Consider the following 56,969-nt stretch of genomic DNA (forward strand, 5'->3'; position numbering starts at 1 on the left):
AAGCCTCGTGGTCTCAATGAAGAGGCTGCGAACGTCAGGCGGACCGGAAGGAGAGCCCCCGGAAACTGGATTCCCCCTGTCCTTCTGGGGCGGGTGTAGAGCATGTCCCGCCCGGCTTTGCCGGGCGAAAGGTACATGCTCCGCTTTGGAAACAAAGCCAGCTTGTCGCGATCCTGCGGATCGCGGCGGCTTTGTGTGGCACGCATGCCGGGATGAGAAACGTGATGTACCGGAACCGTGATGCTGAATGCCGGAACCGGAAGCCTATGTCGCGACGATCGTCCCGGGTCAGAGAATCCGCAGTCGGGGTCTGTAGGGAGGAAAGCTCCCGAGAGAACGCCAAACGGGGCGCTGGGAAGCGTCAATTATATTAACTCATTAGAGGCGGTTTCCAGTGCCCCGTCCGATTGAGTGCAGGTTTGAAAACCACGGCGGACACCGCGCGGGGACGTTTCCTGCTGTTTTCCGCTTCGGATCGCCGTCTTTACATCCCGCCCATCGGCACTAGGTGGCTGAATATGCGGTTTTGGTTCGCAATTGCCGCTGTACGTGGAATGAAGAAGTGGAACGGAGATGGTGAACGATATCGTGCAGGAAACCGGGACGCTGCGCGTGCTGCGGGCAGAGGTGCCGGTCAGCGCCACGCTGCATGTCTGGCTGAAGGCGGTGACACCGGATGCGCCGGGAACGATGGCGTTTATCCTCGGCGGCGACAAGATCGGCGAGGTTCAGGTCGGCAATGCCGAGGAATATGTGTTCCGCACGTTCATCGCCAATAGCGGCGGTGATCTTTCCTGCGTCTATGACACCGCGACCACCGCCGTTTCCGTCGCCTATTTCTTCAATGCCGCCGAGGTGGTGGAAAACGGCATCACCGTCATGCACACCAGCACCGCCAATGCGCCGGCGCCGGTCCCGCATGGCTATCACTTCCGTCCGCCGTTCGGCTGGATGAATGATCCGAATGGTTTTGGCCGTTTCGGCGGCCGTCCGCATCTGTTCTATCAGCATTATTCCCACGGCCTTCGCTGGAACACCATGCACTGGGGCCATGCGGTTTCGCAGGACTATATTCACTGGCATCACATGCCGATTTTCCTGTTTCCGTCCGAAGACCTCACAGCCCGGCCGGACCGGCGGGGCGGGGCCTTCTCCGGTTCGGCCATTCCCATCGAAAACGAGGGCGGTATCCGCGTCTTCTTCACCGAACAGGTCATCGACCGTATCCCCGAGGCGCAGGTCCAGCTGACCGCCACCTCGCACAACATCATCACCGCCAGCCAGGCCGAGGTCATTCTTCCAAGCCGCCCGACGGGTCTTGGCCTGACGCTCGATTTTCGCGATCCTTACGTGGTCAAGGGACCGGACGGGCTCTGGAAGATGGTGCTGGGCAGCCTGAGCCAGCAAGGCGGTGTTATTCTGCTCTACGAAACCGACGATCCGGTGGCGGCCGGCGACTGGCGCTTCGCCGGTACGCTGCTGCTTGAGGAGCGGTTTGGAACGGCTGTCATCGAATGTCCGTGCCTGCTGCCGCTGGACGGGCCGGCCGAGGCCCCTGAGACACGCTGGGGGCTGATCTACGGCCTGATGAACAGCACCCATGCCGATACCGGCCGCAAGAACCTGACGCTGATTGCGGTCGGACATTTTGACGGTGTCCGGTTTTTGACCGATTTCGAGCAGGAACTTGATTTCGGCACCGACAATTATGCCTTTCAGGCCTTTGTCGATGGCGATACGCCCGTTGGCATCGGCTGGCTCGCCAACTGGGCCGATGTCTCCCTCACCATCGATTTTCCAACGGCGATGACCCTGCCGAGGGAGTTGCTGCTTCAGGATGATGCAATCCTGACCCCGCCGGTTGCGGCAGCCGCCAGCCTGCGCCGTGGGGTCATCGACGAAACACGGCTTGCCGCCGGCGAAACGGTGGGATTGGCAACCGGTGCGGTCGAGATCGGGCTGGAACTGTCATCCCCCGGCGCGCCGTTCGTGCTGCATTTCGATCATCCGGATGTGGCTCTGGCCGTCCGGCTCGATGCGGAAGGATTGTCCATCCTCTATGAGCCGCCCGGTCTCGACGCGCGGCCCGGTGCCGAAACCACGCCGCGCTATATCGCGCGCGGCGCCCGTCCTTCCAGCCTGACGATTTTCCTCGATGCCGGTTCCATCGAGGTCTTTGCCGATCATGGCCGCTGGGCGGGGACCAAACGCATCGAAGGGTTCGAACCGGTCCGTTCCGTGCGTCTGGAGGCGATCGAGGGTTACGTAACGTCAGGACGCATCTTTACCCTCAAGCTGTAGATTTGGGCCGCCGAAAGCGGTTCATGTTCAGGGGAGAGGGCGCTCGGATTTGTCTAAAAACTTCTCTTTAACGTTTACCGGTTAGTAATCTCTCTGAAAGTGAGAGATTCGAGCGATGCGTATTGCGTTTATCGTCGCCCTACTGCTTCTGGCCGGCTGTGCGACCGCCCCGAGAGAAACACGAAATGCCTGCGCGATTTTCGAGCAGCGCGACGGCTGGTTCAACAACTGGCGCCGCGCCGCCGAGCATGCGGAACGGCAATACGGCGTTCCCGTGCCGATCCTGATGGCGACGATCTATACCGAATCCGGCTTCCGCCCGAATGCCCGGCCGCCGCGCACCAAGCTGTTCGGCTTCATCCCGTGGAAACGTCAGTCGACCGCCTATGGCTTCTCGCAGGCGTTGAACGGCACCTGGTCGCATTACAAGCAGGAAACCGGCCATCTGCTGGCGCGGCGCACCAAATTCTCCGACGCCATCCATTTCGTCGCCTGGTACCACAATCGAAACAGCAAGAAGAACGGCATCGCCCGCAACGACGCCTACAATCTCTACCTGGCCTACTATCTGGGGGATGCCGGATACCGGAGAGGCGCCTGGCGCGGCAATGCCCAATTGCAGCGCGCCGCCCAGCGCTCGGCCAACATTGCCAGTGCCTATGCCAAGCAGTTGCGTTCCTGCAACTGACGCCGGTCACTCAGTTTGAAAACGCCGGATCCCAATAGGGCGGGCTGCCGAACGCGGTTCGCAGATGATCGGCCAGCGCCCGCAGCTTGACCGAGGGATGCCTGCCGTCCGGATGGGCGATGTGGATATATTCGAGTTCGGGCTGGACGCCGATATCGATCGTTTCGAGCGTGCCTGCCGCGACTGCCTCGCCAACGATGAACATCGGAAGCAGCGCTATTCCCAGTCCGGCGATCGCTGCATCCCGGATCATGTCGCCATTGTTGAGGCCGAACCCCATCTGTCCACGAATGATGACGGTGCCGCCGGGGCTCGGGAAGCGCCAATCGGCCACGCCCCGATTGGTGTAGAAGATGCCGCGATGCTCTTCCAGTTCCTCGATCGATGCCGGCTTGCCGTTTTCCCTCAGATAGGTGGGCGAGGCGACGAGGACACGCCGGCTCGGCGCCAGCCGCCAGGCCATCAACCGTGAATCGGCGATTGGTCCGTTGCGCACCACGGCATCGTAACCATCTGCCGCCGCATCGACACGCTTGTCGTCGAGATCGAGCGTCAGCTGCAGGTTGGGGTGCTCCGCCAGAAACGGATAGAGCGCAGGCCCCAGATGCATGCGCCCGAATGTGACAGGTGCCGAAACGCGCAAAGGGCCGGAGATCGTTCCACGCCGTTCGGCCATGTCCGCCGCCGCCTCCTCGATCTCCTGCACGATGCGATTGGCACGCTGGAGAAAGGCGTTGCCGTCCTCCGTCAGGGTCAGCTTGCGTGTCGTTCGGTGCAAGAGGCCGGCACCGAGGCTGCGCTCCAGCTCGGCAAGCCGTTCGCTGACCACCGACTTCGACAAACGAAGGCGTCGCGCCGCTGCGCTGATCGAGCCGCTTTCGGCGATCGCGACGAAACTTGTAATGCCGTCGAGCTTTATCATCGTTCGGCTTTTCCGGATGCGAGTTCCATGATTTGCAGACTAATCAGAACGATAAAAGAAAGCCATATTCTCCTCAAGCAAACGGCATGAAGAGACGGCCAATACGGCGCCTCGACCGCTCTGCCACAAGAGGAAACATCATGGAACGCCTGTCCAACAAAGTTGCCATCGTCACCGGTGCGAGCGCCGGCATCGGTCGGGCCACCGCAAAGCTGTTTGCGGCAGAAGGCGCAAAGCTCGTCGTTGGCGCCCGTCGCCAGGGCGAACTCGATGAACTCGTCGCCGAAATCAGGGCCGATGGCGGCGATGCCGCAGCACTTGCCGGTGACGTCCGCTCGGAAGACTATGCCAAGGCGCTTGTCGCGCTCGCCGCCCAAAAATACGGCCGCCTCGATATCGCCTTCAACAATGCCGGAACACTTGGTGAAGCCGGTCCTTCGACCGGTGTTTCGGAACAGGGCTGGAGCGATACGATCGCCATCAACCTCACTGGTTCGTTCCTTGGCGCCAAGCATCAGATTGCCGAAATGACGAAACATGGCGGCGGTTCGGTGATCTTCACGTCGACCTTCGTCGGCTATAGCTTCGCCTTTCCGGGCGTCGCTGCCTATGCCGCCTCGAAAGCCGGCCTGATCGGCCTGACGCAGGCACTTGCCGCCGAATTCGGTCCGCAGGGGGTACGTGTCAACGCGATCCTGCCCGGCGCCGTGGACACCGCGATGTATCGGGACATGAACAATACACCTGAATCGCAGTCCTTCGTCACCAACCTGCACGCCCTGAAGCGCGTTGCCACACCGGAAGAATTGGCCCGCTCGGTCCTGTACCTCGCCTCCGATGATTCCGCCTTCGTGACCGGGACGGCGTCGCTCGTCGATGGCGGCGCATCGATCACCCGCACCTGAGCCTAGGGTGAGAAAGCGCCAAGGTCGGCGGCGGTGGCCATGGGCCGTTTTTGATTGATATCTGCATGGTCCGGCGTTTCGATGTCGGGCCATGCGTTTGCGATCAACATAAAGGTGTTGAATCAACATTTCCTTGAATTTGACAGTCAAAACGGGCAAAGCACCTGCCAACGATCCGTTTCAGGGAAATTCATGAGCACTGCCTCCCGTACATCCCGTCTGCTCGACCATCTGGTTCTCCCGGTGATCGATCTGGCAACGGCCAGAGCGCGCTATGAGCAGCTCGGTTTCACCGTCGCTGCGGATGCGCTGCATCCCTTCGGAACCGAAAATGCCTGTGTCTTCTTTTCCGACAAGACCTATCTCGAGCCCTTGGGTATCGCCAAGCGCGAGGAATGCGAAGCTGCGGCACTTGCCGGCAATGTCTTTGTGGCCCGCGATCAGGCCTACCGGTTTCGCCGCGGGCAGGATGGTTTTTCGGCGATCGTTGTGAGCACGCAGGATGCCGCTGGCGACCACGCCCGCTTTCGCGAAAAAGGCATTTCGGCCGGCGAGATGCTGGAATTCTCAAGGCCGATGACATTGCCGGATGGTTCGCAGGCTGTCGGTAGTTTCCGGCTGTCCTTCGCCGCCGATCTTCGCTCGCCGGACTTCTTCTTTTTCAGCTGTCAGCGCGTCCAGCCGCTGCCGTCGGACCGCTCGGCTCTGGAAGCGCATGCCAACGGCGTCAGCGGACTGTCCGAGGTGGTGCTGTCCGAGCCCAATCCCACCGATTTCCAGTACATCCTCCAGGAAGCCGTCGATGAGCGCGAAGTGTCGGCGCATTCCTTCGGCATGGATATCGAGACGGACAACGGCGTCAAGATTTCCGTTCTCAACCCGGCGGGCATGTCCGGCTTCTTCGACAGGAAGACGCCGGGCCATTCGCGCGGCCTGCGCGGCCGCGCCGTCGTCTTCAAGGTTGCCAATCTTGAGGCGACCGAACATCTTTTCGCCGCCAACGCGGTGTCCTTCACCAGAAAAGACAATCGCCTGATCGTTCCGGAAGCGCCGGGGCAGGGTGTCATTTTCGCATTCGGAGAATAATCATGCAGACCAATGCACATGTTGTGGCCGGTAGCGGGGCAGCCCAGGTTGTCTTTTCCAACACACAGAAACTGTCGCTGATCGCCGGTCCCTGCCAGATGGAAAGCCGCGATCATGCCTTCATGATTGCCGGCACGATGTCCGAACTCTGCAAGTCGCTCGGTCTCGGCTATGTCTACAAGTCCTCCTTCGACAAGGCCAACCGCACGTCGATCTCCGGCAAGCGCGGCATCGGTCTTGAAAAGGCGATGGAAGTCTTTGCCGATCTCAAGAAGGAATACGGCTTCCCGGTCATCACCGACATCCACACGGAAGAGCAGTGCGGTCTCGTTGCGCCGACCGTCGACATCCTGCAGATCCCGGCTTTCCTCTGCCGCCAGACGGACCTGCTGATTGCCGCCGCAAAGACCGGCCGCGTCATCAACGTCAAGAAGGGCCAGTTCCTCGCTCCGTGGGACATGAAGAACGTTCTGGCCAAGTTCACTGAAAGCGGCAATCCGAACGTGCTTCTGTGCGAGCGCGGCGCTTCCTTCGGCTATAACACGCTCGTCTCCGACATGCGTTCGTTGCCGATCATGGCCGGTCTCGGCGCACCGGTGATCTTCGATGCGACCCATTCGGTGCAGCAGCCGGGCGGGCAGGGCGCTTCGACCGGCGGTCAGCGCGAATTCGTCGAGACGCTGGCGCGCGCAGCCGTGGCTGTCGGCGTTGCCGGCGTGTTCATCGAAACGCATGAGGACCCCGACAATTCGCCTTCCGATGGCCCGAACATGGTACACCTGAAGGACATGCCGCGTCTGCTGGAAACGCTGCTGGCCTTTGACGCTGTCGCCAAGCGCTGAATGCGGGCTTCTGTGAATTTTTCTTGAAGGTGCGGGCGCGGGCAGCAATTGCCCGGGCCCCGCCATTGTAATTTCCGGTCCATGAATTATGACAGGGCCATCCTCCACCACCATGTTTGAAGCAGGGAAGAGATCATGACTGCAATCATCGACATCATCGGCCGCGAAATTCTCGACAGCCGGGGCAACCCGACCGTCGAAGTCGACGTCCATCTCGAAGACGGCAGCTTTGGCCGCGCCGCCGTTCCCTCGGGCGCCTCCACCGGCGCGCACGAAGCCGTCGAATTGCGTGACGGCGGCACGCGCTATCTCGGCAAGGGCGTCGAAAAGGCCGTCGAAGCGGTCAACGGCGAAATCTTCGAAGCCGTCGGCGGTCTCGATGCCGAAAACCAGATCCTCATCGACAACACCATGATCGAGCTTGACGGCACGGCGAACAAGTCGCGTCTCGGCGCCAATGCCATTCTCGGTGTGTCGCTGGCCGTTGCCAAGGCTGCCGCCGAAGCTGCGAACCTGCCGCTCTACCGTTACGTCGGCGGCCCGAACGCCCGCCTGCTGCCGGTGCCGATGATGAACATCATCAATGGCGGTGCACATGCCGACAACCCGATCGATTTCCAGGAGTTCATGATCCTTCCGGTCGGCGCCGATACGCTGCGCGACGCCGTTCGCATGGGCGCGGAAGTCTTCCATGTGCTCAAGAAGGAACTGTCCGCCAAGGGTCACAACACCAATGTCGGCGACGAAGGCGGTTTTGCGCCGGGCCTGTCGAGCGCGTCCGAAGCCCTGGACTTCATCATGAAGTCGATCGAGAAGGCCGGCTACAAGCCGGGTGAGGACATGTTCCTCGGCCTCGATTGCGCCTCGACCGAATTCTTCAAGGACGGCAAGTACGTCATGGAAGGCGAGGGCCGCACGCTCGAGCCGGGCGCCATGGCCGAATACCTGGCCGAGCTTGCCGCCAAGTACCCGATCGCCTCGATCGAGGACGGCATGGCTGAAGACGACTGGGAAGGCTGGAAGACGCTGACGGATCTGGCCGGCAAGAAGGTTCAGCTGGTCGGCGACGATCTGTTCGTCACCAACTCCGCGCGCCTGCGCGACGGCATCAAGATGGGCGTCGCCAACTCGATCCTCGTCAAGGTCAACCAGATCGGCTCGCTGTCGGAAACGCTCGACGCCGTCGAGACCGCGCACAAGGCCGGCTACACCGCCGTCATGTCGCACCGCTCGGGCGAAACCGAGGATTCGACCATTGCCGATCTCGCCGTTGCCACCAATTGCGGACAGATCAAGACCGGCTCGCTGTCGCGCTCCGACCGGCTTGCCAAGTACAACCAGCTGATCCGCATCGAGGAACAGCTTGGGCCCCAGGCAAAATATGCCGGCCGCTCGATCTTGCGCGGCTGATACGGTCACGTAATGAGATGATGGAGCCCGCGTCTGGAAACGGACGCGGGTTTTTTGTGGCCACCGCTTATGGTCAACGGTCGGTTAATCAATGGCTGGTAGCCTGCTTTGGTATTGCGTATCAGGGCATGATCTATGTGGACCAAACACCATAAGAAACGGAAGCTCGGGCGGTTTGTCATGCCGCTCATCACCGTCGCTTTCCTCTCCTATTTCGGCTATCATTCCATCCATGGCGACTATGGGCTGAAGGCAACCGAGAAATTCGACCGCCAGCGTATCGAGCGTCAGGCGCGCTTGAGCGAACTGACGCAACAGCGCCAGATTCTGGAAAAGGAAGTCGCGCTGTTGAGCGACGGTTCGCTCGAACGTGACATGCTTGATGAAAAAGCCCGGTTCGGGCTGAACATGTCGCGCAACGACGAAATCGTTATCTTTCACTAAGTTGCCACATTAACCGGAAACAGGTTAATCAGAAATATATTATTCTTATCAATGGGTTGATGGGAATATAAGCCATGCAAATATGGCATTGCTGTGATGGCATTCTTTCCCTATGGTGCCGCAAAAGCCAACCATAGGGAGGATTGAATGGCACCGCGAAAATCCGCGTCCGTTTCCAGCCGCAAGACAGCGGCGAAGCCCGCCAAAAAGGAGTTCACTGGCTCCAATATCCCGGAGTTCGATCGCGATCAGGATATGAAGGCCTATCGTGAAATGCTTCTCATCCGCCGGTTTGAAGAAAAGGCCGGCCAGCTTTACGGCATGGGCTTCATCGGTGGCTTCTGTCATCTCTATATCGGCCAGGAAGCTGTCGTCGTCGGCATGCAGATGGCCCAGAAGGAAGGCGATCAGGTCATTACCGCCTATCGCGACCACGGCCACATGCTGGCAACCGGCATGGAAGCGCGCGGCGTCATGGCCGAGCTGACCGGCCGTCGCAACGGCTATTCCCACGGGAAGGGCGGTTCGATGCACATGTTCTCCAAGGAAAAGAATTTCTATGGCGGTCACGGCATCGTCGGTGCGCAGGTGTCGCTCGGCACCGGTCTCGCCTTTGCCAATGCCTATCGCGGCAACGACAGCGTTTCCGTCGCCTATTTCGGCGATGGCGCGGCGAACCAGGGGCAGGTCTACGAGAGCTTCAACATGGCCGCTCTCTGGAAGCTGCCGATCGTCTACATCATCGAGAACAACCATTATGCCATGGGCACGTCCACGGCCCGCGCCACGGCGCAGTCGAACTATTCGCTGCGCGGTTCGGGCTTTGGCATTCCCGGTATGCAGGTTGATGGCATGGACGTGCGCGCCGTCAAAGCGGCCGCCGACGAGGCGCTCGAGCATTGCCGTTCCGGCAAGGGCCCGATCATCCTCGAAATGCTGACCTATCGCTATCGCGGTCACTCGATGTCCGACCCGGCGAAATACCGCTCCAAGGACGAAGTGCAGAAGATGCGCTCCGAGCACGACCCGATCGAGCAGGTGAAAGTCCGCCTGATGGAGAAGGGCTGGGCGACCGAGGACGAACTCAAGGCCGTCGACAAGGATGTCCGCGATATCGTTGCAGACAGCGCCGATTTCGCCCAGTCCGATCCGGAGCCGGATGTATCCGAGCTCTACACCGACATTCTGCTTTAAGACCGGGGCGAGGAAAACATCATGCCTATCGAAATTCTGATGCCCGCTCTGTCTCCGACGATGGAAGAAGGCACGCTCAGCAAATGGCTGAAAAACGAGGGTGACAAGGTCACCTCCGGCGACGTGATCGCCGAAATCGAAACCGACAAGGCGACCATGGAAGTGGAAGCCGTGGATGAGGGCGTCATCGGCAAGATCCTGATCGCCGCCGGGACCGAAGGCGTCAAGGTCAACACCGCAATCGCGGTCCTGCTGCAGGACGGCGAGAGCGCCGGCGACGTGGCCGCTCCCAAGGCTGCTGCCCCTGCGGCGGAGCCCGCCAAGACGGAAGCACCGGCAAAGTCCGAAGCATCCGCGCCCGTCCCGGCCCAGCCGAAGACGGAAGTCGCCGCCGATCCGGACATTCCGGCCGGCACCGAAATGGTTTCCACCACCGTTCGCGAAGCGCTTCGCGATGCGATGGCCGAAGAAATGCGCCGCGATCCCGACGTCTTCGTCATGGGTGAAGAAGTCGCTGAATATCAGGGCGCCTACAAGATCACCCAAGGCCTGCTGCAGGAATTCGGCCCCCGCCGTGTCGTCGATACCCCGATCACCGAGCACGGCTTTGCCGGCGTCGGCGTCGGCGCTGCGATGGCCGGTCTGAAGCCGATCGTCGAGTTCATGACCTTCAACTTCGCCATGCAGGCGATCGACCAGATCATCAACTCGGCAGCCAAGACGCTCTACATGTCCGGCGGCCAGATGGGTGCGCCGATCGTGTTCCGCGGGCCGAATGGCGCTGCTGCGCGCGTCGGCGCCCAGCACAGCCAGGATTACGCCACCTGGTACAGCCAGATCCCCGGTCTGAAGGTCGTCATGCCCTATACGGCAGCCGACGCCAAGGGCCTGCTCAAGGCGGCGATCCGCGATCCGAACCCCGTCGTTTTCCTCGAAAATGAAATCCTCTACGGCCAGAGCTTCGACGTGCCGAAGCTGGATGATTTCGTCCTGCCGATCGGCAAGGCGCGCATTCACCGTAAGGGCAAGGACGTCACCATCGTCTCCTTCGGCATCGGCATGACTTATGCCGTCAAGGCGGTTGCCGAGCTGGAAAAGGAAGGCATCGACGTCGAGCTGATCGACCTGCGCACCCTGCGTCCGATGGACCTGCCGACGGTCATCGAGTCGGTCAAGAAGACCGGCCGTCTGGTGACGGTGGAAGAGGGCTATCCGCAGAATTCGGTCGGTACCGAAATCGCCACCCGCGTCATGCAGCAGGCCTTCGACTATCTCGATGCGCCGGTCCTGACGATCGCCGGCAAGGACGTTCCGATGCCCTACGCCGCCAACCTTGAAAAGCTGGCCCTGCCGAATGTCGGCGAAGTCGTCCAGGCGGTAAAGACCGTCTGCTACAAATAAGGGAGGGTGAAGAGATGCCTATCAACATCACCATGCCGGCCCTCTCGCCCACGATGGAAGAGGGCAACCTCGCCAAATGGCTGGTCAAGGAAGGCGACAAGGTCTCCTCCGGCGACGTTCTCTGCGAGATCGAGACCGACAAGGCGACGATGGAAGTCGAATCGGTCGACGAGGGCACCGTTGCCAAGCTCGTCGTTCCGGCCGGTACCGAGGGCGTCAAGGTCAACGCGCTGATTGCAATCCTTGCCGCTGACGGCGAAGATGTTGCTGCCGCTGCTTCCGGCAGCGGTGCTGCTCCGGCTGCCAAGGCTGAAGCTGCAAAGACTGAAGCTGCTCCGGCAAAGGCTGAGGCAGCGCCAGCCGCCGCTCCGGCACCGGTTGCCGCACAGGCTCCGGCAGCGTCGGGTACCCGCACGTTTTCGTCGCCGCTTGCCCGCCGTCTCGCCAAGGAAGCCGGCCTCGACATTTCCGTCGTTTCCGGTACCGGTCCGCATGGCCGCGTGGTCAAGAAGGACGTCGAAACGGCCGTTGCCGGCGGTGGCGCCAAGGCCGCTCCTGCTGCGGTTCCAGCAACCGCTGCTGCTCCGGCTCTGCCCAAGGGCGCTTCCGACGAAGCTGTTCTGAAGAACTTCGCCGAAGGCTCCTACGAGCTTGTGCCGCATGACGGCATGCGCAAGGTGATCGCCAAGCGCTTGCAGGAATCCAAGCAGACCATTCCGCATTTCTACGTTTCGGTGGATTGCGAACTGGATGCGCTTCTGGCCCTTCGCGCCCAGCTCAATGCTGCAAGCCCGGAAAAGGACGGCAAGCCTGCCTACAAGCTCTCGGTCAACGATATGGTCATCAAGGCGCTTGCGCTTGCCCTGCGTGACGTTCCGGATGCCAATGTGTCCTGGACCGAAACCAACATGGTCAAGCACAAGCACGCCGATGTCGGCGTTGCCGTGTCGATCCCGGGCGGCCTGATCACACCGATCGTCCGCAGCGCGGAACTCAAGAGCCTGTCGGCCATCTCCAACGAGATGAAGGATCTCGGCGCCCGCGCCAAGAGCCGCAAGCTGAAGCCCGAGGAATTCCAGGGCGGCACCACCGCCGTGTCGAACATGGGCATGATGGGCGTCAAGAACTTCGCCGCCGTCGTCAATCCTCCGCATGCGACGATCCTGGCGATCGGTGCCGGCGAGGAGCGGGTCGTGGTCAAGAAGGGCCAGATGGTCGTCGCCAACGTCATGACCGTGACGCTGTCGACCGATCATCGCGCCGTCGATGGTGCTCTGGGTGCCGAACTGCTGGGCGCCTTCAAGCGCTACATCGAAAACCCGATGGGCATGCTGGTTTAAGTGGACTGTCCCTCCCCTTTGCGGGGAGGGTGTTCGCGGTAGCGGACGGCTGGGGTGTCGGCGGATGGGTGAAGGGTCTGAGATGGCATGGAACCGTGAAAACCCGAAACCACCGAGCCCGACCGCTGCGCTCAATATCCCTCGACTGCGCAAGGCAATGACGGATGCGGAACACCGCTTTTGGCAGGCTCTGCGCCGGGAGTTGCCGGAAACGCAGGGCAGGCATTTTCGCAGGCAAATGGCGATAGGCCGCTATGTCGCGGATTTTGTCTGTCTGGGAGAGCGCTTGATCATTGAGGTGGACGGAGCCGTCCATGACGATGTGCATCAACGCCAACGTGATGCGGAGCGCGACGCTTGTCTCCGTGGCGAGAATTTTCGTGTCATGCGTGTTACGAACAAGGATGTGATTCTCGATATGCCATCTGTGTTGCGACGAATTGCCATGGCTCTTGCCACCCCCACCCCTAACCCCTCCCTGCAAGGGCGAGTGGAATTTTGAGCGCGGCTATGAAAACAGTCCTTTGCTACGGCGACAGTCTGACCTGGGGATATGACGCGGAGACCGGCGGCCGGCATGCGCTGGAAGACCGCTGGCCGAGCGTCCTGCAGACGGCGCTTGGCAACGGCGTTCAGGTGATTGCCGAAGGTCTGAACGGCCGCACCACCGCCTATGACGATCACCTGGCTGATTGTGACCGCAACGGCGTGCGCATCCTGCCGACCATCCTGCAGACTCATGCCCCGGTCGATCTGGTGATCTTTCTGCTCGGCGCCAACGATATGAAGCCCGTGGTGCATGGAACAGCCTTCGGTGCGGTGAAGGGCATCGAGAGGCTGGTCAGGCTCGTCTGGCATCACAGCTGGCCGGGTGTACAGGCCGAGGCTCCTGAAATTCTGATCGTTGCACCGCCGGTGATCAGCCAAACGGCGAATGCAAATTTTGCGGCGATGTTCGCCGGCGGAGTGGAGCAATCGTCGATGATGGCTTCGCTCTACGCCGATCTCGCCGATGAACTCGGCTGCGGTTTCTTCGATGCCGGATCGGTTGCGAAAACGACGCCGCTCGACGGCGTGCATCTGGATCCGGAAAACACGCGCGCCATCGGACGCGGCCTTGAGCCGATGGTCCGCATGATGCTCGGGCTCTGAATGACGGCGGCTCTGCGTCTACGGGCCGCGCAACGGCGGGATGCGGCGGAACTGGCCATTCTGGTCGATATCGCCTCCCATGGCTTTGCCACATGGCTCTGGCATGGTGCAGTGATGCGCGGGGTCAAGGACACGGCCCTCGAGCAGGGGCGGTCGCGGATGATGATGGATGACGAACCGGGCGCCTGGAAGGATGCGACCTGCGCCGAATGGGACGGCGAGATGGCTGGCGTGTCGATCGGCTATGATCTGGAGGACAGCGTTCGCGATATGGTCGCGCCGCATCCGGTGATCAAGCCGCTGCTGGACCTTCAGGTGCAGGTGATCGGCAGCCGGTTCATCGATAGTCTCGGTGTCTACCGGCACCATCGCGGCAAGGGTATCGGGCGGGCGCTGCTTGCCCATGAGATCGACAAGGCTCAAGGCAGGCAGGTCAGCCTGATCACCGAAAGCCACAATCAAACGGCGCTGGCGCTTTATGCGGCCAGCGGATTTGCAGAGCAGGCGCGGCTTCCGGCCGTGCCGCTCTTTGAAGACAGCAAAAGGCATGAGTGGGTCTTGCTGGCCCGGACCATGACCGAGTGAAGAGGCAGGAAACAAGAATGGCAAATTCCTACGACGTCATCGTTATCGGTTCCGGCCCCGGCGGCTATATCGCGGCGATCCGCGCGGCACAGCTGGGCCTGAAGGTCGCCGTGGTCGAGCGCGAGCATCTGGCCGGCATCTGCTCCAACTGGGGCTGCATCCCGACCAAGGCGCTGCTGCGCTCCGCCGAGGTTCTGCATCTGGCCGAACATGCCAAGAACTACGGCCTGACGCTGGAAGGCAAGATCACGCCGGACCTGAAGGCCATCGTCGCCCGTTCGCGCGGCATTGCCGAGCGTATGAACGGCGGCGTTGCTTTCCTCATGAAGAAGAACAAAGTCGACATCATCTGGGGCGAGGCGAAGCTCACCAAGCCGAACGAGATCGTCGTTGCCAAGACCACCAAGACCATCGTCCAGCCGCAGGGGCCGATCCCCAAGAATACGCTGGGCGAGGGCACCTACACCGCCAAGCATATCATCGTCGCCACAGGTGCCCGTCCGCGCGCGCTGCCGGGCATCGAGCCGGACGGCAAGCTGATCTGGACCTATTTCGAGGCGATGAACCCGGATGCCATGCCGAAGTCGCTGCTGGTCATGGGCTCCGGCGCCATCGGCATCGAATTCGCCTCCTTCTATCGCACACTGGGTGTCGACGTGACGGTCGTTGAAGTCATGAGCCAGGTCATGCCGGTCGAGGACGCGGAAATCTCCGCCTTCGCCAAGAAGCAGTTCGACAAGCAGGGCATGAAGATCATCCTCGATGCCAAGGTGACGAAGGTCGAAAAATCGGCCAATTCCGTGACCGCCCATGTCGAGAAGAAGGACGGCTCGATCGAGAAGATCACCGCCGACCGGATGATTTCGGCTGTCGGCGTGCAGGGCAATATCGAAAATCTCGGTCTGGAAGCGCTCGGCGTCAAGACCGACCGCGGTTGCATTGTCATCGATGGCTACGGCAAGACCAACGTGCCGGGCGTCTACGCGATCGGCGACGTCGCCGGTCCGCCGATGCTCGCTCACAAGGCCGAGCATGAGGCCGTCATCTGCGTCGAGAAAATTGCCGGCCTGCCGAACGTGCATCCGATGGACAAGCTGAAGATCCCGGGCTGCACCTATTGCAACCCGCAGGTCGCCTCGGTTGGCTTGACGGAAGCCAAGGCCAAGGCCGAAGGCCGCGATATCCGCGTCGGCCGCTTCCCCTTCGTCGCCAACGGCAAGGCGATCGCGCTTGGCGAAGACCAGGGTCTGGTCAAGACCATCTTCGACAAGAAGACCGGCGAATTGCTGGGCGCGCATCTGGTCGGCGCCGAAGTCACCGAGCTGATCCAGGGCTTCGTCGTCGCCATGAACCTCGAGACGACCGAGGAAGACCTGATGCACACGATCTTCCCGCATCCGACCATCTCGGAAACGCTGAAGGAAAGCGTGCTCGATGCCTATGGGCGTGCACTGAACGCTTGATTATGCTAGGGCTCGCCTCCATCTGAAGGCGGCCCGCATGTCCGGCTTGAAGGAAAGTTGAAGTCACGATGGTCACCATTCTCGACCGCACAACGATCGATCTCGACGCCAAGCGCGTGCGTCATCCGGAAAAGGCCCACAAGCCCGACACCGAGATGCTGCGCAAGCCGGAATGGATCCGTGTCCGCGCACCGACATCGAAGGGCTATGCCGAAACCAAGTCGATCGTGAAGGAGCACAAGCTCGTCACGGTCTGCGAGGAAGCCGGCTGCCCGAATATCGGCGAGTGCTGGGACAAGAAGCACGCCACCTTCATGATCATGGGCGAGATCTGTACCCGCGCCTGCGCCTTCTGCAATGTCGCGACCGGCAAGCCGAATGCGCTGGATATGGCCGAGCCGGAAAACGTTGCCAAGGCCGTCAAGCAGATGGGGCTCAGCCATGTCGTCATCACCTCGGTGGACCGCGACGATCTGGCCGATGGCGGCGCCGAGCATTTCGAAAAGGTGATCTGGGCCATTCGCGCCGCGTCGCCGCTGACGACCATCGAAATCCTGACGCCCGATTTCCTCAAGAAGCCGGGAGCGCTGGAGCGGGTCGTTGCCGCCAAGCCCGATGTCTTCAACCACAACATGGAAACCGTGCCGGGGAACTATCTGACGGTGCGGCCGGGCGCACGCTATTTCCATTCGATCCGCCTGCTGCAGCGGGTCAAGGAACTCGATCCGACGATGTTCACCAAGTCCGGCATCATGGTGGGCTTGGGCGAGGAACGTAACGAAGTGCTGCAGCTGATGGACGACCTGCGCACCGCCGATGTCGACTTCCTCACCATCGGCCAATACTTGCAGCCGACCCGCAAACATCATCAGGTGATGAGCTTCGTCACGCCGGAAGAGTTCAAGTCCTACGAGACGGTCGCCTATACCAAGGGCTTCCTGATGGTCGCCTCCAGCCCGCTGACCCGCTCGTCGCACCATGCCGGTGACGACTTCGCCCGGCTCCGGGCAGCGCGCGAAAAGAAGCTGCTGGCGGCAGCTGAATAGGCGCCCGAGGTTGCTAAACCGGATTTGAGCTTTATGGTGCGCGGCTCCAAGTTTGGAGCCCGTCATGCCGTCTTATATTTCTGGAATTGAGCAAGCCCTTCCGATCCTTCGCGGTGTCAGCCGTGTTCTGGTCATCGGCTGCTCGGGTGGTGGCAAGAGTACGCTTTCGCGGAAGCTATCGGGCAGGCTGGACTTGCCCTACGTTTCGATGGATCGGGATTTCTACTGGTTGCCCGGCTGGACGAAACGGGCCAAAGCGGACGAGCGTGCGTTGATTGCCGCCACGGTTGCGCAAGACCGGTGGATCATGGACGGAACGGGCGCATCGAGCTTCGATCTGCGCCTGCCGCGAACGGATCTGGTCGTCTGGGTCCGTGTTCCGCGCCCGTTGTGCCTTTGGGGATTGATCTGCCGAGTAGCGTCAAGTTTCGGCCGTGTACGCCCGGACATGGCACCGGGATGTCCGGAACAATTGCCGGATCGCGAGTTCCTGTCCTACATCTGGAATTTCGACCGGCGCGTTTCTCCCATCATTGTGGAAAGGTTGGACCGGTATGCACCGGACATGCCGGTACTGACGCTCAGGAGCCGCAGCGACATGCGTGCTCTCGTCGCGCGTTTACAGGAAGCTGATGATGTCGAATAACATTATGAGCTTGGAGCAAGGGACCGCAACCCTGCGAACCGCCGACCGAATCCTGATCATCGGCTGCTCCGGCAGCGGCAAAAGTACGCTGGCACAAAACCTCTCGGACATGTTTGCGCTTCCTTATATCTCGATGGATCGTGACGTCTTCTGGCTGCCTGGCTGGACGCAGCGGCCACGCGCAGAGGCGCTCGAGATCGTCGAGCGGACGGTCGCGCAGCCGCGATGGATCATGGACGGGACAAGCCCCGGCACATTGCCTCTGCGCCTGCCGCGCACGAATCTCGTCGTGTGGATGCGACCGCCACGCCGCGTATCCCTTTACGGTGTGATCAGCCGCTGGCTTCGATTTCGCGGCAGGACGCGGCCGGAAATGGCCGAAAACTGCCCGGAGCGCCTGACCGGCGAATTCCTGCGCTACATCTGGAATTTCGAGAAAACCGAAAGCCCGGAGATCGAACAGAAACTGGCGGATTATGGCCCCGGCGTGCCGGTCCTTGTACTGAAATCGCATGCTCAGACGGGGAAACTGCTTGAGGGGCTGAAGCGGCCCGTTTTCAACGCCGGTGCGTGACGCCTGCGCCCTCGCACCATCTTGTTTTTCCGGACATCATTGAATATCTGAACGCCATGCCACAATTCGAGACCCGACGGCCAGTCAAGCACACACCCGAACAGATGTTCGATCTGATTGCCGATGTCGAAAAATACCCGGAATTCCTGCCGCTTTGCGAAGGACTGACCGTCCGTTCACGCAAGGAGCGCGACGGCAAGCAGCTGCTGCTCGCCGATATGACGGTCGGCTACAAGGCCATCCGCGAGACGTTCACCACGCAGGTGCTTCTGAACAAGGCCGAGCGCATCATCGACGTCAAATATATCGATGGGCCGTTCAAGTATCTCGACAACCGCTGGCGCTTCGAGGAAACGGGCGAGGGCGGTTGCTCGGTCAATTTCTTTATCGATTACGAATTCAAGAGCCGCATCCTCGGTGCGCTGATGGGCTCGATGTTCGATCGGGCCTTCCGGATGTTTTCCGAAGCCTTCGAGAAGCGCGCCGATGCTACCTACGCAACGGCGTAGCGGACGGCGTCAGTCTGCCGCCGCTTCGTTCAGCATCTCCAGCGCCGTGCGCACCGTCGCCAGGCGGACGGCGTCGCGGCCGATGTCGCCGTAGTACATTTCCCGGTGCAGCACGTTGCCGGTTCGGCTTGCCGTTGCCAAGTGCACGAGCCCGACCGGCTTGTCCGCCGATCCGCCGCCGGGGCCGGCAATGCCGGTGACCGCGACCGTAATGTCCGCTTGCGAATGGGTGAGCGCTCCGCGAGCCATTTCAATTGCCGTCTGCCGCGAAACGGCACCATGGATGTCGAGCGTCGCAGGGGAGACGCCGAGCATCTGGATCTTGGCATCATTGGAGTAGGTGACGAAGCCGCGGTCGACGGCGGCCGAGGAGCCGGGGATTTCCGTCAGGGCGCCTGCGATCAGTCCGCCGGTGCAGGATTCGGCCGTCGCGACCATCAGGCCGCGCTCGGAAAAAAGGGAAATCAGGCTGCCCGCCTTGCTTTCGATGTCGTCCGGCCAACCGCTCATTTATCACCTCCAGCATAGACGACCGTGGCCGTGGCGATTGCGGCGATGCCTTCGCGGCGGCCGACAAAGCCGATCTTTTCGTTGGTCGTCGCCTTGACCGAGCAGCGATCGAGCGAAATGCCGAGCATATCCGCGAGGTTTTCGCGCATCGCCAGGCGGTGAGGGCCGACTTTCGGCGCTTCGGCGATCAGGGAAACATCCGCGTTCATGATCGTGCCGCCGTTGTCACGGACGATTCTGGCTGCGTGTTCGAGAAAGATGCGCGAGGCGGCGCCTTTCCACTGCGGGTCGGAAGGGGGAAAGTGATCGCCGATATCGCCGGCGCCGCAGGTTGCCAGAAGCGCGTCGGTCAATGCATGCAGGGCGACATCGGCGTCGGAATGGCCAAGCAGGGTCTGGTCATGCGGGATGAAGATACCGCACAGCGTCACGCCGTTGCCGTCCACAAGCTGATGAACGTCGTAGCCATTGCCGGTGCGGACATCCGGAAGCGCATGTCGGTTCAGTTTCTCATCGGCCATGGCGATATCCCGTTTGATCGTCAGTTTGACATTGTCGACCAATCCCTCGATCAGCGTCACCGGCAGGCCCGCCCATTCTGCGATCGAGGCATCGTCGGTGAAGTCGGAGCGGCCGGACGCGGCGGCATTGGTGTGAGCGTCAAGGATCGGCGCGAAACGAAAGCACTGGGGTGTCTGCGCACCGAAAAGACCGGCACGCGGGACCGTTTCGACGACTGTTCCATCCGGCGAGCCGCGCTTCAATGTGTCGGCAACGGCGATCGCCGGTAGGACGGCATCCGAGCCTTGCGTCAGCGCCAGCACGCAGCGGTCGAGCAGGGTATGGTCGATGAAGGGCCGGACCGCATCATGGATCATCACATGCGTGATGCCGAAATTTTCCAGTGCCTTGAGCCCCGCAAGCACCGACAGCTGGCGCGTCGGGCCGCCATGAACGACGGTGATGACGGATGTGTCGCCGGACACACGGCTGCGGGCTTGCGCAAACAGGGCTTCATCGTCCGGATGGATGACGACGACGATCGTCTTTTCCTCTGGCCATGTCGCAAAAACATCAAGTGTATGGGTAATAACGGGCCGCCCGCCGATCGGGCGATATTGCTTGGGTCCGTCGCGCAGGGAGCCGGCGCGTTCGCCCCGGCCGGCAGCGACAATGACGATACCACAGGAAAACTGTTCTTTTGCCTGCATCTTGTATATGGGTTCCCGCAGTTGGTTTGCCGCCGGGGCGTCAATGACGATCCTTCGATCGGCGATCACGCTCCAGTCATCGTGCGAAAACAACGAACCAGCGCCGTTTCGGCGCGCGGTGCCTCAATCGCCGTGGTGATTTACCGCGAAGGTCGGGGCTTTACCAGTTGTCCAGGGAATTTTGTCATCGAGCTCTGAAATCGCTTGGCAAGCCTGTCAAGTATGTCTAAAAATAGTGCAGAATAAAGATGTGCCCGAAAGATAATCATTTGCAGATACCGGATTTGTCATCCCCGTTCCGGGTTGGGCGGCTCTCCTTGCGAAACCGCGTCGTGCTTGCGCCGATGTCGGGCGTGACGGATTTGCCCTTCCGGCAGCTGGCCTGGCGGTTCGGCGCAGGCCTTGTCGTGACCGAGATGGTAGCAAGCCGCGAGCTTGTCGGCAACGCATCGGAAAGCTGGGCGCGGCTCAAGAGTTCCGGCATCGATCCGCATATGGTGCAGCTGGCGGGGCGCGAGGCCCATTGGATGGCCGAGGCGGCGAAAATTGCCGCCGGCAACGGCGCCGATATCATCGATATCAATATGGGCTGCCCGGCCAAGAAGGTGACCGGCGGTTACTCCGGCTCCGCGCTGATGCGTGATCCCGATCATGCCCTGTCGCTGATCGAGGCGACGGTCAGGGCGGTTGATGTGCCTGTGACGCTGAAGATGCGTCTCGGCTGGGACGAGAATTCCATCAATGCACCGCTGATCGCCCGGCGGGCGCAGGAGGCTGGCGTCCAGATGATCACCATTCATGGCCGCACGCGGATGCAGTTTTATAACGGCAAGGCCGATTGGGACGCGATTCGCGCGGTTCGGGATGTGATTTCGGTTCCGCTCGTCGCCAATGGCGATGTCACCTCCACGGCGGACGCTGCCGAAATCCTGACGCGCTCCGGTGCCGATGCGGTGATGATCGGCCGATCCAGCCAGGGTCGGCCTTGGCATGCCGGTGTGCTTGCGGGAGCGGCCGCACATCCGCAACAGGCGGAAATCGCAGACATTGTCGCCGAGCATTACGGCATGATGCTCGAATTCTACGGCATCGATATTGGCCTGAGACATGCGCGCAAACATATCGGATGGTATCTCGACCGGTTCGCGCCGCATCTGGCGTCGCAGGAAAGGGCAGCGATCATGACGTCCACCGACGCCCATGTTGTCCTTTCCCGCGCAGTCGCAGCGATCGTCGCCGAAACCGGGCGCGAAGATGAAAAGGACGCTGCATGACCGAGAAAATACACGACGAGGACAGGAAGGTCGCGGATTCGCTGCCCATGGCGGTGCTGAACGCCATCCAGAACCCGGTGATCCTGGTCGATGAAAATGGTCTCGTGGCCTTTGCGAACTGGGAAGCGGAGGTCTTTTTCGGGGCCAGTGCCAATTATCTCGCCCGCCATGACATCAGCGCCTTCATTCCGTTCGGAAGCCCGTTGCTGACGCTGATCGAGCAGGTTCGCGAACGCCGCGCCGCCGTCAACGAATACCGCGTCGATCTCAGTTCCCCGCGTCTTGGCGCCGACAAGCTCGTCGATCTCTATGTCGCGCCGGTTCTGTCGGAACCGGGCTCTGTGGTCATCGTCTTCCAGGAACGGTCGATGGCCGACAAGATCGACCGGCAATTGACGCATCGCGCCGCAGCGCGGTCGGTCACCGGTCTCGCCTCGATGCTGGCCCATGAGATCAAGAACCCGCTGTCGGGCATTCGGGGGGCGGCCCAGCTTCTCGAAACGTCCGTCAATGACGAAGACCGGGCGCTGACGCGGCTGATCTGTGACGAGACGGACCGCATCGTCTCGCTGGTCGATCGCATGGAAGTGTTTTCCGACGAGCGGCCGGTTGACCGTCATCCGGTCAACATCCATTCGGTGCTCGATCATGTGAAGGCCGTCGCCAAGGCCGGCTTTGCCCGCAAGATCCGCATTACCGAGAATTACGACCCGTCGCTGCCGCCGGTCTATGCCAACCGCGACCAGCTGATCCAGGTCTTCCTCAATCTGATCAAAAACGCCGCCGAGGCCGTCGCCGACAAGCCGGACGGCGAGATCATGCTGACCACCGCCTACCGGCCGGGTATCCGCCTATCGGTTGCCGGAACGCGGGAAAAGATCTCGCTGCCGCTCGAATTCTGCGTCCATGACAATGGACCGGGCGTCCCCTCCGATCTGGTGCCGCATCTGTTCGACCCGTTCATCACCACCAAGACCAATGGTTCAGGCCTTGGCCTTGCGCTGGTCGCCAAGATCATCGGCGGCCATGGCGGCATTGTCGAATGTGACAGCCAGTCGAACCGCACGACATTTCGCGTTCTGATGCCCGCGTCGAAAGGACCGACGGCCGAAGACAGCGAGCCACTGACCATCATAAAAGGACAATCCCGATGACTGGCGCCACTATCCTCGTCGCTGACGACGACGCTGCCATCCGCACTGTGCTCAACCAGGCGCTCAGCCGCGCCGGCTATGACGTCCGTATCACCTCGAACGCCGCCACCTTGTGGCGGTGGATATCGGCGGGTGACGGCGATCTCGTCGTCACCGACGTGGTCATGCCGGACGAGAATGCCTTTGATCTCCTGCCGCGCATCAAGAAGGCGCGTCCCGATCTGCCGGTTTTGGTGATGAGTGCCCAGAACACCTTCATGACGGCGATCAAGGCCTCGGAAAAAGGCGCCTATGATTACCTGCCCAAGCCTTTCGACCTGACCGAACTGATCGCCATCATCGGCCGGGCGCTGGCCGAGCCCAAGCGCAAGCCGGTCAAGCTGGAGGACGATCCGCAGGACGGCATGCCTCTGGTCGGCCGTTCTGCCGCCATGCAGGAGATCTACCGGGTTCTGGCGCGTCTGATGCAGACCGACCTGACGCTGATGATCACCGGCGAATCCGGCACCGGCAAGGAACTGGTTGCCAAGGCGCTGCACGACTACGGCAAGCGCCGCAACGGGCCGTTCGTTGCCATCAACATGGCGGCGATCCCGCGCGATCTGATCGAATCGGAACTGTTCGGCCATGAGAAGGGTGCCTTCACCGGCGCGCAGAATCGCTCGACAGGCCGCTTCGAGCAGGCGGAAGGCGGCACGCTGTTCCTCGACGAAATCGGCGATATGCCGATGGATGCGCAGACCAGGCTGCTGCGCGTGCTGCAGCAGGGCGAATACACGACGGTCGGCGGACGCACGCCGATCCGCTCCGACGTGCGCATTGTCGCCGCCACCAACAAGGACCTGAAGCAGTCGATCAATCAGGGCCTGTTCCGCGAGGATCTCTATTACCGCCTGAACGTCGTGCCGCTGCGCCTGCCGCCGCTGCGCGATCGTGCTGAGGATATTCCCGATCTCGTTCGCCATTTCGTCCAGCAGGCCGAAAAGGAAGGCCTTGACGTCAAGCGCTTCGATCAGGAAGCGCTGGAGCTGATGAAGGCTCACCCCTGGCCCGGCAACGTCCGCGAGCTTGAAAACGTCGTGCGCCGCCTGACCGCGCTCTATCCGCAGGACGTGATCACCCGCGAGATCATCGAAAGCGAATTGCGCTCGGACATTCCCGACAGTCCGATCGAAAAGACGTCGAGCCGCTCCGGTTCGATGTCGATCTCGCAAGCCGTGGAAGAGAACATGCGGCAGTATTTTGCCGGGTTCGGCGATGGGCTGCCGCCGGCCGGACTTTACGACCGCGTGCTGGCCGAAATGGAGTATCCGCTGATTCTGGCGGCCTTGACGGCAACGCGCGGCAATCAGATCAAGGCCGCCGATCTGCTGGGCCTGAACAGGAACACGCTTCGCAAGAAAATCCGCGAGCTTGGCGTTTCCGTTTACCGCAGCTCACGCAGCGCTTGACTTCACACCGGGAAGCGTTGCATTTTCGCCACAATATGTTGCTTTGAAAGCACACGGATGACAGCCTGTCATTCGTTGGATCCGATTTTTTGGCATGTGGAAGCACGGCGCCAGCAAGATCCAGTGCGGTCATTTTCTTGGCCATGGAGCGTAAAATGCCCGCCGCTTTCCTCTGGAGAGCGCCGCCGGGTCGGGGGATGCATTTCTGATGGCCGAAGGGCTGATTGTGCCGCTGGAGAAGGACGAGGTTGCGATCGTTGGTCACGACCGACGCGCGTCTTTTGCGTTTCCGGGCCTGTTGCTGGCAATCGGCGCGCTGGCCTGCGCGATCGTATCCTTGCTGGTGCTTCTCGGCTTGACGCCGATCAAGCCCGAAACCAACATCATCATCGGTTCGGCCTCGATCAACGCGCTGTTCGTCATCGGGCTGCTCTTCCTGATTGGCCGCGAGATATTGCGCCTTCTGAAGGCCCGCAACCGGGGCAGGGCGGCGGCCCGGCTGCATGTGCGCATCGTCGCCCTGTTCTCGATCGTTGCGATCACGCCGGCCATTCTGGTGGCGATCTTCGCCAGCATTACGCTCGATGTCGGCCTTGATCGCTGGTTTTCGCTGCGCACGCAATCGATCGTCAGTTCCTCGCTCGATGTGGCGCAGGCCTATGTGCTGGAGAATGCCAGCTATCTTCAGGGCCAGACAGTGTCGATGGCCAATGATCTGGAGCGCAACCGCCAGCTCTACAGTCTCGACCGGACCGGTTTCGTCGAACTGATGACGCGGCAGGCGCGCGGGCGCGGCATGCTTGGCGCCTTCCTGGTGCGGGCGGACGGAACGCCCATCCTTCAGGCGAACATCCCGACCGAGCGGCCGCTGCCGGCCATTCCGAGAGATGCGCTGCTCAGCACCGTGTCCGGCCAGCCCACCCTCATTCCGCCCGGTATCACCAACCTCGTCGGTGCGATCATTCCGATCGACAACATCGACGGTGCCTATCTCTACACCGTTCGCAGCGTCGATCCGAAGGTCATGCGCTCGATGCGGCTGATGGAGGAGAACACTGCCGAATACAAGAATCTCGAGGCTGGCCGTACATCGTTGCAGGTCGCATTCGGGGTGCTCTATCTCGGTTTCGCGCTGATCGTGCTGTTGGCCGCGATCTGGACCGCGATCGCGGTTGCCGACCGGATCGTCCGGCCGATCCGGCTGTTGATCGGCGCGGCCGATAGCGTGGCGACCGGTAATCTGAACGTCATCGTGCCGGTGCATGCGGTCGATGGCGATGTCGGCAGCCTGTCGCGTACCTTCAACAAGATGATCGCCGAAATCCGCACGCAGCGGGACCAGATCCTTGAGGCAAAGGACGAGATGGACGACCGGCGCCGGTTCATCGAAGCGGTGCTGTCCGGCGTGACAGCCGCCGTGATCGGCGTCGAGGACGACCGGCGCATCACCATTGCCAATCCGTCGTCGGAGCATTTCCTGTCGCGCACCACGCTGGAACTGGTCGGCGAAAGGCTCGCCGACGTGGCGCCTGAAATCGAACAGGTGCTCAACGAAGCCGCCAGCCGCCATCGCAACGATTACCGCAAGCAGATCAACATCATGCGCGGCGGCACCGAGCGGACGCTGAACGTGCAGGTGACGCGCGAGGAATCGCACGATGCCAAGGATTCCTACGTCATCACCGTCGATGACATTACCGACCTCGTGATCGCGCAGCGCTCGACCGCCTGGGCCGACGTCGCCCGCCGCATCGCCCATGAAATCAAGAACCCGCTGACGCCGATCCAGCTGTCGGCCGAGCGCCTGAAGCGCCGCTACGGCAAGCAGATCAACCAGGACGACCGGGCCGTGTTCGACCAGTGTACGGATACCATCGTTCGCCAGGTCGAGGATATCGGCCGCATGGTCGATGAATTCTCCGGTTTCGCACGCATGCCGAAACCGACGAAGGAGCAGGCCGATCTGCGCAATATCCTGAAGGACGCGATCTTCCTGCGCGAGATGGGCAATACCCATGTGACCTTCATCCGAGATCTCGGCGAAGAGCCGCTCGACGGCACCTTCGACAGCCGCATGCTCGGTCAGGCTTTCGGCAACATCATCAAGAACGCGGTCGAGGCGATCGAAGCCTTGCCGGCCGATGCCGTGCGTGGCGAACATACGGTGATGGTGCGCTCGCGCCGGAATGAAACCAGTGGCCGGTTCGTTATCGATATCATCGACAACGGCAAGGGGCTGCCGACCGAAAATCGCCATCGCATTCTCGAGCCCTATATGACCATGCGGGAAAAGGGCACCGGCCTTGGCCTCGCGATCGTCAAGAAGATCATCGAGGATCATGGCGGGCTATTGGAACTGCATGACGCACCCGCCGATTTCGATCGCGGCCAGGGCGCCATGATTCGCATTCTTTTGCCGCCGGCCGGACAGGGCGGCGGCAATGAAGACAGACAGGATAAGGATACTTCCTATGGCGGCTGACATTCTGGTTGTGGACGACGAGGAGGACATTCGTGAGATCGTCTCCGGCATTCTGTCCGACGAGGGCCACGAGACCCGCACGGCATTCGACAGCGATAGTGCTCTTGCCGCCATCAGCGACCGCGTGCCGCGCCTTGTCTTTCTCGACATCTGGATGCAAGGCAGCCGTCTTGACGGTCTGGCGCTGCTCGACGAGATCAAGAGCCGCTATCCCGACCTGCCAGTGGTGATGATTTCCGGGCACGGCAATATCGAGACCGCCGTTTCGGCGATCCGCCGCGGTGCCTATGATTTCATCGAGAAGCCATTCAAGGCGGACCGGCTGATCCTGATCGCCGAGCGGGCACTGGAAAATTCCAAGCTCAAGAAGGAAGTCACCGAGCTGAAGAAGCGCTCGGGCGATCCCGTCGAACTGATCGGAACCTCCGTTGCCGTCTCGCAGTTGCGCCAGACCATCGAGAAGGTTGCGCCGACCAACAGCCGCATCATGATCCACGGCCCGTCAGGCTCCGGCAAGGAACTGGTCGCCCGCATGATCCACCGCAAGTCTTCGCGCGCCGGCGGTCCCTTCGTGGCGCTGAATGCGGCCGCGATCACGCCGGACCGCATGGAAATGGCGCTGTTCGGCACGGAAGGAACGCCCGGCCAATCGCGCAAGACCGGCGCGCTCGAAGAGGCCCATGGCGGCATTCTCTATCTTGACGAAGTCGGCGAGATGCCGCGCGAGACACAGAACAAGATCCTGCGCGTGCTGGTCGATCAGCAGTTCGAGCGGGTCGGCGGCTCCAAGCGCGTCAAGGTCGATGTCCGCATCATCTCCTCGACGGCCTACAATCTCGAAAGCCAGATTGCCGAGGGCGCCTTTCGCGAGGATCTCTATCACCGTCTGGCGGTCATTCCCGTGCGTGTGCCGGCGCTGGCCGAACGGCGCGAGGACATTCCGTTCCTGGTCGACATGTTCATGCGCCAGGTCAGCGAGCAGGCCGGCATCCGTACCCGCAAGATCGGCGATGACGCCCTGGCCGTTCTGCAGTCGCATGACTGGCCGGGTAATATCCGCCAGCTGCGCAACAATATCGAGCGCCTGATGATTCTCGCCCGCAGCGACGGTCCGGATACGGCGATTTCGGCCGATATGCTGCCGAGCGAAGTGGGTGACAGCTTGCCGAAGATTTCGGCGCAGGGCGATCATCACATCATGACGCTGCCGCTGCGGGAAGCGCGCGAGATGTTCGAGAGGGACTACCTGATTGCCCAGATCAACCGTTTCGGCGGCAATATTTCGCGCACGGCGGAGTTTGTCGGCATGGAGCGCTCGGCGCTGCACCGGAAACTGAAATCGCTCGGCGTTTAACGTATATTCCATCCTTCCAAGACAGGTCATCTATGTCGAGAATTGCCTATGTCAACGGCGCTTATCAGCGTCATGCCGAAGCCGCTGTCCATGTCGAGGATCGGGGCTTCCAGTTCGCCGACGGCGTCTATGAAGTCTGCGAGGTCCGCCACGGCTTCATCGTCGATCTGACGCGCCATCTCGACCGTCTCGACCGGTCGTTGCGGGAGTTGCGGATCGCATGGCCGATGACTCGCGCGGCACTTGTTGTCGTCATTCGCGAGGTCTTGCGGCGCAACCGGGTGCGCAACGGGCTGTTCTATTTGCAGGTGACGCGCGGAGCGGCACGCCGGGATCACGTTTTTCCCGCAGACGGAACGCCATCGACGATCGTCGTGACGGCGAAGAGAACCGACACTTCGGCCATCGCCAAAAAGAATGCGGTTGGCATCAGCGCCATCACGGTGCCTGAAAACCGTTGGGACCGCGTCGACATCAAGTCCGTCGGCCTGCTGCCGAATGTGCTGGCCCGCCAGGCCGCCAAGGAGGAGGGCGCCCAGGAGGCGATCTTCATCGATCCGGATGGCACGGTGAAGGAAGGGGCGGCGACCAATGTCTGGATCGTCGACAAGGATGGCAGGCTGCGGACGCGTCATGCCGATCACGGCATCCTGCGCGGCATAACCCGCACGACGCTTGCCGATGTGACGGCCGCGATCGGGCTGGAGATTGTCGAGCAGGCCTTTTCGGTCGAAGAGATGCTCGAAGCGCGGGAAGTCTTCATCACCGCTGCCACCAGCATCTGCTTTCCTGTCGTGACTGTTAACGGTAAAACCGTCGCCAATGGCCATCCCGGCAGCGTGTCACAGAAAATTCGTGAAGCCTTTTTCGACATTGCGGAAAAGACCGCGATTTGATACCAAATCCGGGGGGACGCTTTAAAGACTGGTTTTTTTCAGCGTTCGGGCTATTCAGATCGTATAATCAACCGGTTAAATCGGACCGGACAATAAGAAAGAAGCGGCGCTATGGCGGAACGTTCTCAGAACTTGCAGGATCTTTTTCTCAACACCGTCCGCAAGCAGAAGATATCTCTGACGATATTTCTTATCAATGGTGTGAAACTGACGGGCGTCGTCACGTCTTTTGACAATTTTTGTGTCCTTTTGCGGCGTGACGGGCATTCCCAGCTCGTATACAAGCACGCCATCTCGACAATCATGCCGGGCCAGCCGATGCAGATGTTCGAGAGCGAAGAATCCGCATCCTGACGGGATACAAGACACATTACCAAACGTGATCCAAAATCGGCGTCGATCATCCCGGAGCTTGAAAAGCTGCGCGACGACATGCGCGCCGTCGTCATCGTCCCCGTCCTGAAAAAGACCGGCAGACAGAATGCGGAAATCATTGCCGCGACCTCGACCCGCAGCGACGAAAGCCGGCTGGAAGAGACGATCGGGCTGGCGCTCGCCATCGATCTGGAGGTCGTGCACGGCATGATCGTGCCGGTCGCCCAGCCCAAGCCAGGCACGCTGCTTGGAAGCGGCAAGATCGAGGAGATCGGCCATCTCTTGAGCGAGCACAATGCCGGTCTCGTCATCATCGATCATCCGTTGACGCCCGTGCAGCAGCGCAATCTCGAAAAGGAATGGAACTGCAAGGTCATCGACCGGACCGGTCTCATCCTGGAAATCTTCGGCCGCCGCGCTTCCACCAAGGAAGGCACGCTGCAGGTCGAACTTGCCCATCTGAATTACCAGAAGGGCCGACTGGTGCGCAGCTGGACCCACTTGGAACGCCAGCGCGGTGGCGCCGGTTTCATGGGGGGGCCCGGTGAAACCCAGATCGAAGCCGACCGCCGGCTGCTGCAGGAAAAGATCGTCAAGCTGGAAAAAGAGCTTGAGCAGGTCCGTCGTACCCGCCAGTTGCACCGCGCCAAGCGCAAGAAGGTGCCGCACCCGATCGTCGCCCTTGTCGGCTATACCAATGCCGGAAAATCGACCCTGTTCAACCGCATCACCGGTGCGGGCGTGCTGGCCGAAGACATGCTGTTTGCCACGCTCGATCCGACGCTGCGACGCATGAAGCTGCCGCATGGGCGTATGGTCATGCTGTCCGATACGGTTGGCTTCATCTCCGACCTGCCGACGCATCTCGTTGCCGCCTTCCGCGCGACGCTGGAAGAGGTGCTGGAAGCCGACCTGATCCTGCACGTGCGCGATCTCGCCGATCCCGACAATCAGGTGCAGGCACAAGACGTGCTGCGCATCCTCACCGATCTCGGCATCGATGAGAAGGCTCGCTCCGAGCGCATCATTGAAATCTGGAACAAGATTGATCTGCTGGATGCCGAAGCGCATGACAGTCTCGCCCAGAAGGCCGTCAACAGCGAGAATACCGTCGCGGTTTCGGCCGTGACAGGCGAGGGCGTTGATCATCTGCTTGATGAGATCAACAAGCGGCTGTCCGGCGTGCTGATGGAATGCAACGTCGTCCTGCCGGCTGACAAGCTGCAACTGCTGTCTTGGGTCTACGAACACACGATGGTCGACGGCCGGGAAGACATGGAGGACGGCTCGGTGAGCCTTGATCTCCGCATGACGCCAAGCGAATCGGAAGAACTGGATCGCCGCCTCGGCAACGGTCCGAAAGCGGCCGGGCAGGACTGGTAGCGTTGACATTGGCCTGACGTAACGGGATTCCGTTACGTCGATGGAACGGATCCCGTTACGTCAGTTGCCGTTCGATCGACTTGGCCGCCTGCCAGATCTCTTCCATCCTTTCCAGCGTTGCCTCCTGAAGGCTTTCGCCTCCAGCCTCCAGTTCCGTCTCGATATGGCCGAATCGACGCCGAAACTTTATGTTCGTACCGCGCAGCGCCATCTCAGGATCGGCCCCGACGTGGCGACCGATGTTGACGACCGCGAAGATCAGGTCTCCGAGTTCGTCGGCCACCTTGGCCTTGTCGTTTAAGGCCAGCGCTTCCCGCAGTTCGGCGATCTCTTCCTCGATCTTGTCGAGGATCGGCTCCGGGGAGGACCAGTCGAAGCCGACCTTGGCCGCCCGCTCCTGTAGTTTCAGGGCTTCGACAAGGGCCGGAAAACTGCGCTGGACCGAACCGAGATGCCCCTTGTTGGCATCCTCCGGCAGACCGCGGAGTGCGCGCCGCTCACGGCGTTCGGCTTTCTCCGCCTGCTTGATCTGGTCCCATTGCAGCTTGACCGCATGCGGCGTGTCAGCGTCGGACCGGGCAAAGACATGCGGATGACGGCGGATCATCTTGCGGGTGATCGCCTCGACCACATCGCCGAAAGCAAAGTCTCCGGCTTCTTCCGCCATGCGGGCATGAAAAACCACCTGCAACAGCAGGTCGCCAAGCTCGTCGCAGAGATCGTCCATGTCGCCGCGCTCGATGGCGTCGGCCACCTCGTAGGCTTCTTCCAGCGTATAGGTCTTGATGGTCTCGAAGGTTTGGACGATGTCCCAGGGGCAGCCGGTTTCCGGCTGGCGCAGGGCTTCCATGATCTCGATGAGGCGGGTGATGTCCTTGGAGGGCTGCATGGGGCTCAATTCAGCGGAATGGCGTTGTCGTCCTTGCCGGACTGATAGGCATCGGACAGGGATTGGTAATTTTCGCGGATGCGCTTGTCCTGCGCTCGAAGCGCCGGTTTTGCCGCATCCTCGGAGGTCGCCACCAGATCGGCGATCGACGAGGACCGCCAGAAGGCGTTGGTCTTGGCATAGCCGCCGGGATCGAGCCGGAAAACCTCTTTCAGGATTTTCAGGTCGTGCGGGATGGCAAAGGCGTCCCGCGAATCCTCGTGGCTGAAGAAGTAGTAGAAATTGTCGAAACCGGCCCAGGTGATGGCCGACAGGCACATGGAGCAGGGCTCATGGGTGGACAGGAAGATCAGGTCCTTGGTATCGACCTTCTCGGCCTTTTCGTAAAAACGCTTCAGCGTATGCACTTCGCCATGCCAGAGCGGGTTTTCCGTCTCATTGTTGGTTTCGGCGATAACCAGCGACAGGTCGGATTTCCGCAGGATCGCCGCTCCGAAGACCTTGTTGCCGGCAGCCACGCCTTTTTCCGTCAGGGGTAGAATATCAGTTTCGATGACGGTCAGCAGGCGTTCTGCAAGGTCGGAATTCTTCATTGAGGCATGCTCCGCGATAGGGGAATGACGGCATTTAACGGATATGGACCGCACTAGGCAATGCCGGATGATGGTATCGGAAGCCGGTGGCAGCTGTGCCACAGCCGGTGATATTTGCTCAATTTATGCTGAAGTCGAGCAAAAGAATATCCGCCTGCAAAGGCATCGGAATTTCTGTTTCTTCAATTTTCGTTGTATAAAAGGGATATTCCCCAGAACCTGTAACAGGATCAGATTCCCACGTCATGACCGACCAACTGACCGTCTTTCCGGCCTTCTTCCGCGTTGCGCAGAAATGCGTGGCGGTTTTCGGCAATGGTGACGAGGCGTTTGCCAAGGTCAGGCTGCTTCTGAACACGCAGGCCCGGATTATCGCCTATGCGGATGAGCCGGACGCGGGGTTTGCCTCTTTCCTGTCTGCCAATGCCATCGAGACCGTCAAGGCGCCTTTCGACGCGTGTCAGGTTGATGGCACAACGCTGGTGTTCGCAGCGACGGGCGATGCCGCGCAGGATCGCGTGATCGTCGCCGCTGCCCGCGCACAGAAAATCCCGGCCAATGCGGTCGATCAGCCGGAATTCTGCGATTTCCTGACGCCGGCTCTGGTCAATCGCGCGCCGGTCGCCGTTGCCATCGGCACGGAAGGCGCTGGTCCTGTGCTGGCGCAGATGATCCGTGCCCAGATCGATCAGCTTCTCTCGCCATCGCTTGGCGCGCTGGCGTCGCTGGCGCAGGCCTATCGCGATACCGCCGATCGGCTGTTGCCGCGTGGCGTATCCCGCCGTGTGTTCTGGCGCCGTTTCTTTTCCGGCCCCGTCGCCGATCAGGTCGCGCTTGGTAATGTTGCCGAAGCCCGGCGCGAGGCGTCGCGGCTGTTGCGCGCCGTCGATCGTGTTCCCGGTCATGTCTGGCTGGTCGGCGCCGGTCCGGGGGCTGAGGATCTTTTGACATTGCGCGCCCAGCGCGTGATGATGGAAGCCGATGTGATCGTCTATGATGCGCTGGTGCCGCAGGCGATCGTCGATATGGGCCGCCGCGATGCCGAACGCCTGTCGGTCGGCAAGCGCAAGGGTTGCCATTCGAAATCGCAGGACGAGATCAACCAGCTTCTGGTGCGCCTTGGCCAGGATGGCAAGCGCGTCGTGCGGCTGAAATCGGGTGATCCGTTGGTCTATGGCCGTGCAGGCGAAGAGATGGCCGCGTTGCGCGAAGCCGGTGTGACCTATGAGATCGTGCCCGGCATCACCTCTGCTTTTGCCGCCGCCGCCGATTTCGAACTGCCGCTGACGCTGCGTGGCGTCGCCTCGTCGCTGATCTTTACCACCGGCCATGACCTGACCGGTGACGTCCTGCCCGATTGGGCGCGTCTTGCCATTTCCGGCGCGACCATTGCCGTCTATATGGGCCGCACGGTTGCCGCCTCCGTCGCCGCCCGCCTGATGGAGGCCGGGCTACCGGCTGAAACCACCGTCGCTGTGGTGGAAAACGCCAGCCGGCCGGAGCGCAAGCTGTTGCACGGCACGCTCAAGGATCTGCCGGATCTGCAATATCGTGACGAACTGGATGGCCCGGTGATGGTGATCATCGGTGACGCCGTTGCCGGCGCGAATTTCGGGCGTTCCGAGCCGCTCGTGAAGGGCAAGCCGATCGACGCGGCTACTCCGATTACCGCGCCGCGCAAACAGACTGATGAAGTGAGGAACTGACATGGCCGACAAGGTATTGACCGCAAACCGCCTGTCCGACGGCATTTCCGTCTGGCTCGACGCCTCGGGCCAATGGGTGGAATCGCTGCAGGATGCCTTCATTGCCCGGCACGCGGAAGCCGTTTCGGCCCTTGAGGCGACCGGAAAAGCCGCCTTCGCCGACAACAAGGTGGTTGACGTCAATGTCATAGACATTGAAGAAGTGGATGGTGTTCTGCGGCCGTTGCGTCTGCGTGAGCGCGTTCGCGCCGAAGGCCCGACGATCGATTATGCGCCGGGATACAAGGGCCTGGGCCCCGTGCAGGCCGCTTAAGGAAAAGAAGACCGATGTACCGTTACGACGAATTCGACCATGCCTTTGTTGCCGACCGCGTTGCCCAGTTTCGCGATCAGGTGGGCCGCCGCCTGTCCGGCGAGCTTGCCGAGGATGCTTTCAAGCCGCTGCGGCTGATGAACGGCGTCTATCTGCAGCTTCACGCCTACATGCTGCGCGTTGCCATTCCCTATGGCACGCTGAACAGCAACCAGATGCGCATGCTCGCCCATATCGCCCGCAAGTACGATCGGGGTTATGGCCATTTCACCACGCGACAGAACATCCAGTACAACTGGCCGAAACTCTCCGACACGCCGGATATCCTGGCCGATCTCGCCTCCGTCGAGATGCATGCGATCCAGACGTCGGGTAACTGTATCCGCAACGTCACGGCCGATCATTTTGCCGGGGCTGCCGCCGATGAAGTCGCCGATCCGCGTCCTTACGCCGAGATCCTGCGCCAGTGGTCGTCCGTCCATCCGGAATTCTCCTTCCTGCCGCGCAAGTTCAAGATTGCCGTCACGGGTGCCGAGCGCGACCGCGCGGCCATCCAGGTGCATGACATCGGCCTGCACCTGAAGAAGAACGATAAGGGCGAGATCGGCTTTGCCGTCTATGTCGGCGGCGGGCAGGGGCGCACGCCAATGATCGCCAAGAAGATCCGCGACTTCCTGCCGGAAGAGGATCTCCTGTCCTACACCACCGCCGTCATGCGCGTGTACAATCTGCATGGCCGCCGCGACAACAAGTACAAGGCGCGCATCAAGATTCTCGTGCACGAAACCGGCGCCGAGGAACTGGCGCGTCAGGTCGAGGTCGAGTTTGCCGAACTGAAGAACACCGAGCTGAAGCTGCCGGAATCAGACATCCAGGCCATCACCACCTATTTCGCCCTGCCGCCGCTGACAGAGCGGCCGGAAGGCTGGGCCAATCTGGCCGGGTGGAAGAAGGCTGATCCGGACTTTGCCCGCTGGGTGCAGCAGAACGTCCAGCCGCACAAGCATCCCGACTACGGCATGGTGACGGTATCGCTGAAGCCGATCGGCGGTATTCCGGGCGATGCCAGCGACAGCCAGATGGATGCGATCGCCGATCTGGCGCAAGAATACGCCTTCGACGAAATCCGCATCAGCCACGAGCAGAACATCATCCTGCCGCATGTGGCGCTGGCGGATCTCGAAGCGCTCTATCGCGGTCTCGTCTCGATTGGTCTGGCGACCGCCAATGCCGGTCTGATCACCGATATTATTGCCTGTCCCGGCTTGGACTACTGCGCGCTCGCCAATGCGCGCTCCATCCCGCTGGCGCAGGAAATCTCCACCCGTTTCGGCAATCCCGACCGGCAGGCCGAGATCGGCGAGCTGAAGATCAAGATCTCCGGCTGCATCAATGCCTGCGGCCACCACCATGTCGGCCATATCGGTCTGCTTGGCGTGGAAAAGAAGGGGGCCGAGCTCTATCAGATCACGCTTGGCGGATCGGGCGACGAGAACACCTCGATCGGCGAAATCATCGGGCGCGGCTTCGAGCCGGAAAAGGTGACGGACGCGGTCGAGATCATCGTCAACACCTATCTCGGTTTGCGCAAGGATGCTTCGGAGATATTCCTCGATGCCTATCGCCGCGTCGGGCCGCAGCCGTTCAAGGATGCCTTGTATGGCGGCAGTGCCCAGGCAGCGGCCTGATGACGGGTATCGGGAGGCAAGGATAAAGACATGACGAAAATCTGGAAAGAAACCGGCTTCGTGACCGACGATGCCTGGGTTGTCGAAACCGAGGAAACCAAGGCCGGTTCGAACGAAAAGGCCATTCTCGGCCTCGACGCCTTCATCGAGAAGGCATCGGCCGGCGACAGCGGCCTTGGCGTGCTGATCAATCCGGCCGACGACGTGACGCGGCTGCAGCCGTTTCTCGAGCAGGTGTCGCTGGTCGCCGTGGCGTTTCCGGCGTTCAACGACGGCCGGGCGTTCAGCCATGCGTCGCTGCTGCGGGCTCGTCTCGGCTATGGCAGGGAAATCCGCGCCGTCGGTGACGTGCTGATCGATCAGGTGCCGCTGATGCTGCGCTGTGGCATCGACAGCTTTGCGGTCAGCAACGAAACGGCCCTCAGGCGCCTGTCCGAAGGGCGGCTGCCGGGGATCGACAATCACTACCAGCCGACAGCCAGACCGTCGGCGGATGCGAAATCCTACAGCTGGCGGCGGGTCTCCTGAGCGCTGCGACACACTGAAGCACACATCAATCTGCAAAAGGCGCTATAATTGGAACGGAATTGCTTCCAAACCAGCGCCTTTTGGACTATCCGCTGATACCTGAAAGAAACAGTCATCATTACAGGACCTGACGCCGAGATGAATGCTCCTGCCAAGATCGAAGAATTTGCCGTTACCGTTCCCGCCGGCGTGTTTGCCGAAACGGTGACGAAGGTCACGCATTATACGGATCGGCTGTTCAGCTTCCGCATGACGCGCCCGGCCGAGTTCCGTTTCCGTTCGGGTGAGTTTGCGATGATCGGCCTGATGGTCGATGGCAAGCCGGTTTATCGCGCCTATTCGATCGCAAGCCCGGCCTGGGACGAGGAGCTGGAATTCTTCTCGATCAAGGTGCCGGATGGTCCGCTGACTTCGCATCTGCAGAGCATCCAGCCCGGAGATCAGGTGCTGATGCGCAAGAAGCCGACCGGCACGCTGGTGCTCGACGCCCTGACACCCGGCAAGCGCCTGTATATGTTTTCGACCGGCACCGGCATCGCGCCGTTCGCGAGCTTGATCCGCGATCCGGAAACCTTCGAGAAATTCGAGGAGGTTATCCTCACGCATACGACCCGCGACGTCGCCGAACTGAAATACGGCTTCGATCTTCTCGAGGAAATCCGCAACCACGAGTTCCTGGCGGAGCTGGTCGGCGATAAGCTGCGCCATTACGCGACGGTGACCCGCGAAGACTATCCGTTCAAGGGCCGCATCACCAACCTGATGCGCGACGGCAAGATGTTCTCCGACCTCGGCCTTCCGGCCTTCGATCCGGCGGTGGACCGCGGCATGATCTGTGGCTCGACCGAGATGCTGAAGGAAACCAAGGAAATTCTCGAGGGCGCAGGCCTGAACGAGGGCGCCAACAACAAGCCGGGCGAATTCGTTATCGAGCGTGCTTTCGTCGGGTGATCGCCTACCGAAATTTGCAAACGAAAACGGCGGCTCTCGGGTCGCCGTTTTCGTTTGTAACGCGTTCAAAGGGCGGGGTGTTACCGCTCACCCAGATAGTCCATCAGGTTTTCCATCGCTTTTCCAGCGGCTTTCGTATCGGCCTGATGGATGGCGCGGATGACCTTGACGTGCAGATCGACCGAGCGATCCATGCGCTGCGTCGAGGCGGCGCTGAACCAGAGCCGGCGGGCATGGGTTTGCAGCGGTGCGAGCGTCGATGTCAGGAAGGCGTTGGGGCAGGCGGCTTCCATGATTTCGTCGAACGCCTTGTCGGCGGCGAGAAAGCCTTCCATGTTCGCGTTGATCGAGCAGGCCATCATCGTCTGGGCGCACGCGATCATCGTTGCTCGCGCCTCGGCGTTGGCGTGTTCGGCGACAAGGGCGGCGGCAAGCGGCTCCAGCTTGCGGCGCACCTGCATGATATGGAGATGGTCATCCTGCTTGATGAGCGTGATCTGCAGGCCGACGCGGGGGCGCACCGCGATCAGGCCCTGCCACGCCAGTTTCTGGATGGCTTCGCGCACCGGGGTGCGGCCGTGCCCGGCCATATCGATCAGCTGTTTTTCCGTAACGAGAGAGCCGGGCTTGAGCTTCAGGGTAACGATGAGGCTTTCCAGTGCCAGATAGGCCAGATGCGCCTGCGATGATGATCCTGTCATGCCTTTTCCCGGTTTGTGATATATCACATGCTGGCACAGGTCGAAATGAATGGCAAGAACTCTGATATATCACGAAGGGGCGCCCATGCGGCGCGGCTGGAATTGCCGATCCTGTAATATTGAAATCGTTATGAAAAAGAGGCCGGTTCCTAGCGATCCGGCCTCTTTTCGTCTGATCTACAGCTGGTGCTTAGAGGATGAAATATCCCTTTTGCAGGGAGATGGCATCATCGAGATGAATGGCAAAATCCGCTGTCTTGTCGCCGTTCACATCGCCATAAATGTAGGTGTCCGATGCCTGTTTCACATATCTGAGTTCGGCGGGCTTGCCGCTGAACGCGCTGGTGCCGATGAAGTTGAACGCCTGGTCGCCGGTTACTTTCGTGTTGGCGTCGATGCCGGAGATGTCGATCCTGTCGCCCTGCGCGCCGAGGAAATCGAATATGCTGTCCTGGCCGGCCGCAGCCACTGTGGATTCCGTCGCCGATTTGAAGATGAACCTGTCGGCTCCGCTGCCGCCGTAGAGATCATCTGCGCCCGCGCCACCAAACAGCTTGTCATTCCCGGCGCCTGCCGATAGCAGATCGTTGCCGCCGCCGCCGGATAGGGTATTGGCGCCGGTGTTGCCGTAGAGTTTGTCGGCGTGGCTTGAACCGGTCAGGTTTTCGATCGACGAGTAGCTGTCGCCCTTGGCGTCGTTGGTGTTTGCCGATGGCGTAACGAGACTGGCCACGACGCCCTTCGTGGCGCCTGCGTAGCTGGCGGCGTCGGTGCCGCTGCCGCCGTTCAGCTTATCCGCGCCGGCACCGCCCACCAGAGTATCGTTTCCGGCTTCGCCGTTCAGCGTGTCGTTTCCGCCATTGCCGTAGAGCGCATTGGCCACTTCGTTGCCGGTGATCCGATCGTTGCCGGAGCCAGCCTTCACATCCTCAATCAGTGACTTGGTATTGCCATGGTAGAGCAGCGCGTTGAAGATGTTGCCGCGCGCATAGCCGTCGTTCGGCCCGCCACCCAGCCAGGACAGCTGGTCGGCGCTGAACATCGAGGATTTGCCCGGGCGAAGATCGATCGTCATCGCGGTCTTGTAGGCGGTCAGGTCGAACGTATCCCGGCCGCCGCCGTCCCATAGAGTAGCGAAGATGCGGTTTGCGCCCGGCGAGATCGCAACCTCGCCGTCGATGATGGTCTGGCCGCTGGTGGGCGTCCATTTATAGACGGTGTTGCCGCTCTTGGTGTCGAAATCCGCGCCATACATATGCTGAAGGGCTGCGATATCCGCCATCATGAATGTTTGCGGTGCGCCGAATTCCTCGTAGATATAGCCTTCGGCAGTGTCGCCGACGAAACCGTTATAGGTCATCACCGTATATTCGATCGAATTGTTTCCGGCCGGCACCGCACCGAACGTGTCTGTCTCATGACCATGTTTCAAGCCGAGCGCGTGGCCCAGCTCGTGGATGAGGGTATGCCAGGCATAGTTGCCGGCGACCGGCTTTCTGTAGTCGCTGACGGTTCCCGCATAGGCCGTGCTGAACCATATGTCGCCGGCGGAATCATAGGAGCCTGGATAATAGGCATAGGCCGTGGGCGTTGCCTCATCGGATTGCGCAAACCGCAGGTTCGCCGTGGCCGCGCTGCCGGCCGAGAATGACAGCTTGGTGAACCCCTCGACGGAAAAACCGTCATTGGCCGTGGTTCCAAAGGATTGCTCCATGGCAAACAGAGCGGCATTTTTCTGTGCGGTCGAAACGGCGCCGAAATTGTTGTTCAACTCCGCCGGGTCGGTATAGGCATACTGGCTGGCAAGTGTCGGGAAAGCGTAGGTGACGCTGGTGCCGTTCCATGCGTAGCCGGAAATAACGCCGTCGATCAATGGGTTGCCCGTATCGAAAATGGTTTTTGACGTTGTATTGATACCCGTCATTGTTTGCCCTTCGTGCTGAAAGATAGAAATCTGCGGCGTATGGACCGATTGGGAAATGCGACTTGCAAGACGCACAGTGAGCCAGTCTATGCTATCGATCGCACAGGGAACTTTACCAAAACTGAAGAGATTCCGAGATGTCCGTCACGATTGGAAAACAATGGCCGCTCGCCACCTTTTTCTGGGCTGCGATAGCAGGCTTTTGGGGCGGCCCGGTGCAGGCGGCGCAAGTGCCAAAGGGAACCGGCGGCATCATGGCGCCGGGACCGGATGTGGAGGCGGCTGTTCAGTCCGAATATGATGGTGTCGTCAGGAAAGGCACACGCGAAGCCTATGAGCGCTTTATCCGGCGCCATCCGGGGCACAAGCTTGTCCAAAAGGCGCGCGAAGCGCTTGCCAAGGGCGGGCTTCGATAACCGCCAGCGGATTCCCCGTCCGTTCGGCACTCTGGTTAAAATTGTCCACAATCACAAAAGCTTGGGCGCGGGCGAATAAAGCCCGCCGTAAAATCGTATGTTCTACAATAGCGGTTGACGAAGCTTGAGGGGCTTGCCAGTCTTGCCTTCGAGGATTCCGGCTGCTGCGGGAATGGTGAGGGATATTTTGTGAGCGTGGGCGCTTTTCTTGTCTGGTCGCTGATGGGACTTGCAGGGCTTCTGGCCGTGCCTGCGGTCAGTCACACCAATGCAGGCACCACCTTTTCGCTGATGGCGTCGTCGGCCGCATTCACTGGCATGGCGATCGCGCAGTTCATGGCGACGCGACCGCCCTTCGTCGAACGCCTGTTTGGCGGGCTCGACCGGATTTACCGGACACATCGCAAGGTCGGCATCACAGTGCTTATCCTGATCCTCGTGCACTATTTCATAACGCCGGATTTCAAGGGCCTGTCGCTGACCGGCGGATTGAACAAGCTGGCAGCCTCGGCCGGGGAATATGCATTCTACGGTCTGGTCGTGCTGCTGGTGCTGAGCATCGTCAAGATCATTCCGAAGACGAAAATCGAGATTCCCTATCATCTCTGGCGCTTGACCCATCGCTTCATCGGGCTGCTGTTCGTGATGGTCGCCTTCCACCAGACCTTCATCAAGAGACCGTATGACGGTACCGCGATGCTGGCGACCTATCTCAACGTCTTCGCGCTGATCGGCACGGCAAGCTATCTCTACACTCAGCTCTTTCCATGGTTGCGCACCCGCAGCTACGAGGTCTTCGACGTGACGCGCCCTGAGGGGGCGACGATCATTTCGGCACGGCCAACCGGGCGGCCGCTCAAGGCCAAACCCGGCCAGTTCGGGTTCTTCCGCGTCAACAAGCCCGGCCTGCGTGAACCGCACCCCTTCACGATCGCCGGGATGGATGAGAGCGGTGTCGTCCGGTTCGCCATCAAGCCGCTGGGCGATTACACAACGACGTTGCGCGAAGGCATCGCTGTTGGCGACCGTTTGAAGCTGGAGGGGGGCTATGGCCGTTTCAACCACCGCCGGGGCGGCAAGAAGCAGATCTGGCTGGCCGGCGGCATCGGTGTGACGCCATTCCTTGCCATGGCGGGACGCCTCAAGGGCGATGAGGGCCAGGACATTCATATGGTATATTGCGTGCGCGACCGGAGCGAGGCCATCGGTCTCGATACGTTCGAGGCACAGGCGGAAAAACTTTCGAATTTCAGTTTTACTTTGCATGATTCCAGAACCGACGGACGGCTCGACGCGGCGAAACTTGCGGCATCGAGCCTCGTCGATCCGGCGGGGGCAGATCTCTGGTTCTGCGGGCCGCCGCCGTTGAGAAAAGCAATTGAAAAAGGCCTGAGGGACCTCGGCAAGACGCCCAGACGGGTCGAGTTCGAGCAGTTCGAGTTCCGCTAGGTGCGTGCCGTATATTTTTGTCGTTTGAGAAAGCAAGGAGAACACGCCATGCGCCTGTTCGATCGACTGCCCGGGAAAATGATCCGCAGCCTGCGCCTGCCGCGCCACATGCTGGCGATGGCTGTCGCCGTTCTGGCACTTGTGCACTGTCCGGGCACGGCGTCGGCGCGCGATGCCTTTGCTGACGATGCCTATGCGACCTACAAGGCCAACACCGGCAACGGCAAATATCTGTTCAACGCATCCGGTTGCGGCGCCTGCCATGGATCGGGCAGCAATACCGAACTCCTGTCCGGCGGCCTGCAGATGGACACCGCGATCGGCAAGTTCTATGCGCCGAACATTTCGCCCCATGCCAACGGCATCGGCGGCTGGACGAACGCGCAGTTTCTCAATGCGGTGATGCAGGGGATCGATCGCGAGGGCAACAATCTCTATCCCGTCATGCCCTACACGGCCTATGGCGGCATGAAGCCGGAGGATGTGCTCGACATCAAGGCCTATATCGACACGCTGATCCAGTCCGATGCCGTCTCCAAGGAGCACGAAATCGCTTTCCCCTATAGCCGCCAGACGACGATAACGCTGTGGAAGCGCAGCCATTTCAATGTGCCGGAATATCAGTCACGCGAAGAAACGCAGATGGAGCGTGGACGCTATCTCGTCGAGAATGTCGGCGGCTGCGGCGATTGCCACACGCCCCGCACGACGACCTACGGCCTTGATATGGAGAACGCCTATGCGGGTGAAAAAGGCCTGACCGGGGCGGTGGCGCCCGATATCACCAAGGCGCGGATGGCGGGGCTTGCCTCTCCCGAGGTCTTCACCGTCGGCCTGATCGACGAAGGCAAGAAACTGTCGGGCGCGCCGCTGACCGACCCGGTGATGCGCCAGATCGCCCACGGTCTTTCCGTGTTGACCGAGAAGGACCGCACGGCAATCTACGCCTTCCTCTCCGATCGTGAGGTCAAGCCGCCGCAGCCGGTGGCGCAATCGGCAACGGCGGTCTGCAAGGAAAGCACGCCTGCGGCCGCTCTCTCCGGCGACAATGTGGCCCTGGCAACGCAGGCCGATGCCTTCATCGGCAAATATTGCCGCAATTGTCACGGTCCGGGTGAAGGCTCTCAAGGGTCCTATCCGGCCGGCGACCTGACGACGATCGCTGCCGATGCAGCCTTTGTGGTTCCGGGCAACGCCTCCAAGTCGCGTCTGTTCACCTCGGTCACCAGCGGCCGCATGCCGCTTGGCAAGCGCCCGACGGCGGAAGAGGTCAAGAGCCTCGAAGACTGGATCAATTCGCTCAAGCAATCGGACCTGCCGCAAACGGCAGCGAGCAAACCGGATCGCACGCGGCCGATATTGTCCTATGGCGATTTCATCGAGGCCGGGCTGAAGGATATTTCCAAGGTCAGCGACCTCGACCGGCAATACATGCGCTATTTCTCCTATCGCAACCAGTACAACGGCATGATGGGCTGCGAGGAGGACAAGACCTTCATGAAGCGCATGGACGTGCTGGCAGGCGGCTTCAAGAAGCTTTTGAACTCACTGTCCTACGGTCCGAAGCTCGTTCTTCCGCAGGAGGTCGAAGGAACCAATGGGCTGATGGTCCGGGTGGATCTTCGCGACCTGCAATGGTCGGCGGAGGACTACAACTTCCTGATCTCGCAATATTTCTATGGTGTCGATCCCGCCAGCAACGCATCGCTTCTGGCGCTGACCAAGGAAACCGACACCGTCCTGCCGATCATGCGTGTCGACTGGTTCATGGCCAATGCGGCCAAGCCGAAGATCTATAATGTGCTGATGAAGCTGCCGACGCATATCGCGGAACTGGAGAAGCGCTTCCAGATCAATGTGGATGAGAATATCCGCCGCCGTCAGGTGCTCCGGGCAGGCTTTGCCGACGGCTCTTCCGGTGTGTCGGACCACAACCGCATGCTGGAGCGCCATGATATGCCGTTCGGCGGCTACTACTGGAAATCCTACGATTTCGGCGGCGACGTCGGCCGGCAGGTGCTGAAACGCTTCCCGCATGGTCCGAAGGAACTGGAGCCGCTCGATGGCGGCCTTACCGCCTTCGAGCATGACGGCGGCGAAATGATTTTCTCGCTGCCGAACGGCCTGCAGGGCTACTACCTGTCGACGTCGGCAGGCAAGCAGCTGGATGTCGGTCCGACATCGATCGTCTCCTTCCGCAAGCGGCCGATCGGCAAGGGCGTCGAGATCGTCAATGCCCGGTCCTGCTTCGACTGCCATGCCAACGGCATCCTGTCGAAGCGCGACCAGCTGCGCGAACATATCCAGACGTCGACGCTGTTCAGCAAGGATCAGCAGGCGATCCTGCTGGACATGTATGTGCCGCAGGAAGAACTCGACGCTGCCTACAACAAGGACCGCCAGCGCTTTGTCGAGGCGTTGGTCAAGCTTGATGTGACAGAGCCGACGCCGGATGGCAGCGCGCAGAGCATGCAGGCGCCGGGCAATGCCGAACTCGTCACCTATTTTGCCGATAAGTACGAGGACGAACTCGATTTCGACGCGCTGGCGGCGGAGTTCGATATGACGCCGCAGGAGTTTTCATCGGCGATCAAGCGGGTCGAGGATGTTGATACGCTGCGGCTCGGTATCGATTGGGTGACGACGCTGGAGGCCGGCGGCACCATCCCGCGTGCCGAAGTCGAGCAGCAGTTTCCGCTGTTGCTGCACCCGTTGATGCAGCTGAAGCCGCTCGATACCACCACGGTTCATCTGGCCGAGGCCAATCCCGCCCAGGACGTGGCGGGCCAGGCGGCGCAGCAGGATTACGTCAAGGCCGAGACCGTCGCTGCCGCAACACCGGCCTATCGCAAGGAAAAGCCTGCCGATAACAACAAGCTCGAACTGGCTCTCAACGTGAATTCGACGACCGCAAAAGTCGGTGACCAGCTGTCCTTCGAGCTGAGCTCCAACAAGGCCTGCGAACTGCAAATCCTCTACGTCGAGGAGACCGGCAATGTTGAGGTCATTCCGGATGCGATGATCGGCAACACCACGTTGCAGGCCGGTGAAAAACGGTTGATCCCTCAGCCTGGCACCGGCAACCTGACCTTCGATTCGCCTGCGCCTGCCGAGACGATGATCGCCTATTGCCGTGAAGGCGGCCTTGGCGACCAGAAGCTCTCGGCGGAGCGGGCCCGCCAGCTTGTGGCACAATCGCATCTGCCGCCGACACGCGGGCTGGCCATCAATCTGGCGAAGAAGGCCGAAGACGACAAGGGCGCCAGCGGCCTGCAGGTGGTGACCTTCGAGATCAAGCAATAGCGAAGAGACCAGCCGCCCGTTGGCGGCCGGTCACCCGACTATCCGGCATGCTGGAATGGCGGGCATGTCGGGCTGGCCGGCATGTTGGACTGGAATGAGAAAGACGGCGTCATGAAGATGAAGATCGTGGTTGGAGCATCGCTGTTGGCATTGTTTTCGGCCGGCACTGCGTCCGCTGCGTGCGATGCTCTGGCACAGGTAGCCGAGGCCACCAATGCCGGAAACGAAGCGCTTGCGCATGAGATCGGTGGCAGGCCAAAGCCGGGATGCACGACCGACGACAAGGCGATGATCAGCCGGGTGGTGGCGCTGTCATCGTTCAACCGGATCGTTGGCGCGGTCGGGCAGGGCGCCAACCTTTCGGATTTCGAGCCGGAACTCGAAACGATCCGCAAGGCCGATTCAGCGCCCTGGCAGGTGTTCGACGCGCTCGGTGATATCAACCGGGATCGCCGGGATTACGAGAGCGCGGCGCGCTATTATCAGCTGGCGCTCGAAGACGCGTCCAATGAGGTGCTGACGCCCGGTTGGATGGCTCCGGACGAGAAATACATCGTGCGGCTCGATCATATGGCCACCGAGATGCGGCTGGCGGCGCCAAGGCCGGTGAAGCTTGCCATGCGCGGCGCCTGCAAGATCAGCTACCGTGGGGTTTCGCTGAAGAAGAAATCGACACCGGTGCGCTATGTCTTCGGCACCGCGGAGTTCACGCCGGAAGGGCTGGAATCGGCCAGAGATCTGTCGGAGTGCCTCAAATCCGTCAAGCCGAAGGCGATCACGTTGATTGGCCACACGGATCCGGTGGGGGCTGCACAGGCCAATCGGGTGCTGTCGCTGAAGCGGGCCGATGCCCTGGCGCAATATCTTGTCGCTGAGGGGTATGCGGGTCAGTGGGCAACCGTCGGCAAGGGCGAGGACGAGCCCTTCAAGGCGGATGATGCCAGCGCCTATGACGAGGAGACGCTCAACCAGATGAACCGGCGTGTCGAAGTCGATGTGGAGAATTGAATAATGCTGCGCGGCTTTCTTCTCGCACTTCTGGTTTCAGCCGCGCCGCTCAGCGCTGCCAGCGCCGCGACCTATGCGCTGGTGGTCGGCATCGATGCCTACCCTTACGAGGTCAACCTCGATGGGGCCGTCAAGGATGCCCGCGATGTCGCAGTTGCGCTGCAACGCGCCGGCGTTGACCGGATGACGACGTTTTTCGATGCGGCGGCACGCAAGGATGACATCCGGGCCGCCTGGACGGGCTTTGTGGAGGGCGCAGTCAAGGGCGATACGATCATCTTCACCTATGCCGGTCATGGTGCGCAGATGCCGGAACTTGTCGCCGGCGATGAGGCCGACGGGCTGGATGAATTCCTGCAGCTGCCCGGTTTCGATCGCAGCCGCGCCGCGGAAACGGATCGCGAGATCATTGTCGACAACGAGCTGAATGCCTGGTTTTCGGAGGCCGAGGCCAAGGGTGTTCATGTTCTCTTCGTCTCCGACAGCTGCCATTCCGGCGGCATGAGCCGGTCTTTTTCCGGCAAGACGCGCCTTGCCCATGCCGTCACGGTCAAGCTGCCGCCGCCATCGGAAGAGGCCGTTTCCGGCGCTGGGGTCAAGGAGGGCGATTTCCGCCAGGTGACGGTGCTGGCCGCCTCGCTGGAAAGCCAGCCATCGCCCGAAGTCATCATCAATGGCGAGGCACGTGGCGCGCTGAGCTGGAGCTTTGCCCGCGCCGTCGAGGGAGCGGCCGATCGCAACGGCGATGGCAAGATATCCCGGATCGAGCTGGAGGACTATGTCTTCGCCAATGTGAAGTCTCAGTCCGAAGCCTTGCAGATCCCCAATTTCACACCGCAGCTGCCGCGCTCCGAGGATGAAGTGGTGCTGCCGCTGACCCGCAGCGCGGCGGTCGCGGCCGATCCCAATGTGAAAAAGACCTACAAGCCGGTGCGTGAAGCCGGCTGGGACGGCAAGCTGGCACTGACAGTCAGCGGCTCTGATCTCGTGCCCGAAAACACCGGCGGCGCAGGCGTTCCCTATCGCTGGGATGCGGCCGAAGGCATCTTTTATACCCCGAACGGCGATGTCGCGGGCGAACATATCGATGCGGCTGCGGTCCAGTCCGTGGTGGAAAAATTCATCCTGCTGGATTTCCTGAAGGCGATGGCCAGCCAGAATCCGGGCACGGTATCGCTGACGCCGCAGAAGGACATCTATGCGGCGGGCGACCGGATTTCCTTCGATGCGCCGGCATCGGGCTACAGGAACATGGTGGTCTTCAATCTTGCCAATAGTGGCCAGGTGCAATTGCTGGACGTCCAGGCAGAGGGGACAGTCAGCCAGGAATTCAAGCTGAGCAATTTGCAGGTGGTGGAACCGTTCGGGGCGGATCATCTGATCGTCATTTCCACCAATGAGCCGGTCGATGCGATCGGTGCTGCGCTGGCAAGCAAGAACGCCGATGCCGCGACCGTGCTGCAGCTTCTGTCGTCGCGCATCGACGGAACCGACACCAGCGTGGCGATCCAGCCGCTCTATACCCGGGAAAAGCTCTGATGGCCGCTTTGCGCTCCGCCTTTTCGCATTCTGCCCTGGGATTGCTGTCGTGCCTTGCTTTTCTGGGCGCGCAACCGCTGGCGGCAAGGGCCGAGGATAAGGCCCTGCTGATCGGCATCGGAACTTATGCAAATCTGCCGGAAGACATGTTCCTGCATGGGCCGAAGAACGATGTGAAGGCCATTCAGCAGCTTTTGACGGGAACGCTGTCCTTCAAACCGGAGGAGATCCGGGTTTTGACCGACGAGCAGGCGACGCGGCAGGCAATTCTGTCGTCGATGGAAGAATGGCTGATTGCCGCAACCGTACCGGGCGACCGCGTCTACCTTTATTTCTCCGGGCACGGTCTCCAGGTCAAGGATCTCAGTGGCGATGAGGAGGACGGAATGGACGAAGCCATTTCGACCTACGACATCAAGGCGGGTGATACGGATTGGACGAATGTGATCCTTGACGACGAGATCGAGGCGGTGCTGGAAAAACTGAAGGGCAGGGCCGTGACGCTGGTGATCGATGCCTGCCACTCCGGCACGATTTCGCGATCATTGTCACCGCAAGCGGCGTCCGGTCAGAAAGGCGCGCGTTATCTGCCGCGTCCCTTCGCCCAGGATTCCAGGCAGAACGTGACCAGAGGCCTTCGCATCGATCTGGGCGTCATCGACAAACCGGCCAGGTTGACCGCCGGCGGTGTCACGGCCTGGAGTGCGGCAGCCCCCTATCAGGTCGCGTGGGACGATGTGCGGCAACCGGTCGAGGAGCGTCATGGGGTTTTCACGTCAGCTTATATAGCCGGCTACAAACCGGCGGAAGCCGACGCCAACGGCAATGGTCTGGTGAGCAATGCCGAGCTTTTCGAATATGTGACGAAGAAGTCGAAGGAATATTGCGCAGCCCAGGAGAATTGCGACGATCTCGATCCGCAGCTGGAAACCGTGCCCGATGCGCTCGGCACCAGTGTCGCCAAACCCGAACCGTACACGGCGGAGCAAACGGCGGCGGATCAGCCCCAGAATAAACCGGAGAACAAGCCGGAGCCCGTCTACCAGCAGGCGAAAACCGAGGCCGGCACCGCGCCCGCCTATGTTGACGCAAATCCCATTGACGCCATCGGCGATATTGTCGGCAAGGCGGATACCGGCGATGTGACGGTTTCGCTCGATACCGGCCCGATGCTGAAGAAGGGGCAGTCCTTCAAGATCTCCGTCACCAGCCGGTATGACGGCAATCTCGTCCTTCTGGATGTAAACGGCGAGGGCATCGCAACGCAGATTTTCCCCAACGACATGGCGAAAAAGATCACACCGCTTTCAGCGGGATCGACATTGACCATACCGGATGACTATTATGGCTTCGATTTCGAGGCTGACGGCAGCGGTGAGAACATGCTGGTGGCGATCGTCGTCAGCGATGCGGTGGACCTGAAGGACGTTGCGCCTTCAGCGCAAGGCCTGAGCGCCGCGCTCGATGCCCGCCAGAGCCTCAGTGCGATCGTTGCCAGGCTTCAGAAAACCTGGACCGGCGATACCGAAAACCGCGGCGTGCGCTGGTCGCTGGGAACGCTGAAATACACCATCGAGTGATATCCCAATGAGAAAGGCCCGCGACAACGAACGGTCGCGGGCCTTTCTGGTGTAATGACGATGGCCTTCGTGCCCTCAGTGCAGGATCTGGCTGAGGAACAGCTTGGTGCGCTCGTGCTGTGGGTTGTCGAAGAAGGCGGCCGGCTCGTTCTGTTCGACGATCTGGCCCTGGTCCATGAAGATGACGCGGTTGGCGACCTGGCGCGCAAAGCCCATTTCGTGGGTGACGCAGATCATCGTCATGCCTTCTTCGGCAAGGCCGACCATGGTGTCGAGCACTTCCTTGATCATTTCCGGATCGAGCGCCGATGTCGGCTCGTCGAACAACATGACGCGCGGGTTCATGCAGAGCGAACGGGCGATCGCCACGCGCTGCTGCTGACCGCCGGAGAGCTGGCCCGGATACTTGTTGGCCTGTTCCGGGATCTTGACGCGCTTGAGGAAGTGCATGGCGATTTCTTCCGCCTGCTTCTTCGGCATCTTGCGCACCCAGATCGGCGCCAGCGTGCAGTTCTCCAGGATCGTCAGGTGCGGGAAGAGGTTAAAGTGCTGGAACACCATGCCGACTTCGCGGCGCACTTCATCGATCTTCTTCAGATCGTTGGTGAGCTCGATGCCATCGACGATGATGTTGCCCTTCTGGTGCTCTTCCAGACGGTTGATGCAGCGGATCATCGTCGATTTTCCGGAGCCGGACGGGCCGGCAACGACGATGCGCTCACCGCGCATGACCTTCAGATTGATGTCGCGCAGAACGTGGAAGTCTCCGTACCACTTGTTCATGCCGATGATTTCAACAGCGACATCGGTAGACGAAACTTCGATTTTCAGCGGTTTGGCTTCAGCTGCCATGGTATTTCCCCTTGAATTGTTATCGTTTGTGACCTTTGTCGAGCTTTCGTTCCATGAACCCTGAATAGCGCGACATGCCGAAGCAGAAAAGCCAGAAAGTGAATCCGGCAAAGACGAGGCCGGACAGCGGCGTCACCGGTGATGCCCAGTTGGCGTCCGAGAAGTTCTGGCGAACGATGCCGAGCAGATCGAACATGCCGATGATCGATACCAGCGAGGTATCCTTGAACAGGCCGATGAAGGTGTTGACGATACCCGGGATCACCAGTTTCAGCGCCTGCGGCAGAATGATCAGCCGCATCTTCTGCCAATAGCTCAGGCCCAGCGAATCGGCGCCTTCCCCCTGTCCCTTCGGAATGGCCTGCAGGCCGCCGCGTACCACTTCGGCCATATAGGCGGAAGCAAAGAACGACACCCCGATCAACGCACGCAGGAACTTGTCGACCGTCATGCCCTGCGGCAGGAACAGGGGCAGCATGACGCTGGCCATGAACAGCACCGTGATCAGCGGAATGCCGCGGACGATCTCGATGAAGATGGTGGAGATCATCCGGATGACCGGCATCTTCGATTGCCGCCCGAGCGCCAGGACGATGCCGAACGGCAGTGACACGGCAATCCCCACGAAGGAGAGGATGAGCGTGACCATCAGGCCGCCCCAGAGCGGGGTTTCCACATAGGGAAGGCCCAGGACGCCGCCGATCAGGATGAAGAACGACAGGATAGGCAGCACGCCGAAAAGCAGGATGGCATTCAGGCCCTTGTACGGGACCTTCGGAATGAGAATCGGCACCAGCAGCGCAACGAACAGAGCGCCAACCAGCATCGGACGCCAGCGTTCGTCGATCGGATAGCGTCCGAACAGGAAGACGTCGAATTTTGCGCTGACGAAGGCCCAGCATGCGCCGCTCCAGCCTTCCGGCTGCGAGCCGCCCTGAGCGGCCGTCGCACAAACGCCGCGCCCCCCGCCTGTCCAGGACGCGTCGATGAACAGCCATTTGATCATCGGCGGCAGAAGCCAGGCGAGAAGCAGGATGGCGAGGATCGTCAGCACCGCATCTTTCGGCGTCGCCAGGAGGTTCTTGCGAATCCAGGCGATATAGCCCTTCTCCAGCACCGGCGGTGCCGATTGGGTGAGCATGCTGGTGCGAACGAAATTGGTCTGATGTGTGTTCATGATCTTATCTCTCCACCAGTGCCATCTTGGCGTTGAACCAGTTCATGAACAGCGATGTCGACAGGCTGAGCGTCAGATAGACGATGATCCAGATGCTGACGATTTCGACGGCCTGACCGGTCTGGTTGAGGATCGTGCCGCCGACGGCGACCAGATCGGCATAACCGATGGCGATGGCCAGCGACGAGTTCTTCGTCAGGTTGAGGTACTGGCTGGTCAGCGGCGGAATGATGATCCGCATCGCCTGCGGTACGACGACCAGGCGGGTGGTCAGGCCCGGCCGCACACCGAGCGCATGCGCCGCCTCCGACTGGCCATGGCTGACGCCGCGAATACCGGCGCGCACGATTTCGGCGATGAACGCGGCCGTGTAGAATGACAGGGCCAGGAACAGCGACAGGAATTCCGGACCGACGACCGATCCGCCCGTCAGGTTGAACTTGCCGGCAATCGGAACATCGAAAGAGATCGGCGTGCCGGTGGCGATCAAGGTCAGAAGCGGTAGGCCGATGACCAGTCCCAGCACCGTCCACAGCACCGGCAGGCGCTTGCCGGTCTCCATCTGCAACTTGCTCGCATAGCGCGCGAAGAAAATGCTCGCGATTACGGCAATGACCAGGGCATAGAACGTGAACTGCGCGCCGCTTTCGAAAACGGGCTTGGGGAAGGCCAGGCCGCGATTGTTGATATACATGTCCAGCGGCAGCGCCAGCGATTCCCGGGGCTGCGGCAGCACGGCGAGAACGCCCGAATACCAGAAGAAGATGACGAGCAGCGGCGGAATGTTGCGGAAAACTTCGACATAGACCATCGACAGCTTGGCGATCAGCCAGTTCTTCGACAGCCGGCCGATGCCGACCAGAAAGCCGATGATCGTCGCGGTGATGATACCGGTGACGGCGACAAGGATGGTGTTGAAAAAGCCGACGACGAGCGCGCGGCCGTAGGTCGAATCGCTGGAAAACGCGATCAGCGACTGGCCGACGTCAAAGCCGGCGCGCCCGTTCAGGAAGCCGTAGCCGGAAGCGATGTTGGCGCGCTTGAGATTTTCGATGGTGTTCGTGGTCACCCAGTAGATGAACGCGGCGAGCAAAAGCAGCGTTACGGCCTGGTAGATGATACCGCGGACCTTGGGGTCGTTCAGAATTGAGCCGGTCGGCTTGTCCTTGCCGGGCGGAATCGTGGCGTCAATTGTCATTCAGAGCCTCTTATCCCCTGTTCGCCCTGTTTCGAGCGTTTCTTATTTTTAAGCGGGTGTTTTTTATTTTTAGGAGAGAGAAAGCGGCCGAAGCCGCTTTCCCGTTGTCAAATGGTCTTAGCGAACCGGCGGCGCATACTGGATGCCGCCCTTGCTCCAAAGCGCATTCAGGCCGCGTTCGATCTTCAACGGGCTGCCTGCACCGATGTTGCGGTCGAAGACTTCGCCGTAGTTGCCCACGGCCTTGATGATCTTCACGGCCCAATCGTTTTCGAGACCGAGATCGGTACCGATCTTGGTATCGGCTTCGACACCGAGGAAGCGCTGAATGTCCGGGTTCGTGGACTTCTTCATTTCCTCGACGTTTGCCTGGGTGATGCCGAAGTCTTCAGCGCCGACGAGCGCGTAATGCACCCACGAAACGATGTCAAACCACTGGTCATCGCCCTGGCGAACGGCGAGGCCAAGCGGCTCCTTGGAAATGATCTCCGGCAGGATGATGTGATCGTCCGGTGCTGCCAGCGTCAGGCGCAGCGAATAGAGGCCGGACTGGTCGGTCGTGTAGACGTCGCAACGGCCTGCGTCGTAGGCGGCGTTCACTTCTTCGAGCTTTTCGAACACGACCGGATTGTACTGAAGGTTGTTGGCCTTGAAATAGTCGGCAAGGTTCAGTTCGGTCGTCGTGCCGGTCTGGACGCAGACCGCGGCGCCGGACAGTTCGAGAGCCGACTTCACATTCAACGACTTGCGGACCATGAAGCCCTGGCCGTCATAGTAGTTGACGGCGCGGAAGTTGAAGCCGAGCGCGGTGTCGCGGTTGATCGTCCAGGTCGTGTTACGGGCCAGTACGTCCACTTCGCCGGACTGCAGCGCCGGGAAACGGTCCTTGGCAGAAGTCGGGGTATATTTCACCTTGGTTGCGTCGCCGAAAATGGCGGCGGCAATGGCCTTGCAGTAATCGACGTCGAAACCGCTCCAGTTGCCGGATGCGTCAGGAGAAGCAAAACCGGTCAGGCCGGTGTTGACGCCGCATTGCAGGAAGCCCTTTGCCTTCACGTCGCCAAGTGTCGTCGCGGACGCAGCCTGGGTGCCAATCCCCATGACGGCAGCGCCGATAAGCGCTGTCAGAATTCTTTTTGCCATTTTTAGAACCTTTTTCTGTTGTCTTTGTTCTCGTCCCGCACCGCTGCCCTTAAGTTAAGCGCAAGCGCAAGGTGCGGCCCCCGCCACCCTCCTGGCGCGAGTACCGTCTATCTCATGCTCAAAACATCGCAGGGTCAAGACGCGTTGCCGATTTTCTGGGCCGCGCGACGAAAATCGTGGATTACGCCGTATGTTTGGGCAGTTTTGGGTCGTTTGGTGCAGTTTTTTGTCTAAAAAACCGCCAAAAATCGTATTTTTGCCATTTGTGCAGTACGCCGGCACGGAAGTCACTTGACCCTTTGGTCCCGCGCACGGAAAAGTGCGCGCACATGAAATTTCACAAGCGGGCCTTCCCATGAATGACAAGAATGACTTCCTCGCCGGCGCCGGCGTGAATACCCGGCTGTCGCATATCGGCAATTCGCCGTCCGACTTTCATGGCTTCGTCAATCCGCCTGTCGTGCATGCCTCCACGGTGCTGTTTCCCAATGCGAAAGCCATGGAAACCCGGGCGCAGAAGTATACCTATGGCACCCGCGGGACGCCAACCACCGATGCGTTGTGCGAGGCGATCGATGCGCTGGAAGGTTCGGCGGGGACCGTCCTCGTGCCGTCCGGGCTGGCGGCCGTCACGGTGCCGTTCCTGGCGTTCCTGTCGGCGGGCGATCATGCACTGATCGTCGATTCGGTCTATTTCCCGACGCGGCATTTCTGCGACACCATGTTGAAGAGGCTCGGTGTCAGCGTCGATTACTACGATCCGATGATCGGTGCCGGCATCGAAAGCCTGATCAAGCCGAATACCAGGCTCGTGCATACCGAAGCGCCGGGTTCCAACACCTTCGAGATGCAGGATATCAGTGCGATTTCCGCTGTCGCGCATCGTCACGGATGTGTGGTGACGATGGACAATACCTGGGCGACGCCGCTCTACTTCAAGCCGCTGGATCATGGCGTCGACGTGTCGATCCATGCCGCGACCAAATATCCCTCCGGTCATTCCGATATTCTGATGGGCACCGTCTCCGCCAATGCGGCCCATTGGGAGCAATTGCTGGAAGCCCATGGTGCCCTTGGCCTGTGCGGTTCACCCGATGACAGCTACCAGATCCTGCGTGGCCTGCGCACTATGGGGATCCGCCTCGAGCGCCACCAGGAAAGCACGCTTAACATCGCCCGGTGGCTGGAGGAGCGCGAGGATGTTGCACGCGTCCTGCATCCGGCTTTGCCGAGCTTTCCGGGCCACGATCTCTGGAAGCGCGACTTCACCGGCTCCAGCGGCATTTTCTCGTTCGTCCTGAAAGTCGACAGCCAGGAGCAGTTCAAGGCCAAGGCGCATGCCTTCCTCGATGCCCTGTCAATCTTCGGGCTTGGCTGGTCCTGGGGCGGTTTCGAAAGCCTCGCCGTTCACGCTGGCCTCTCCGATCGCCGGGTCAGCAAAGCACCAAGCGAAGGTCCGGTCATCCGGCTGCAGATCGGGCTGGAGGACGTGGCCGATCTCCGCAGGGATATCGAAGCCGGTTTTGCGGCGGCAAAAGCGCTCTGACGTTCGGGGGGCGATTCATCTGGAGGGCGAATGACAGCCAAAGGCTACTCCGCTGGTCCAGTTGAACCCTCGTGGATTTGAGGCAGGCAGGCCGATGTTGTCCAGAACCGTATACTTTAACTGGGACCATTTGACGGGTTCACATGACCAGCGATGACATTATTTCAGTGACGTATAAGCCGGATCCGAGCCACATCTCCGACTATGTACTCGGATATCAGCACCAAGCTTATGAAAATTACCGTATGATTTTCGGCAACCCTTGGGCGCGCTATTTTGCCCGGGTTAGAACAAATCTATCGCTGCTCTCGGCATTGGCTGTTGCCGTCATTTATTCGATAACTTTGCCGTGGTTTCCCGGCGTCTGGCCTATTGTCGGTTATTGGGTTTTTGCACCTGCGCCGTTTGCGGCCCTGGCTGTCTGGTGCATTCTTTGGCACGGCGCGAGACGTTCGAGGAGGTCGTATCACGAGGCTTTCGCGCGCTGGAATATCGAACACGAGCGAATGTACTCGCCTCACTATCAGATTGAGATCGGTCCACAGGGCTATAAGCAGGTCACGAGACTTGATACGGTACAGCTCAGCTGGGCGCGTTATCATCTTGCGGTCTTGCAGCCGGACAGTCTGGTGCTGGTTTTCCATGGAACGGTCGCTGTTATTCCAGTCAGCGCCTTGCCCTTTGCTCCAACGGATGTTGCTGAGAAAATCCATCGTTGGTCCATGGCCCAACAGCAGGAGATTATCCCTTTATCCTGATGCTGCGCCTCAGATGGATGCGGGGACGGCTTAGGGTAACATTTCCCCGACAGGCCACCTTCAGTCGCGCGGCTCGTATCCATAGAGCCAGTCGAAATCGGCAGCCAGGCTTTCCGGTCGCCGCATCGATAGAACGAGATCCCGCCCGAGCCGCACCGGACCACGGGCGTGATAGGCAAAACGGTTGAAGGCGCCGCGGGAACGCACACGGGCAATCCGGCTTTTCCGGTGATCAACAAAGGCTGAGAGCGACTGGCCGTTCGCCACGAAGGAGGCGAGTTCAAACGCATCCTCGATCGCCATGGCAGCGCCTTGGGCGGCAAACGGCATCATCGCATGCGCCGCGTCGCCGATCAGGATGGCTTCTTCGCCCCGGTGCCAGGCACCGTCGCCGACCTCGTACAGTGGCCAGATTGTCGGCGCGGATGCCTGTTTCAGCATATGGGCAATCTGCGGATGCCAGCCGGAAAATGCAGCGGACAACAACCGCCGTCGCGATTCGTCCTCGGGCAGGGCGTGGTCCCAGGCGTCGCCGGGATTGCGCCCGCCGGTGATCGCAACCACGTTGAAACTGCCTGTTTTCACCAGGGGGTAGGCGACAAGATGGGAGCCGCCGCCCAGAAATGCCGCGACTTTCCGGCTTTCGAAAACAGCCGGAGCTGCGGCCTCACCGAGCGTCAAGCGCCAGGCGACATTGCCGGAAAACATCGCTTTTCCAGCGCCTTCCATCCGATCTCTGATCCCGGACCAGACGCCGTCGGCGCCGACCACCAGGCGCGGCACAGTGCCGATAATTTGTGCGATGGAACCGGCGGCGGGATCGTCGATCTGCATGCCAAGATGAAGACGGCACAGCGGATTGGCTTCCACGGCATCAAGCAGGGTTGTCTGAAGATCGGTCCTGCGCAGAACGCCATAGGGTGATGCCCAGTGATCCCGCGCGAACGGGCCTGATGGGACGGAGGCCAATGTTCGCAACGATGTTCCGTCGACGAGATCGATGACTTCCGGCTCGCTCCAGACTTTTTCAAGCTGCGGGAGCAGGCCGAGCCGCGCCAGTATCCGCGTGGCATTGGGGGACAGCTGTAACCCGGCGCCGGCCTCGCTGA

At 60.8% G+C, this 56,969-nt stretch carries 51 protein-coding genes (1 of these 51 running past the window's edge); 39 read left to right on the forward strand and 12 right to left on the reverse strand.

Annotation, left to right across the window (positions count from 1 at the left end; genetic code table 11):
* Positions 1-573: 573 nt before the first annotated feature.
* Together ADU59_RS17475 and ADU59_RS17480 are read left to right on the forward strand one after the other, a co-directional pair.
* Entirely contained in the window at positions 574-2,301 is a 1,728-nt protein-coding gene (locus ADU59_RS17475; RefSeq protein WP_068955442.1) for a glycoside hydrolase family protein, read from the forward strand.
* A gap of 115 nt (positions 2,302-2,416) precedes the next feature.
* Positions 2,417-2,989, forward strand: a complete 573-nt coding sequence (locus ADU59_RS17480) for a transglycosylase SLT domain-containing protein (protein ID WP_068955443.1) — start codon at positions 2,417-2,419, stop codon at positions 2,987-2,989.
* A 10-nt stretch (positions 2,990-2,999) separates the two neighbouring features.
* Here the strand turns inward: ADU59_RS17480 and ADU59_RS17485 are convergent, their stop codons facing one another.
* Positions 3,000-3,911 (reverse strand): LysR family transcriptional regulator, encoded by a 912-nt coding sequence (locus ADU59_RS17485; RefSeq protein ID WP_068955444.1) that lies wholly within the window; start codon positions 3,909-3,911, stop codon positions 3,000-3,002.
* A 140-nt stretch (positions 3,912-4,051) separates the two neighbouring features.
* On the opposite strand from ADU59_RS17485, the gene ADU59_RS17490 reads away from it, so the two are divergent.
* The 16 genes from ADU59_RS17490 (at position 4,052) to ADU59_RS17565 (ending at position 18,508) form a co-directional block, all read left to right on the forward strand.
* Complete coding sequence (locus ADU59_RS17490) at positions 4,052-4,816, forward strand: SDR family oxidoreductase (protein WP_068955445.1); 765 nt, start codon at positions 4,052-4,054, stop codon at positions 4,814-4,816.
* A gap of 192 nt (positions 4,817-5,008) precedes the next feature.
* Positions 5,009-5,902 carry a VOC family protein gene (locus ADU59_RS17495; RefSeq protein WP_068955446.1) on the forward strand — a complete coding sequence of 298 codons (894 nt, stop codon included), beginning with the start codon at positions 5,009-5,011 and terminating at the stop codon, positions 5,900-5,902.
* Positions 5,902-6,744: a 3-deoxy-8-phosphooctulonate synthase gene (kdsA, locus tag ADU59_RS17500; RefSeq protein WP_193427091.1), complete on the forward strand. Its 843-nt coding sequence runs from the start codon at positions 5,902-5,904 to the stop codon at positions 6,742-6,744. Before ADU59_RS17495 ends, kdsA begins: the two co-directional genes overlap by 1 nt.
* A 135-nt stretch (positions 6,745-6,879) precedes the next feature.
* Positions 6,880-8,154, forward strand: a complete 1,275-nt coding sequence (eno, locus tag ADU59_RS17505) for a phosphopyruvate hydratase (RefSeq protein WP_068955448.1) — start codon at positions 6,880-6,882, stop codon at positions 8,152-8,154.
* A gap of 135 nt (positions 8,155-8,289) precedes the next feature.
* Positions 8,290-8,598, forward strand: a complete 309-nt coding sequence (locus ADU59_RS17510) for an FtsB family cell division protein (RefSeq protein WP_068955449.1) — start codon at positions 8,290-8,292, stop codon at positions 8,596-8,598.
* 147 nt (positions 8,599-8,745) lie between these two features.
* The gene (gene pdhA / locus ADU59_RS17515; protein WP_068955450.1) at positions 8,746-9,792 is read left to right on the forward strand and encodes a pyruvate dehydrogenase (acetyl-transferring) E1 component subunit alpha; all 1,047 of its coding nucleotides are present in this window, start codon (positions 8,746-8,748) and stop codon (positions 9,790-9,792) included.
* 21 nt (positions 9,793-9,813) lie between these two features.
* Entirely contained in the window at positions 9,814-11,193 is a 1,380-nt protein-coding gene (locus tag ADU59_RS17520) for a pyruvate dehydrogenase complex E1 component subunit beta (RefSeq protein WP_068955451.1), read from the forward strand.
* Positions 11,194-11,207: 14 nt separating this feature from the next.
* Positions 11,208-12,533, forward strand: a complete 1,326-nt coding sequence (locus tag ADU59_RS17525) for a pyruvate dehydrogenase complex dihydrolipoamide acetyltransferase (protein WP_068955452.1) — start codon at positions 11,208-11,210, stop codon at positions 12,531-12,533.
* An 82-nt stretch (positions 12,534-12,615) separates the two neighbouring features.
* On the forward strand, positions 12,616-13,035 hold the full coding sequence (locus tag ADU59_RS17530) for an endonuclease domain-containing protein (RefSeq protein WP_068955453.1): 420 nt from the start codon (positions 12,616-12,618) through the stop codon (positions 13,033-13,035).
* Between the two features lie 8 nt (positions 13,036-13,043).
* A complete protein-coding gene (locus ADU59_RS17535; RefSeq protein ID WP_068955454.1) occupies positions 13,044-13,685 on the forward strand; it encodes an SGNH/GDSL hydrolase family protein in 642 nt (213 codons plus the stop codon).
* Positions 13,686-14,270 carry a GNAT family N-acetyltransferase gene (locus ADU59_RS17540; protein ID WP_068955455.1) on the forward strand — a complete coding sequence of 195 codons (585 nt, stop codon included), beginning with the start codon at positions 13,686-13,688 and terminating at the stop codon, positions 14,268-14,270. It abuts the gene before it with no gap.
* Between the two features lie 17 nt (positions 14,271-14,287).
* Positions 14,288-15,733, forward strand: coding sequence for a dihydrolipoyl dehydrogenase (lpdA, locus tag ADU59_RS17545; RefSeq protein ID WP_068955456.1), 1,446 nt, complete (start codon positions 14,288-14,290; stop codon positions 15,731-15,733).
* Positions 15,734-15,801: 68 nt separating this feature from the next.
* On the forward strand, positions 15,802-16,779 hold the full coding sequence (lipA, locus tag ADU59_RS17550; protein ID WP_068955457.1) for a lipoyl synthase: 978 nt from the start codon (positions 15,802-15,804) through the stop codon (positions 16,777-16,779).
* 64 nt (positions 16,780-16,843) lie between these two features.
* Positions 16,844-17,425 carry a P-loop NTPase family protein gene (locus ADU59_RS17555; protein WP_068955458.1) on the forward strand — a complete coding sequence of 194 codons (582 nt, stop codon included), beginning with the start codon at positions 16,844-16,846 and terminating at the stop codon, positions 17,423-17,425.
* Positions 17,415-17,999, forward strand: a complete 585-nt coding sequence (locus ADU59_RS17560; RefSeq protein WP_068955459.1) for a P-loop NTPase family protein — start codon at positions 17,415-17,417, stop codon at positions 17,997-17,999. Before ADU59_RS17555 ends, ADU59_RS17560 begins: the two co-directional genes overlap by 11 nt.
* A 56-nt stretch (positions 18,000-18,055) precedes the next feature.
* Entirely contained in the window at positions 18,056-18,508 is a 453-nt protein-coding gene (locus ADU59_RS17565) for a type II toxin-antitoxin system RatA family toxin (RefSeq protein ID WP_068955657.1), read from the forward strand.
* Positions 18,509-18,517: 9 nt separating this feature from the next.
* Here the strand turns inward: ADU59_RS17565 and ADU59_RS17570 are convergent, their stop codons facing one another.
* Positions 18,518-19,018 carry a CinA family protein gene (locus ADU59_RS17570; protein ID WP_068955460.1) on the reverse strand — a complete coding sequence of 167 codons (501 nt, stop codon included), beginning with the start codon at positions 19,016-19,018 and terminating at the stop codon, positions 18,518-18,520.
* Positions 19,015-20,229, reverse strand: coding sequence for a bifunctional 2-C-methyl-D-erythritol 4-phosphate cytidylyltransferase/2-C-methyl-D-erythritol 2,4-cyclodiphosphate synthase (locus ADU59_RS17575; RefSeq protein ID WP_083198332.1), 1,215 nt, complete (start codon positions 20,227-20,229; stop codon positions 19,015-19,017). The genes ADU59_RS17570 and ADU59_RS17575 overlap by 4 nt, the downstream gene beginning before the upstream one ends.
* 248 nt (positions 20,230-20,477) lie before the next feature.
* Between ADU59_RS17575 and dusB the strand changes: the two genes are divergently transcribed.
* The 8 genes from dusB to hflX all read left to right on the forward strand — a co-directional run bounded on the left by dusB (position 20,478) and on the right by hflX (position 30,598).
* The gene (dusB, locus tag ADU59_RS17580; protein WP_068955461.1) at positions 20,478-21,503 is read left to right on the forward strand and encodes a tRNA dihydrouridine synthase DusB; all 1,026 of its coding nucleotides are present in this window, start codon (positions 20,478-20,480) and stop codon (positions 21,501-21,503) included.
* Positions 21,500-22,657, forward strand: a complete 1,158-nt coding sequence (locus ADU59_RS17585) for a two-component system sensor histidine kinase NtrB (RefSeq protein ID WP_068955462.1) — start codon at positions 21,500-21,502, stop codon at positions 22,655-22,657. The genes dusB and ADU59_RS17585 overlap by 4 nt, the downstream gene beginning before the upstream one ends.
* Positions 22,654-24,108, forward strand: coding sequence for a nitrogen regulation protein NR(I) (ntrC, locus tag ADU59_RS17590; protein ID WP_068955463.1), 1,455 nt, complete (start codon positions 22,654-22,656; stop codon positions 24,106-24,108). The genes ADU59_RS17585 and ntrC overlap by 4 nt, the downstream gene beginning before the upstream one ends.
* 208 nt (positions 24,109-24,316) lie before the next feature.
* Positions 24,317-26,590: a sensor histidine kinase NtrY-like gene (locus ADU59_RS17595; RefSeq protein ID WP_068955464.1), complete on the forward strand. Its 2,274-nt coding sequence runs from the start codon at positions 24,317-24,319 to the stop codon at positions 26,588-26,590.
* The gene (gene ntrX / locus ADU59_RS17600) at positions 26,580-27,944 is read left to right on the forward strand and encodes a nitrogen assimilation response regulator NtrX (RefSeq protein WP_068955465.1); all 1,365 of its coding nucleotides are present in this window, start codon (positions 26,580-26,582) and stop codon (positions 27,942-27,944) included. Before ADU59_RS17595 ends, ntrX begins: the two co-directional genes overlap by 11 nt.
* Positions 27,945-27,976: 32 nt before the next feature.
* Complete coding sequence (locus tag ADU59_RS17605) at positions 27,977-28,840, forward strand: D-amino-acid transaminase (protein WP_068955466.1); 864 nt, start codon at positions 27,977-27,979, stop codon at positions 28,838-28,840.
* A gap of 111 nt (positions 28,841-28,951) precedes the next feature.
* Positions 28,952-29,194 carry an RNA chaperone Hfq gene (gene hfq, locus ADU59_RS17610; RefSeq protein ID WP_018325164.1) on the forward strand — a complete coding sequence of 81 codons (243 nt, stop codon included), beginning with the start codon at positions 28,952-28,954 and terminating at the stop codon, positions 29,192-29,194.
* A 78-nt stretch (positions 29,195-29,272) separates the two neighbouring features.
* Positions 29,273-30,598 carry a GTPase HflX gene (hflX, locus tag ADU59_RS17615; protein ID WP_068955467.1) on the forward strand — a complete coding sequence of 442 codons (1,326 nt, stop codon included), beginning with the start codon at positions 29,273-29,275 and terminating at the stop codon, positions 30,596-30,598.
* A 55-nt stretch (positions 30,599-30,653) separates the two neighbouring features.
* Here hflX and mazG read toward each other — a convergent pair whose 3' ends face one another.
* Both mazG and ADU59_RS17625 read right to left on the reverse strand, forming a co-directional pair.
* Positions 30,654-31,487, reverse strand: coding sequence for a nucleoside triphosphate pyrophosphohydrolase (mazG, locus tag ADU59_RS17620; RefSeq protein WP_068955468.1), 834 nt, complete (start codon positions 31,485-31,487; stop codon positions 30,654-30,656).
* A 5-nt stretch (positions 31,488-31,492) separates the two neighbouring features.
* Positions 31,493-32,080 (reverse strand): deaminase, encoded by a 588-nt coding sequence (locus ADU59_RS17625; RefSeq protein WP_068955469.1) that lies wholly within the window; start codon positions 32,078-32,080, stop codon positions 31,493-31,495.
* A 245-nt stretch (positions 32,081-32,325) separates the two neighbouring features.
* On the opposite strand from ADU59_RS17625, the gene cysG reads away from it, so the two are divergent.
* From cysG to ADU59_RS17650, 5 genes are all read left to right on the forward strand, one after another.
* Positions 32,326-33,786, forward strand: a complete 1,461-nt coding sequence (gene cysG / locus ADU59_RS17630; RefSeq protein WP_068955470.1) for a siroheme synthase CysG — start codon at positions 32,326-32,328, stop codon at positions 33,784-33,786.
* Between the two features lies 1 nt (position 33,787).
* Positions 33,788-34,099 carry a DUF2849 domain-containing protein gene (locus ADU59_RS17635; RefSeq protein WP_068955471.1) on the forward strand — a complete coding sequence of 104 codons (312 nt, stop codon included), beginning with the start codon at positions 33,788-33,790 and terminating at the stop codon, positions 34,097-34,099.
* A gap of 14 nt (positions 34,100-34,113) precedes the next feature.
* Entirely contained in the window at positions 34,114-35,787 is a 1,674-nt protein-coding gene (locus ADU59_RS17640) for a nitrite/sulfite reductase (RefSeq protein WP_068955472.1), read from the forward strand.
* A gap of 30 nt (positions 35,788-35,817) precedes the next feature.
* Entirely contained in the window at positions 35,818-36,315 is a 498-nt protein-coding gene (locus tag ADU59_RS17645) for a DUF934 domain-containing protein (RefSeq protein ID WP_068955473.1), read from the forward strand.
* Between the two features lie 138 nt (positions 36,316-36,453).
* Positions 36,454-37,266, forward strand: coding sequence for a ferredoxin--NADP reductase (locus ADU59_RS17650; RefSeq protein ID WP_068955474.1), 813 nt, complete (start codon positions 36,454-36,456; stop codon positions 37,264-37,266).
* An 80-nt stretch (positions 37,267-37,346) separates the two neighbouring features.
* Here the strand turns inward: ADU59_RS17650 and ADU59_RS17655 are convergent, their stop codons facing one another.
* A complete protein-coding gene (locus tag ADU59_RS17655) occupies positions 37,347-37,967 on the reverse strand; it encodes a GntR family transcriptional regulator (RefSeq protein WP_068955475.1) in 621 nt (206 codons plus the stop codon).
* A 190-nt stretch (positions 37,968-38,157) separates the two neighbouring features.
* The gene (locus ADU59_RS17660) at positions 38,158-39,891 is read right to left on the reverse strand and encodes a M10 family metallopeptidase C-terminal domain-containing protein (protein ID WP_068955476.1); all 1,734 of its coding nucleotides are present in this window, start codon (positions 39,889-39,891) and stop codon (positions 38,158-38,160) included.
* Positions 39,892-40,028: 137 nt separating this feature from the next.
* Between ADU59_RS17660 and ADU59_RS30290 the strand changes: the two genes are divergently transcribed.
* The 6 genes from ADU59_RS30290 to ADU59_RS17690 all read left to right on the forward strand — a co-directional run bounded on the left by ADU59_RS30290 (position 40,029) and on the right by ADU59_RS17690 (position 49,186).
* Positions 40,029-40,307 carry a hypothetical protein gene (locus ADU59_RS30290; protein WP_068955477.1) on the forward strand — a complete coding sequence of 93 codons (279 nt, stop codon included), beginning with the start codon at positions 40,029-40,031 and terminating at the stop codon, positions 40,305-40,307.
* A 195-nt stretch (positions 40,308-40,502) separates the two neighbouring features.
* Entirely contained in the window at positions 40,503-41,756 is a 1,254-nt protein-coding gene (locus tag ADU59_RS17670) for a ferredoxin reductase family protein (RefSeq protein ID WP_244506455.1), read from the forward strand.
* Between the two features lie 48 nt (positions 41,757-41,804).
* On the forward strand, positions 41,805-45,059 hold the full coding sequence (locus tag ADU59_RS17675; protein ID WP_068955478.1) for a c-type cytochrome: 3,255 nt from the start codon (positions 41,805-41,807) through the stop codon (positions 45,057-45,059).
* Between the two features lie 111 nt (positions 45,060-45,170).
* Complete coding sequence (locus ADU59_RS17680; RefSeq protein WP_068955479.1) at positions 45,171-46,067, forward strand: OmpA family protein; 897 nt, start codon at positions 45,171-45,173, stop codon at positions 46,065-46,067.
* Positions 46,068-46,070: 3 nt separating this feature from the next.
* The gene (locus ADU59_RS17685; RefSeq protein WP_068955480.1) at positions 46,071-47,606 is read left to right on the forward strand and encodes a caspase family protein; all 1,536 of its coding nucleotides are present in this window, start codon (positions 46,071-46,073) and stop codon (positions 47,604-47,606) included.
* Positions 47,606-49,186: a caspase family protein gene (locus tag ADU59_RS17690; protein ID WP_068955481.1), complete on the forward strand. Its 1,581-nt coding sequence runs from the start codon at positions 47,606-47,608 to the stop codon at positions 49,184-49,186. Before ADU59_RS17685 ends, ADU59_RS17690 begins: the two co-directional genes overlap by 1 nt.
* A 75-nt stretch (positions 49,187-49,261) precedes the next feature.
* Here the strand turns inward: ADU59_RS17690 and ADU59_RS17695 are convergent, their stop codons facing one another.
* The 4 genes from ADU59_RS17695 to ADU59_RS17710 all read right to left on the reverse strand — a co-directional run bounded on the left by ADU59_RS17695 (position 49,262) and on the right by ADU59_RS17710 (position 53,556).
* Positions 49,262-50,038, reverse strand: coding sequence for an amino acid ABC transporter ATP-binding protein (locus ADU59_RS17695; protein ID WP_068955482.1), 777 nt, complete (start codon positions 50,036-50,038; stop codon positions 49,262-49,264).
* Between the two features lie 19 nt (positions 50,039-50,057).
* The gene (locus ADU59_RS17700; protein WP_068955483.1) at positions 50,058-51,215 is read right to left on the reverse strand and encodes an amino acid ABC transporter permease; all 1,158 of its coding nucleotides are present in this window, start codon (positions 51,213-51,215) and stop codon (positions 50,058-50,060) included.
* A 4-nt stretch (positions 51,216-51,219) separates the two neighbouring features.
* Positions 51,220-52,413 carry an amino acid ABC transporter permease gene (locus ADU59_RS17705; protein ID WP_068955484.1) on the reverse strand — a complete coding sequence of 398 codons (1,194 nt, stop codon included), beginning with the start codon at positions 52,411-52,413 and terminating at the stop codon, positions 51,220-51,222.
* Between the two features lie 117 nt (positions 52,414-52,530).
* A complete protein-coding gene (locus tag ADU59_RS17710; RefSeq protein WP_068955485.1) occupies positions 52,531-53,556 on the reverse strand; it encodes an amino acid ABC transporter substrate-binding protein in 1,026 nt (341 codons plus the stop codon).
* A 355-nt stretch (positions 53,557-53,911) separates the two neighbouring features.
* On the opposite strand from ADU59_RS17710, the gene ADU59_RS17715 reads away from it, so the two are divergent.
* Positions 53,912-55,102, forward strand: coding sequence for a cystathionine beta-lyase (locus ADU59_RS17715; protein ID WP_068955486.1), 1,191 nt, complete (start codon positions 53,912-53,914; stop codon positions 55,100-55,102).
* Between the two features lie 143 nt (positions 55,103-55,245).
* Positions 55,246-55,860 carry a hypothetical protein gene (locus ADU59_RS17720; protein ID WP_068955487.1) on the forward strand — a complete coding sequence of 205 codons (615 nt, stop codon included), beginning with the start codon at positions 55,246-55,248 and terminating at the stop codon, positions 55,858-55,860.
* Positions 55,861-55,920: 60 nt separating this feature from the next.
* Here ADU59_RS17720 and ADU59_RS17725 read toward each other — a convergent pair whose 3' ends face one another.
* Positions 55,921-56,969 carry the 3' portion of an FAD-dependent monooxygenase gene (locus ADU59_RS17725; protein ID WP_068955488.1) on the reverse strand. 115 nt of this gene lie beyond the right edge of the window, so only the last 1,049 of its 1,164 coding nucleotides appear in the window; its start codon lies beyond the right edge, outside the window — the gene reads right to left on this strand; the stop codon is at positions 55,921-55,923.

Source organism: Pararhizobium polonicum (assembly GCF_001687365.1).
GTDB classification, from domain to species: domain Bacteria; phylum Pseudomonadota; class Alphaproteobacteria; order Rhizobiales; family Rhizobiaceae; genus Pararhizobium; species Pararhizobium polonicum.

Bases quoted from the DNA above. Each gene is read 5' to 3' on its own strand.
- ADU59_RS17510 (WP_068955449.1), top strand. From the start codon at position 8,290: ATGTGGACCAAACACCATAAGAAACGGAAGCTCGGGCGGTTTGTCATG.
- ADU59_RS17555 (WP_068955458.1), top strand. From the start codon at position 16,844: ATGCCGTCTTATATTTCTGGAATTGAGCAAGCCCTTCCGATCCTTCGC.
- ADU59_RS17625 (WP_068955469.1), bottom strand. From the start codon at position 32,080: ATGAAGAATTCCGACCTTGCAGAACGCCTGCTGACCGTCATCGAAACT.
- ADU59_RS17700 (WP_068955483.1), bottom strand. From the start codon at position 51,215: ATGAACACACATCAGACCAATTTCGTTCGCACCAGCATGCTCACCCAA.
- ADU59_RS17520 (WP_068955451.1), top strand. From the start codon at position 9,814: ATGCCTATCGAAATTCTGATGCCCGCTCTGTCTCCGACGATGGAAGAA.
- hfq (WP_018325164.1), top strand. From the start codon at position 28,952: ATGGCGGAACGTTCTCAGAACTTGCAGGATCTTTTTCTCAACACCGTC.
- eno (WP_068955448.1), top strand. From the start codon at position 6,880: ATGACTGCAATCATCGACATCATCGGCCGCGAAATTCTCGACAGCCGG.
- ADU59_RS17645 (WP_068955473.1), top strand. From the start codon at position 35,818: ATGACGAAAATCTGGAAAGAAACCGGCTTCGTGACCGACGATGCCTGG.
- pdhA (WP_068955450.1), top strand. From the start codon at position 8,746: ATGGCACCGCGAAAATCCGCGTCCGTTTCCAGCCGCAAGACAGCGGCG.
- ADU59_RS17705 (WP_068955484.1), bottom strand. From the start codon at position 52,413: ATGACAATTGACGCCACGATTCCGCCCGGCAAGGACAAGCCGACCGGC.
- ADU59_RS17680 (WP_068955479.1), top strand. From the start codon at position 45,171: ATGAAGATGAAGATCGTGGTTGGAGCATCGCTGTTGGCATTGTTTTCG.
- ADU59_RS17585 (WP_068955462.1), top strand. From the start codon at position 21,500: ATGACCGAGAAAATACACGACGAGGACAGGAAGGTCGCGGATTCGCTG.
- ADU59_RS17495 (WP_068955446.1), top strand. From the start codon at position 5,009: ATGAGCACTGCCTCCCGTACATCCCGTCTGCTCGACCATCTGGTTCTC.
- ADU59_RS17710 (WP_068955485.1), bottom strand. From the start codon at position 53,556: ATGGCAAAAAGAATTCTGACAGCGCTTATCGGCGCTGCCGTCATGGGG.
- ADU59_RS17535 (WP_068955454.1), top strand. From the start codon at position 13,044: ATGAAAACAGTCCTTTGCTACGGCGACAGTCTGACCTGGGGATATGAC.
- ADU59_RS17605 (WP_068955466.1), top strand. From the start codon at position 27,977: ATGTCGAGAATTGCCTATGTCAACGGCGCTTATCAGCGTCATGCCGAA.
- ADU59_RS17720 (WP_068955487.1), top strand. From the start codon at position 55,246: ATGACCAGCGATGACATTATTTCAGTGACGTATAAGCCGGATCCGAGC.
- ADU59_RS17480 (WP_068955443.1), top strand. From the start codon at position 2,417: ATGCGTATTGCGTTTATCGTCGCCCTACTGCTTCTGGCCGGCTGTGCG.
- ADU59_RS17475 (WP_068955442.1), top strand. From the start codon at position 574: ATGGTGAACGATATCGTGCAGGAAACCGGGACGCTGCGCGTGCTGCGG.
- ADU59_RS17595 (WP_068955464.1), top strand. From the start codon at position 24,317: ATGGCCGAAGGGCTGATTGTGCCGCTGGAGAAGGACGAGGTTGCGATC.
- ADU59_RS17635 (WP_068955471.1), top strand. From the start codon at position 33,788: ATGGCCGACAAGGTATTGACCGCAAACCGCCTGTCCGACGGCATTTCC.
- ADU59_RS17485 (WP_068955444.1), bottom strand. From the start codon at position 3,911: ATGATAAAGCTCGACGGCATTACAAGTTTCGTCGCGATCGCCGAAAGC.
- ADU59_RS17490 (WP_068955445.1), top strand. From the start codon at position 4,052: ATGGAACGCCTGTCCAACAAAGTTGCCATCGTCACCGGTGCGAGCGCC.
- ntrC (WP_068955463.1), top strand. From the start codon at position 22,654: ATGACTGGCGCCACTATCCTCGTCGCTGACGACGACGCTGCCATCCGC.
- ADU59_RS17575 (WP_083198332.1), bottom strand. From the start codon at position 20,229: ATGCAGGCAAAAGAACAGTTTTCCTGTGGTATCGTCATTGTCGCTGCC.
- ntrX (WP_068955465.1), top strand. From the start codon at position 26,580: ATGGCGGCTGACATTCTGGTTGTGGACGACGAGGAGGACATTCGTGAG.
- ADU59_RS17570 (WP_068955460.1), bottom strand. From the start codon at position 19,018: ATGAGCGGTTGGCCGGACGACATCGAAAGCAAGGCGGGCAGCCTGATT.
- ADU59_RS17660 (WP_068955476.1), bottom strand. From the start codon at position 39,891: ATGACGGGTATCAATACAACGTCAAAAACCATTTTCGATACGGGCAAC.
- ADU59_RS17640 (WP_068955472.1), top strand. From the start codon at position 34,114: ATGTACCGTTACGACGAATTCGACCATGCCTTTGTTGCCGACCGCGTT.
- lipA (WP_068955457.1), top strand. From the start codon at position 15,802: ATGGTCACCATTCTCGACCGCACAACGATCGATCTCGACGCCAAGCGC.
- ADU59_RS17540 (WP_068955455.1), top strand. From the start codon at position 13,686: ATGACGGCGGCTCTGCGTCTACGGGCCGCGCAACGGCGGGATGCGGCG.
- ADU59_RS17695 (WP_068955482.1), bottom strand. From the start codon at position 50,038: ATGGCAGCTGAAGCCAAACCGCTGAAAATCGAAGTTTCGTCTACCGAT.
- ADU59_RS17560 (WP_068955459.1), top strand. From the start codon at position 17,415: ATGTCGAATAACATTATGAGCTTGGAGCAAGGGACCGCAACCCTGCGA.
- hflX (WP_068955467.1), top strand. From the start codon at position 29,273: ATGCGCGCCGTCGTCATCGTCCCCGTCCTGAAAAAGACCGGCAGACAG.
- cysG (WP_068955470.1), top strand. From the start codon at position 32,326: ATGACCGACCAACTGACCGTCTTTCCGGCCTTCTTCCGCGTTGCGCAG.
- ADU59_RS17565 (WP_068955657.1), top strand. From the start codon at position 18,056: ATGCCACAATTCGAGACCCGACGGCCAGTCAAGCACACACCCGAACAG.
- dusB (WP_068955461.1), top strand. From the start codon at position 20,478: ATGTGCCCGAAAGATAATCATTTGCAGATACCGGATTTGTCATCCCCG.
- ADU59_RS17655 (WP_068955475.1), bottom strand. From the start codon at position 37,967: ATGACAGGATCATCATCGCAGGCGCATCTGGCCTATCTGGCACTGGAA.
- ADU59_RS17650 (WP_068955474.1), top strand. From the start codon at position 36,454: ATGAATGCTCCTGCCAAGATCGAAGAATTTGCCGTTACCGTTCCCGCC.
- lpdA (WP_068955456.1), top strand. From the start codon at position 14,288: ATGGCAAATTCCTACGACGTCATCGTTATCGGTTCCGGCCCCGGCGGC.
- ADU59_RS17675 (WP_068955478.1), top strand. From the start codon at position 41,805: ATGCGCCTGTTCGATCGACTGCCCGGGAAAATGATCCGCAGCCTGCGC.
- ADU59_RS17690 (WP_068955481.1), top strand. From the start codon at position 47,606: ATGGCCGCTTTGCGCTCCGCCTTTTCGCATTCTGCCCTGGGATTGCTG.
- ADU59_RS17715 (WP_068955486.1), top strand. From the start codon at position 53,912: ATGAATGACAAGAATGACTTCCTCGCCGGCGCCGGCGTGAATACCCGG.
- ADU59_RS30290 (WP_068955477.1), top strand. From the start codon at position 40,029: ATGTCCGTCACGATTGGAAAACAATGGCCGCTCGCCACCTTTTTCTGG.
- ADU59_RS17530 (WP_068955453.1), top strand. From the start codon at position 12,616: ATGGCATGGAACCGTGAAAACCCGAAACCACCGAGCCCGACCGCTGCG.
- ADU59_RS17685 (WP_068955480.1), top strand. From the start codon at position 46,071: ATGCTGCGCGGCTTTCTTCTCGCACTTCTGGTTTCAGCCGCGCCGCTC.
- mazG (WP_068955468.1), bottom strand. From the start codon at position 31,487: ATGCAGCCCTCCAAGGACATCACCCGCCTCATCGAGATCATGGAAGCC.
- ADU59_RS17525 (WP_068955452.1), top strand. From the start codon at position 11,208: ATGCCTATCAACATCACCATGCCGGCCCTCTCGCCCACGATGGAAGAG.